This is a genomic window from Paenibacillus agilis (assembly GCF_007786455.1).
Taxonomy (GTDB): domain Bacteria; phylum Bacillota; class Bacilli; order Paenibacillales; family Paenibacillaceae; genus Paenibacillus_B; species Paenibacillus_B agilis.
In genome coordinates this window covers 2,987,686-3,045,356 of sequence record NZ_VNJK01000001.1, presented here as the reverse complement: position 1 = coordinate 3,045,356, position 57,671 = coordinate 2,987,686, and the positions used below count along the sequence as shown (strand labels likewise).

General features: G+C 44.0%; 54 protein-coding genes (2 of these 54 only partly in view). All 54 read left to right on the top strand.

Annotated elements, in window-relative coordinates; translation table 11 throughout:
• On the top strand, positions 1–212 hold the final stretch of the coding sequence (locus FPZ44_RS13375) for a DUF342 domain-containing protein (RefSeq protein WP_144990944.1). 1,192 nt of this gene lie to the left of the window's left edge; 212 of the gene's 1,404 nt are visible here — the last part of the coding sequence; its start codon lies off the left edge, out of view; the stop codon is at positions 210–212.
• 24 nt (positions 213–236) lie between these two features.
• The gene (locus FPZ44_RS13370) at positions 237–557 is read left to right on the top strand and encodes a hypothetical protein (protein ID WP_144990942.1); all 321 of its coding nucleotides are present in this window, start codon (positions 237–239) and stop codon (positions 555–557) included.
• Between the two features lie 83 nt (positions 558–640).
• A complete protein-coding gene (locus FPZ44_RS13365) occupies positions 641–1,237 on the top strand; it encodes a hypothetical protein (protein ID WP_144990940.1) in 597 nt (198 codons plus the stop codon).
• Entirely contained in the window at positions 1,230–1,805 is a 576-nt protein-coding gene (locus tag FPZ44_RS13360; RefSeq protein ID WP_144990938.1) for an endolytic transglycosylase MltG, read from the top strand. Before FPZ44_RS13365 ends, FPZ44_RS13360 begins: the two co-directional genes overlap by 8 nt.
• Positions 1,806–1,999: 194 nt before the next feature.
• Positions 2,000–2,698, top strand: a complete 699-nt coding sequence (gene rpsB / locus FPZ44_RS13355) for a 30S ribosomal protein S2 (protein ID WP_028595549.1) — start codon at positions 2,000–2,002, stop codon at positions 2,696–2,698.
• 128 nt (positions 2,699–2,826) lie between these two features.
• Complete coding sequence (gene tsf / locus FPZ44_RS13350) at positions 2,827–3,477, top strand: translation elongation factor Ts (protein ID WP_144990936.1); 651 nt, start codon at positions 2,827–2,829, stop codon at positions 3,475–3,477.
• A gap of 119 nt (positions 3,478–3,596) precedes the next feature.
• A complete protein-coding gene (pyrH, locus tag FPZ44_RS13345) occupies positions 3,597–4,325 on the top strand; it encodes a UMP kinase (RefSeq protein WP_028595547.1) in 729 nt (242 codons plus the stop codon).
• Positions 4,325–4,879, top strand: a complete 555-nt coding sequence (frr, locus tag FPZ44_RS13340) for a ribosome recycling factor (RefSeq protein ID WP_144990934.1) — start codon at positions 4,325–4,327, stop codon at positions 4,877–4,879. The genes pyrH and frr overlap by 1 nt, the downstream gene beginning before the upstream one ends.
• A 122-nt stretch (positions 4,880–5,001) precedes the next feature.
• Positions 5,002–5,772, top strand: coding sequence for an isoprenyl transferase (locus FPZ44_RS13335; RefSeq protein WP_144990932.1), 771 nt, complete (start codon positions 5,002–5,004; stop codon positions 5,770–5,772).
• An 18-nt stretch (positions 5,773–5,790) separates the two neighbouring features.
• Positions 5,791–6,585, top strand: coding sequence for a phosphatidate cytidylyltransferase (locus FPZ44_RS13330; RefSeq protein WP_144990930.1), 795 nt, complete (start codon positions 5,791–5,793; stop codon positions 6,583–6,585).
• Between the two features lie 55 nt (positions 6,586–6,640).
• Positions 6,641–7,792, top strand: coding sequence for a 1-deoxy-D-xylulose-5-phosphate reductoisomerase (locus tag FPZ44_RS13325; RefSeq protein ID WP_144990928.1), 1,152 nt, complete (start codon positions 6,641–6,643; stop codon positions 7,790–7,792).
• Positions 7,793–7,898: 106 nt separating this feature from the next.
• Entirely contained in the window at positions 7,899–9,173 is a 1,275-nt protein-coding gene (gene rseP, locus FPZ44_RS13320; RefSeq protein ID WP_144990925.1) for an RIP metalloprotease RseP, read from the top strand.
• Positions 9,174–9,286: 113 nt separating this feature from the next.
• The gene (proS, locus tag FPZ44_RS13315) at positions 9,287–10,735 is read left to right on the top strand and encodes a proline--tRNA ligase (RefSeq protein WP_144990923.1); all 1,449 of its coding nucleotides are present in this window, start codon (positions 9,287–9,289) and stop codon (positions 10,733–10,735) included.
• Positions 10,736–10,859: 124 nt separating this feature from the next.
• Complete coding sequence (locus tag FPZ44_RS13310) at positions 10,860–15,173, top strand: PolC-type DNA polymerase III (RefSeq protein ID WP_144990921.1); 4,314 nt, start codon at positions 10,860–10,862, stop codon at positions 15,171–15,173.
• Between the two features lie 224 nt (positions 15,174–15,397).
• A complete protein-coding gene (gene rimP / locus FPZ44_RS13305) occupies positions 15,398–15,859 on the top strand; it encodes a ribosome maturation factor RimP (RefSeq protein ID WP_144990919.1) in 462 nt (153 codons plus the stop codon).
• A gap of 77 nt (positions 15,860–15,936) precedes the next feature.
• On the top strand, positions 15,937–17,127 hold the full coding sequence (nusA, locus tag FPZ44_RS13300) for a transcription termination factor NusA (protein ID WP_144990917.1): 1,191 nt from the start codon (positions 15,937–15,939) through the stop codon (positions 17,125–17,127).
• A gap of 48 nt (positions 17,128–17,175) precedes the next feature.
• Entirely contained in the window at positions 17,176–17,487 is a 312-nt protein-coding gene (gene rnpM, locus FPZ44_RS13295) for an RNase P modulator RnpM (RefSeq protein ID WP_144990915.1), read from the top strand.
• Complete coding sequence (locus tag FPZ44_RS13290) at positions 17,477–17,821, top strand: L7Ae/L30e/S12e/Gadd45 family ribosomal protein (RefSeq protein ID WP_144990913.1); 345 nt, start codon at positions 17,477–17,479, stop codon at positions 17,819–17,821. The genes rnpM and FPZ44_RS13290 overlap by 11 nt, the downstream gene beginning before the upstream one ends.
• Entirely contained in the window at positions 17,799–20,612 is a 2,814-nt protein-coding gene (gene infB / locus FPZ44_RS13285) for a translation initiation factor IF-2 (RefSeq protein WP_418789147.1), read from the top strand. The genes FPZ44_RS13290 and infB overlap by 23 nt, the downstream gene beginning before the upstream one ends.
• A gap of 34 nt (positions 20,613–20,646) precedes the next feature.
• On the top strand, positions 20,647–21,009 hold the full coding sequence (gene rbfA / locus FPZ44_RS13280; RefSeq protein ID WP_144990909.1) for a 30S ribosome-binding factor RbfA: 363 nt from the start codon (positions 20,647–20,649) through the stop codon (positions 21,007–21,009).
• The gene (locus FPZ44_RS13275) at positions 20,999–22,081 is read left to right on the top strand and encodes a DHH family phosphoesterase (RefSeq protein WP_144990907.1); all 1,083 of its coding nucleotides are present in this window, start codon (positions 20,999–21,001) and stop codon (positions 22,079–22,081) included. The genes rbfA and FPZ44_RS13275 overlap by 11 nt, the downstream gene beginning before the upstream one ends.
• Complete coding sequence (gene truB / locus FPZ44_RS13270) at positions 22,078–22,998, top strand: tRNA pseudouridine(55) synthase TruB (protein ID WP_144990905.1); 921 nt, start codon at positions 22,078–22,080, stop codon at positions 22,996–22,998. The genes FPZ44_RS13275 and truB overlap by 4 nt, the downstream gene beginning before the upstream one ends.
• A gap of 153 nt (positions 22,999–23,151) precedes the next feature.
• Entirely contained in the window at positions 23,152–24,090 is a 939-nt protein-coding gene (locus FPZ44_RS13265) for a bifunctional riboflavin kinase/FAD synthetase (RefSeq protein ID WP_144990902.1), read from the top strand.
• A 187-nt stretch (positions 24,091–24,277) separates the two neighbouring features.
• A complete protein-coding gene (gene rpsO / locus FPZ44_RS13260; protein WP_028595531.1) occupies positions 24,278–24,547 on the top strand; it encodes a 30S ribosomal protein S15 in 270 nt (89 codons plus the stop codon).
• Positions 24,548–24,786: 239 nt separating this feature from the next.
• The gene (pnp, locus tag FPZ44_RS13255; RefSeq protein WP_144990899.1) at positions 24,787–27,012 is read left to right on the top strand and encodes a polyribonucleotide nucleotidyltransferase; all 2,226 of its coding nucleotides are present in this window, start codon (positions 24,787–24,789) and stop codon (positions 27,010–27,012) included.
• A 201-nt stretch (positions 27,013–27,213) separates the two neighbouring features.
• The gene (locus FPZ44_RS13250) at positions 27,214–28,239 is read left to right on the top strand and encodes a polysaccharide deacetylase family protein (RefSeq protein ID WP_144991838.1); all 1,026 of its coding nucleotides are present in this window, start codon (positions 27,214–27,216) and stop codon (positions 28,237–28,239) included.
• A gap of 57 nt (positions 28,240–28,296) precedes the next feature.
• Complete coding sequence (locus tag FPZ44_RS13245) at positions 28,297–29,550, top strand: M16 family metallopeptidase (protein ID WP_144990897.1); 1,254 nt, start codon at positions 28,297–28,299, stop codon at positions 29,548–29,550.
• Positions 29,540–29,998, top strand: coding sequence for a dUTP diphosphatase (gene dut / locus FPZ44_RS13240; RefSeq protein WP_261378317.1), 459 nt, complete (start codon positions 29,540–29,542; stop codon positions 29,996–29,998). Before FPZ44_RS13245 ends, dut begins: the two co-directional genes overlap by 11 nt.
• A gap of 171 nt (positions 29,999–30,169) precedes the next feature.
• Positions 30,170–31,069: a dipicolinate synthase subunit DpsA gene (gene dpsA / locus FPZ44_RS13235; protein ID WP_144990893.1), complete on the top strand. Its 900-nt coding sequence runs from the start codon at positions 30,170–30,172 to the stop codon at positions 31,067–31,069.
• Positions 31,066–31,668 (top strand): dipicolinate synthase subunit B, encoded by a 603-nt coding sequence (locus tag FPZ44_RS13230; RefSeq protein WP_144990891.1) that lies wholly within the window; start codon positions 31,066–31,068, stop codon positions 31,666–31,668. Before dpsA ends, FPZ44_RS13230 begins: the two co-directional genes overlap by 4 nt.
• Positions 31,669–31,747: 79 nt before the next feature.
• Positions 31,748–32,791 carry an aspartate-semialdehyde dehydrogenase gene (locus FPZ44_RS13225; RefSeq protein WP_144990889.1) on the top strand — a complete coding sequence of 348 codons (1,044 nt, stop codon included), beginning with the start codon at positions 31,748–31,750 and terminating at the stop codon, positions 32,789–32,791.
• A gap of 66 nt (positions 32,792–32,857) precedes the next feature.
• Positions 32,858–34,075, top strand: a complete 1,218-nt coding sequence (gene dapG / locus FPZ44_RS13220) for an aspartate kinase (RefSeq protein ID WP_144990887.1) — start codon at positions 32,858–32,860, stop codon at positions 34,073–34,075.
• Positions 34,076–34,154: 79 nt separating this feature from the next.
• The gene (gene dapA / locus FPZ44_RS13215; protein WP_144990885.1) at positions 34,155–35,045 is read left to right on the top strand and encodes a 4-hydroxy-tetrahydrodipicolinate synthase; all 891 of its coding nucleotides are present in this window, start codon (positions 34,155–34,157) and stop codon (positions 35,043–35,045) included.
• A 301-nt stretch (positions 35,046–35,346) separates the two neighbouring features.
• Positions 35,347–37,023 (top strand): ribonuclease J, encoded by a 1,677-nt coding sequence (locus tag FPZ44_RS13210; protein ID WP_144991837.1) that lies wholly within the window; start codon positions 35,347–35,349, stop codon positions 37,021–37,023.
• A gap of 309 nt (positions 37,024–37,332) precedes the next feature.
• On the top strand, positions 37,333–38,160 hold the full coding sequence (locus FPZ44_RS13205; RefSeq protein ID WP_144991836.1) for a ClpP family protease: 828 nt from the start codon (positions 37,333–37,335) through the stop codon (positions 38,158–38,160).
• Positions 38,161–38,172: 12 nt separating this feature from the next.
• Positions 38,173–38,406, top strand: coding sequence for a YlzJ-like family protein (locus FPZ44_RS13200; RefSeq protein WP_144990883.1), 234 nt, complete (start codon positions 38,173–38,175; stop codon positions 38,404–38,406).
• A gap of 165 nt (positions 38,407–38,571) precedes the next feature.
• Positions 38,572–41,322: an FtsK/SpoIIIE family DNA translocase gene (locus FPZ44_RS13195; protein ID WP_144990881.1), complete on the top strand. Its 2,751-nt coding sequence runs from the start codon at positions 38,572–38,574 to the stop codon at positions 41,320–41,322.
• Between the two features lie 81 nt (positions 41,323–41,403).
• Positions 41,404–42,159: a spore cortex-lytic enzyme gene (gene sleB, locus FPZ44_RS13190; protein WP_144991835.1), complete on the top strand. Its 756-nt coding sequence runs from the start codon at positions 41,404–41,406 to the stop codon at positions 42,157–42,159.
• Between the two features lie 300 nt (positions 42,160–42,459).
• Complete coding sequence (gene yfmF, locus FPZ44_RS13185; protein ID WP_418789146.1) at positions 42,460–43,749, top strand: EF-P 5-aminopentanol modification-associated protein YfmF; 1,290 nt, start codon at positions 42,460–42,462, stop codon at positions 43,747–43,749.
• Entirely contained in the window at positions 43,749–45,038 is a 1,290-nt protein-coding gene (gene yfmH, locus FPZ44_RS13180) for an EF-P 5-aminopentanol modification-associated protein YfmH (protein ID WP_144991833.1), read from the top strand. The genes yfmF and yfmH overlap by 1 nt, the downstream gene beginning before the upstream one ends.
• 93 nt (positions 45,039–45,131) lie before the next feature.
• Positions 45,132–45,878, top strand: coding sequence for an elongation factor P 5-aminopentanone reductase (gene ymfI, locus FPZ44_RS13175; protein WP_144991832.1), 747 nt, complete (start codon positions 45,132–45,134; stop codon positions 45,876–45,878).
• Positions 45,879–46,020: 142 nt separating this feature from the next.
• The gene (locus tag FPZ44_RS13170; RefSeq protein WP_144990879.1) at positions 46,021–46,275 is read left to right on the top strand and encodes a DUF3243 domain-containing protein; all 255 of its coding nucleotides are present in this window, start codon (positions 46,021–46,023) and stop codon (positions 46,273–46,275) included.
• A gap of 219 nt (positions 46,276–46,494) precedes the next feature.
• On the top strand, positions 46,495–47,259 hold the full coding sequence (locus tag FPZ44_RS13165; protein ID WP_144990876.1) for a DUF3388 domain-containing protein: 765 nt from the start codon (positions 46,495–46,497) through the stop codon (positions 47,257–47,259).
• 54 nt (positions 47,260–47,313) lie between these two features.
• The gene (locus FPZ44_RS13160) at positions 47,314–48,255 is read left to right on the top strand and encodes a helix-turn-helix domain-containing protein (protein WP_144990875.1); all 942 of its coding nucleotides are present in this window, start codon (positions 47,314–47,316) and stop codon (positions 48,253–48,255) included.
• Positions 48,256–48,395: 140 nt separating this feature from the next.
• The gene (locus FPZ44_RS13155; RefSeq protein ID WP_144990873.1) at positions 48,396–48,560 is read left to right on the top strand and encodes a DUF4175 domain-containing protein; all 165 of its coding nucleotides are present in this window, start codon (positions 48,396–48,398) and stop codon (positions 48,558–48,560) included.
• A gap of 109 nt (positions 48,561–48,669) precedes the next feature.
• Complete coding sequence (locus FPZ44_RS13150) at positions 48,670–49,158, top strand: YajQ family cyclic di-GMP-binding protein (RefSeq protein WP_144990870.1); 489 nt, start codon at positions 48,670–48,672, stop codon at positions 49,156–49,158.
• Between the two features lie 289 nt (positions 49,159–49,447).
• Positions 49,448–50,026, top strand: coding sequence for a CDP-diacylglycerol--glycerol-3-phosphate 3-phosphatidyltransferase (gene pgsA / locus FPZ44_RS13145; RefSeq protein ID WP_144990868.1), 579 nt, complete (start codon positions 49,448–49,450; stop codon positions 50,024–50,026).
• Between the two features lie 105 nt (positions 50,027–50,131).
• Complete coding sequence (locus FPZ44_RS13140; protein ID WP_144990866.1) at positions 50,132–51,391, top strand: competence/damage-inducible protein A; 1,260 nt, start codon at positions 50,132–50,134, stop codon at positions 51,389–51,391.
• 325 nt (positions 51,392–51,716) lie between these two features.
• Positions 51,717–52,775, top strand: coding sequence for a recombinase RecA (gene recA / locus FPZ44_RS13135; RefSeq protein WP_144990864.1), 1,059 nt, complete (start codon positions 51,717–51,719; stop codon positions 52,773–52,775).
• A gap of 130 nt (positions 52,776–52,905) precedes the next feature.
• Positions 52,906–53,574, top strand: a complete 669-nt coding sequence (locus FPZ44_RS13130) for a regulatory protein RecX (protein WP_144990862.1) — start codon at positions 52,906–52,908, stop codon at positions 53,572–53,574.
• A 300-nt stretch (positions 53,575–53,874) separates the two neighbouring features.
• Positions 53,875–55,422 (top strand): ribonuclease Y, encoded by a 1,548-nt coding sequence (gene rny / locus FPZ44_RS13125; protein ID WP_144990860.1) that lies wholly within the window; start codon positions 53,875–53,877, stop codon positions 55,420–55,422.
• Positions 55,423–55,495: 73 nt separating this feature from the next.
• Positions 55,496–56,290, top strand: coding sequence for a TIGR00282 family metallophosphoesterase (locus FPZ44_RS13120; protein ID WP_144990858.1), 795 nt, complete (start codon positions 55,496–55,498; stop codon positions 56,288–56,290).
• Positions 56,291–56,486: 196 nt separating this feature from the next.
• Positions 56,487–56,747: a stage V sporulation protein S gene (locus FPZ44_RS13115; RefSeq protein ID WP_006286829.1), complete on the top strand. Its 261-nt coding sequence runs from the start codon at positions 56,487–56,489 to the stop codon at positions 56,745–56,747.
• Positions 56,748–56,970: 223 nt separating this feature from the next.
• Positions 56,971–57,671, top strand: the 5' portion of a protein-coding gene (locus tag FPZ44_RS13110; protein WP_144990856.1) for a dipeptidase. 256 nt of this gene lie beyond the right edge of the window; 701 of the gene's 957 nt are visible here — the first part of the coding sequence; its start codon is at positions 56,971–56,973; its stop codon lies off the right edge, out of view.

Sequence of the window (57,671 nt, the reverse complement as noted above, 5' to 3'; positions counted from 1 at the left end):
AAGCCGCGCAAGAAAAATTGAATATTCGAGACCGAATACTTGAAATCGAAAGAAAGCTTGAAGAAACGAATGTGTCTCTTGTTCATGTCACTCAAACGATATACGGAGGAGCCAAAATCGTTATAGGGCGTTATACACGATACGTCAAAGATGCTTGTAAGCGTGCTACATTCCAGATTGTAGATGGTGAAGTCGGCATGTCATCCATGTAAGCAGCAAACAATTGAGGTGAGGTTATGAATCTGAAACCCGTTGAATTGCAGGTTGCGATACCACGTACACAAGAAGCATCATCTATTCAGAACCAGATGCAGCATCGACCTAGTGCTGAGCAATCTATGCTTAATCATCATGCTGCTAAGCAGATTGAGATATCTCGCCAACGAGGGGAAGAAGTAGATGCAACGGCGGACGGTCGTATTCGTGATGATGGACAAAATGGAGAGCATAATGGGGACGATAAGTCGAGGCAGCAGCGCTCTGCAAGCCCAAGCGAGCAACAGACGATTGCAGCTGAACACCCTTATAAAGGCAAGCATATTGATTTTTCGGTTTGAACACAACGCCGCTGCTCAATTATGAGTTTGCGGCGTTATAGTTATAATAAAGGTATTTTCGTCTGATTTAGAGGAGGGCACTGATGGAACAGCCATGGATTTATCTCGTACTATTAGGGGCGGTCATTATGCTCGTTGGCTGGAAAAAGCCTGCTCGCAGCAACAATGAAGCACAGTTTTCTGAAAATATGGAAGCAACATTAGAACATTTTATTCATGAAGTTGGTGAAGAAAATGAAAAAGTGCTAGCTGTCGTTGAACAGTTGAAGAAAGAAAATGATTTGCAATTTAACGCTGCTCGTCATCGAATGGATGCACTAGAAGCCTCATTGTCTCAGGCTGAAGAGCGTGCATGGCATGCGGAGCAGACACTTGCACAGATTCGTCGTGAACAATCTATACAGCAACCTGTTGGTGTGAATATGTCTTATACTGCAAATACAATTGCAGCTGATAGCGGACACACGATTTCAGTACTAGAGCATGATATTGTAAGTGAAAGTGCGTCCGAACAACCAAATACAGTGCCGCAATCGATTCGCAGCCGCTATGAACAATTGTTTGCGCTGGTAGACGAGGGTAAGTCCAATCAACAGATTGCTGATGAGTTACACATGAATCGCGGTGAAGTCGAGCTTATCCGCCAGCTGAGTCAACAGGAGAGTGAGCGGCGTGTTTAAGGATCGTACATTTTTAATCGGTCTAGGAGCAGGAGTCATCATCGGTACGTTATTGCTACAAATCATGTTGATCGGACAGACAGTGAGCACAGAATTGACAGAACAGCAGCTTGTACGAGAAGCAGATCGTCAAGGATATGATCTTGTTCCAAAAGATTCAGTGCTTCCATCAAAAAAGGATGGGAACAACTCGGATACAAGCAAAGCTGATGACAAAGCTGAAGGAGTGAAACAAAATGAATCCTCAGACTCCAATCAGCTTAAGTCTATTTCTGAGACTAAGAAGTCAGAGCTTCCTACTGCAAAAAACAAGGCAGCCGATAATAATGCTAATAAAAACAAATTAGACAGTAAAATGGTAAGCGTATTTATACCTGCAAAGTCTACTTCAGATGATATCTCCAAGTTGTTGGAGACAGCTGGCGTCGTGAAGGATGCTGACGATTTCCAACAATTTTTGCAGCGGGAGAAAAAGGCTAGAAGTTTACGGACTGGTAAGTTTCAATTCACACTCCCTATGTCTGAGCAGGATGTACTGCAAACTTTATTGAAAGCGCCGAATGGCTAGCTGAAATAGAAGATGGATGTAAAGTGAAAATGGTTGCAACGTTATACACAATATGATATATTAATTGACGGTGTTAAAACACACGCCGATTAATTTTGGCAAGGGTGCTTTCTGTCGTGGGAAACTGTGCGGGAAGTCTTGTCAGAAGATGACATTGGCGGAGGAAAACGAACCAATTAGGAGGTGTAGTGAAGATGGCAGTTATCTCCATGAAACAGCTTTTGGAAGCTGGCGTACATTTCGGTCACCAGACTCGTCGCTGGAACCCAAAGATGGACAGATATATCTTCACAGAACGTAACGGTATTTACATCATTGACTTGCAAAAGACAGTGAAAAAAGTCGAGGAAGCTTACAACTTTGTAAAATCCCTTGCAGCTGACGGCGGCACAGTGTTGTTCGTTGGTACTAAGAAACAAGCACAAGATTCCGTTAAAGAAGAAGCGGCTCGTGCTGGTCAATACTTCATCAACCAACGTTGGTTGGGTGGTACATTGACTAACTTCCAAACAATTCAAAAACGTGTTGATCGTTTGAAGAAGCTTGAGGCTATGGAAGAGGACGGTACTTTCGCAGTACTTCCTAAGAAAGAAGTTATCTTGCTCCGTAAGGAGAAAGATCGTCTTGAGAAATTCTTGGGCGGTATCAAGCACATGAAACAATTGCCTAGCGCATTGTTCGTAATCGACCCACGTAAAGAGCGTATTGCTGTTGCAGAAGCTCGCAAATTGGGTATCCCAATCGTAGGTATCGTTGATACTAACTGCGATCCGGATGAAATCGACTACGTTATCCCTGGTAACGACGATGCAATCCGTGCTGTTAAATTGTTGACTGCTAAAATGGCTGATGCAATTATCGAAGCTAACCAAGGCGAAGAGACAACAGCTTAAGCATAAGAATTGGATGAACAAAGGGTGGTTGAAAGGTGATTCACCTCTCGCCGCCCTTTTTTTAAAGAGAATCGAACCCTAGGTCTTCGTTACATAACGAAGCTAATATTGTGTTGGAGGTAATTGACATGGCAGTAAATGCGAGTGCAGTAAAAGAACTACGTGAAAAAACAGGCGCTGGTATGCTTGATTGCAAGAAAGCGTTGGAAGAAGCTAATGGTGATATCGCAAGAGCAAGTGAAATCCTTCGTGAAAAAGGATTGGCTGCTGCAGCTAAAAAAGGCGACCGTATCGCTACAGAGGGTGTAGTACAATCCTACATCCACGCTAACGGACGTATTGGCGTATTGGTTGAAATCAACTGCGAAACTGACTTCGTAGCTATGACAGATCAATTCCAAGCTTTCGCAAAAGACATCGCAATGCATATCGCAGCTTCTGCTCCGAAGTTCGTTCGTCGTGATGAAGTATCTGCTGATGAGATTGAGAAAGAAAAAGAAATTTTGAAAGCTCAAGCTCTTAACGAAGGCAAGCCAGAAAAAATCGTTGAGAAAATGGTTGAAGGCCGTATCAGCAAATACTACGAAGAGTTCTGCTTGTTGGAGCAATCCTTCGTTAAAGATCCGGACAAAACAATCGAAGAGCTTCTTAATGAAAAAATCGCTACAATCGGCGAAAACATTTCTATCCGTCGTTTCGTTCGTTATGAACTTGGCGAAGGTTTGGAGAAAAAACAAGATAACTTTGTTGAAGAGGTTATGGCACAAGCTAAAATGTAATTTTCGTTCGGAAATACATTGCGAGCAAGCCTTAAGGCTATCAACAGGCACGCTGAAAAGTTGGGACACATTGTGTTCCTTCTTTTTTAGCGGTCGTTATGGAAAGTGGAGGGTATACATTGAAGCAACCGGTTTATAAACGCATCGTATTGAAAGTTAGCGGTGAGTCGTTGGCAGGCCAAGCTGGATATGGCATCGAATCGGATATGATCAATTCTATCGCAGAACAAGTGAAAGAGGTCGTTGAACTTGGCATAGAAGTGGCTATCGTCTGTGGCGGAGGCAACATTTGGCGTGGAATTGCAGGAAGCGAGAAAGGCATTGATCGTGGCACAGCAGACTATATGGGTATGCTTGCAACTGTAATGAATTCTCTAGCTTTGCAGGATGCACTAGAGCAAATTGGCGTGCCTACACGTGTTCAAACATCGATTGCTATGCAGCAAATTGCTGAACCGTATATTCGTCGTCGTGCTATTCGTCACCTGGAGAAAGGTCGAGTGGTTATTTTTGCATCAGGTACAGGAAACCCGTTCTTCTCGACGGATACGACTGCAGCTCTACGTGCTGCGGAGATCGAAGCTGATGTCATCCTAATGGCTAAAAACAAAGTGGATGGCGTTTACTCTGCAGATCCTTTCAAAGATGCAACAGCAGAGAAATTCGATCAGTTGACTTACTTGGAAGTGTTAAACCGAAATCTTGGTGTTATGGACTCAACAGCTACTTCTCTGTGTATGGACAATGATCTTCAACTTGTTGTGTTTAATATCACAGAAAATGGTAACATTAAGCGAGTCGTGCTCGGTGAGAAGATCGGTACTATTGTAAAAGGGAGTGTAGACTAATGCCACAAGCAGTTAAGAAAAATGCAGAAGAGCGTATGGAAAAAGCGATTGGTGCACTCAAACGTGAACTATCGTCACTTCGTGCAGGTCGCGCAACTCCAGCTTTGCTTGATCGCATTCAAGTTGAATACTACGGTGCAATGACGCCTGTTAATCAGCTTGCTAACCTCAATACGCCAGATGCTCGTACTTTGATGATTCAGCCATGGGATAAAACTTCTATTGGTGCAATCGAAAAAGCAATTTTGAAGTCTGATCTTGGATTAACTCCAGCGAATGATGGACAAATGATTCGTATTACGATTCCTGCTCTTACAGAAGAGCGTCGTTTGGAACTCGTAAAACAAACGAAAAAATATGGTGAAGAAGCTAAAGTAGCTGTTCGCAATATTCGTCGTGATGCGAATGATGATATCAAAAAGATGGAAAAGACAGATATTTCTGAAGATGAGTCTCGTCGCCATCAGGATGATGTTCAAAAGCTTACAGACAAGTACATAGTTGAAGTTGACAAAGTACTTGCTGCAAAAGAAAAAGAAATTCTGGAAGTGTAACGTTCTAGACAACAGTGACTTGATACCCCTCCACACGGTGGGGTTTATTGTCTTTTTATTCGAACCCGACAGTCATAAGGGCTTCGACGTCAGTATGTTATCACCGGGTTGGAGGAGACGGAATGATTAAGCGATTCCAAGCGTGGTTGAAGCAACGCGAAACTAACCATAAGCCTTTGCACGTATCTAAAGACAATGTCCCAGAACATGTTGCCATTATTATGGACGGCAATGGACGCTGGGCGAAGCGCCGTGGATTGCCTCGTGTTGCTGGCCATCATACCGGCATGAAGGCTGTCAAGAATGTGACGATAGCCGCAAATGAGTTGGGTATCAAAGTACTTACGATGTATGCATTTTCAACAGAAAATTGGAAACGGCCCAAAGATGAAGTGGAATTTCTAATGAAACTGCCTCAAGAATTTTTGGCCATTGAGCTAGATGAACTGATTAAAGAAAACGTTCAAGTTCAGATGATGGGGCATCGGGAGCAGTTGCCTGAACATACACGAAAACCATTAGAAGAAGCAATTGAGCGAACGAAGCACAACACCGGCCTTATTCTTAATTTCGCATTAAATTATGGCGGACAGCGTGAGTTGGTTGAAGGTGTTCGTGAAATCGCAGCTGATGTATTAGCAGGGCGAGTGCAAGTGGAGCAGATAGATGAAAAGATGATATCTGCAAATCTTTTAACAAATCATTTACCTAATCCTGATTTGCTTATTAGGACGAGTGGGGAAATGCGTCTGAGTAACTTTATGTTATGGCAATTGGCATACAGTGAATTTTGGTTTACTGATGTGTTGTGGCCTGACTTTACTGGGGAACATTTGAAGGAAGCTGTAGCCGAGTACCAAAGTCGTCATAGGCGGTATGGCGGACTACAATAAGTTGGAGGACGAGTCTATATGAAACAGCGCATCATGACGGGAGTTATCGCCGGATCGTTCTTTGCAGTGCTGGTTTACATCGGTAGCTTACCTTATGAAGGGCTGCTTATTGCCCTGGCGTTAATTGGATTTTACGAATACGCTCGAATGCTTCATAAACAGCCTTTTGACTTAATAGCTCTTTTCGGATATGGGTTAGTTCTGATGTTAACCGTTCCATGGTCACGTTGGGGGATAGAAATCAACTGGTCACCAGATGTAATTTTGTGGCTGTTTATGTTTATCGCATTATCGATTACGGTCATTAGCAAGAATCGCATTACTATCCAAAATGCTGCTGTATTATGGTTCGGGGCATTGTATGTTGGTTTTGGATTCAAGTATATGATCGTGATTCGGAATGAAATAGAGCACGGTTTGTTCTGGACTATACTGCTTTTTGCTGCAGTATGGGCTTCCGATATTGGTGCCTATTTTGTAGGACGAGCTATAGGAAAGCATAAATTATGGCCGGCGATTAGCCCTAACAAAACGATTGAAGGTGCTGTTGGAGGCGTGCTTGTATCTATAATTGTATGCTTGATCGGTGCTTTTGTGAGTCCGGACATGATGTCTATTACACAAGCGGTAACACTTGGCCTAACCGTATCTCTGGCAGGCCAGATGGGTGACTTAATCCAGTCAGCTTACAAGCGAGTACAAGGAGTAAAAGATTCTGGAAGCTTGCTACCAGGCCATGGCGGTGTGCTTGATCGCTGTGACAGTTGGTTAGTTGTTTTCCCACTTGCGTACTTCATTGGTGTTGTTTATTAATACACGAAGCAGCACATCTTACGTTACGCGGCAACATAATGAATAGAGGTGTTTCATGAAACGAATCGCTCTACTAGGTTCCACAGGTTCGATTGGAACTCAGACATTAGATGTGGTAGCGCAGCACCCTGAGTATTTTGAAATCGAAGCAATGGCTGCTGGCCGGAACATTGAATTGCTATTGCAGCAAGTGCAGCAATTTCGTCCAAAGCTAGTGTCGGTACAGGACAAAGCAGCTGCTGATGCGATTCGGATCCATCTGCCGGCAGGAACGGCACTGACATATGGAGATGAAGGCCTAATCGAGGTGGCCTCCTGTGCTGATGCAGATACTGTCGTGACTGCAGTTATGGGCAGTATAGGGTTGAAATCTACGTTAGCTGCTATTGAACAAGGCAAACAGATTGGATTGGCTAACAAAGAGACCCTCGTCACAGCGGGGCATCTAGTGACAGCGGCTGCACGTAAGCATAATGTAGCTTTGTTACCGATTGACAGTGAACATTCAGCTATCTTCCAATGTTTAAACGGAGAATCTATGCGTCATTTGCGCTCGATTACGTTGACAGCATCAGGAGGCAGCTTCCGAGATAAAGGAAGAGAAGAACTTAAAGATGTAACTGTAGAGCAAGCGTTGAACCATCCGAACTGGTCTATGGGTGCTAAGATTACGATAGATTCCGCTACGATGGCGAATAAAGGTCTAGAGGTCATTGAGGCACACTGGCTATTCGACATTCCTTATGAGCAAATTCAAGTACTCATTCATCCAGAAAGCATTATTCATTCTTTCGTCGAATATGTGGATGGTTCTGTTATTGCGCAGCTGGGGCTGCCTGACATGCGTGTACCTATCCAGTACGCATTGACATACCCTGAACGGATCGAGATGAAGGGACCGTCACTAAGCTTAGCTGAGATTGGAAAGCTTCATTTCCGTGAAATGGACATGGCTCGTTATCCAATGGTTCGTTATGCTTATGAGAGTGGTCAAGCTGGCGGAACGGCAACGACTGTGTTTAATGCCGCAAACGAGGTTGCGGTAAGTCGTTTCCTTAAAGGGGAAATTGGTTTCTTGGATATTGAACGCATTGTTGAGAAGGTGCTATCCAATCATCAAGTTATTGCCGACCCTTCCTTAGCTGAAATTGAAGATGCTGATGGAAGGGCGAGAGCTGTTGCAGCTAGCTTGCCTCCAGTTGAATAACTTGCGTACACAATTCTAGGACAATGGATTCTCTTGTGCGATGATGGAGAATAATGATAATGTATAGGTTATACGCGTCCCGCAACGCTAAAGGAGGATGTTACGCTTGCAAATGGTGCAGATAGTACTGTCTTCAGTACTCGTTTTTTTCATCATCGTAACGATACATGAGTGGGGTCATTTCATATTTGCTAAGCGTGCAGGCATTCTTGTGCGGGAGTTTGCAATTGGTTTTGGACCCAAAATTTTTGCATACAAAAAGGGTGAGACACGCTACACGCTGAGATTGCTTCCTATTGGAGGCTACGTCAGAATGGCTGGCGAAGACCCCGAAGTTGTAGAAATTCAGCCAGGACAAACTGTTGCGATTCGCATCAGCGATGGGCAAGTGAAGAAGCTGTATGCCGATCAACTCGATATGAGAAAAAATGTCATTCGTGGTGAGATTGTTAGCATTGATTTAGAGCATCATCTAAATCTTACGCTGGCGGTTGATGGCGAACAGCAAACGTATCAAGTGCATCCGCAAGCGCTTATCGTTGCACGTAATCAGGATACTCAAATCGCACCCCGTAATCGCCAGTTTGGTGGTAAGACCGTAGGTCAGCGTGCGTTGGCCATCTTTGGCGGACCATTAATGAACTTTATTCTAGCGTTTTTCTTGTTTGCTGCTCATATTTTAATGGTTGGCATTCCATTGGAAAACCCTACTTACGTCAAAGTAGGTAACATCAAAGAGGATATGCCTGCTGCTAAAGCTAACATCCAAGAAGGCGATATCATTGAGAAAATTAATGGCGTCGCAATCGGCGGAGACGCTGAAAAACTTGTGAAAATGACAGGTGAATCAGAAGGTAAGCCGATGACGTGGAGCGTATTGCGAGGAACTGAGCGTTTTGAAGTGACACTAACTCCTGTTAAACTAGAAGGGCATGAGGGTGGAAAAGTTGGTATTTCACCTATTCTTCCGACTCGCTCACCTTCGTTTACAGAAACGTTCCAACATGCTGGAACTTCAATGGTTAACATGACGAAGTTAATATTCGATGGTTTTAAGCAGTTAGTATTTGGACAATTCAAGCTTGATGACTTGGGCGGACCTGTAAGAACATTTGAAATAACAGGTCAAGTAGCTAAACAAGGAATTGAACAACTTACATTATGGACAGCCATATTAAGTTTGTACTTAGGTATATTCAATCTACTTCCAATTCCGGCATTGGATGGAAGTCGCCTAGTGTTTATAGGAGTTGAGGCATTGAGAGGTAAACCGATTGATCCGAACCGTGAAAGTATGGTTCACTTTGTCGGATTTGCTATGCTTATGATGCTTATACTGGTTGTTACTTATAATGATATTTTACGACTATTTAAAAGCTAATATTTGTGATGTCATTAGCGAGATTGGATCGTTTCACTATAGAGTTTTGTAATTAGAAAATAGGAAATCATGCAGCCTCGCTAATGCACAGATTCAGGAGGAACTTATCCGTTATGTCTAAGGAGAAGCAGTTCGTATCGGAAATTACACCACAGCAAGAAGATTTTTCACGCTGGTATATTGATGTTATTAAAAAAGCTGAGCTGATGGACTACTCCCCAGTTCGCGGTTGTATCGTATTCCGTCCAGATGGATTCGAAATATGGGAGCATATTCGTGAGGAATTGGATCGTCGCTTTAAGGAAACAGGTCACCGCAACGCTTATTTCCCAATGTTTATTCCGGAAAGCTTCTTCCAAAAAGAGAAGGAGCACGTAGAAGGATTTAACCCCGAGTTACCATGGGTTACAGAGGCAGGCGGGGAGAAGCTTGAAGAGCGTCTTGCCATTCGTCCTACATCCGAAACGATGATTGGTCATATGTACTCCAAGTGGATTCAATCCTATCGTGATCTTCCTGTTCTTATTAACCAATGGGCGAATGTTGTTCGTTGGGAGAAACGTACAATGCCGTTCCTTCGTACAAGTGAATTCTTGTGGCAAGAAGGTCACACGGCACATGAAACAGAAGAAGAGGCGCGTCATGAGACGATGCAAATGCTTCAAATTTATAAAGAATTTGTTGAAGGTTACTTGGCGATTCCCGTAATCGTTGGTCAAAAAACACCTTCTGAGAAATTTGCGGGTGCGGTAGACACGTATTCGATTGAAGCAATGATGAAGGACGGACGTGCTGTACAAGCGGGTACTTCTCATTACTTGGGAACAAACTTTGCTGTCGCATTTGACATCCAGTACCTTGGCCGTGAAAATTCGATGGAATATGCACATACGACTTCTTGGGGAGTAAGTACTCGTCTAATTGGCTCGCTGATTATGGTTCATGGTGACGATCGCGGATTGGTTCTGCCTCCTAAAGTTGCTCCAACGCAAGTTGTTGTTATTCCAATTGGACCTGCCAAACTACGTGATCAAGTGGTAAGTCGTGCAGACGAGTTGTTCGCTGAATTGAAAACTGCCGGTGTTCGTGTACGTATGGATGATCGTTCCGACGTATCACCGGGCTGGAAGTTCAACGAATACGAAATGCGCGGTGTCCCAGTTCGCCTTGAAATCGGTCCTCGTGATATGGAAAACGGTGTTTGTGTACTTGTTTCCCGTGTTACAGGTGAGAAGCGTATTGTTGAGCAAGCGAAGTTGACAGAAGAAGTTGAGAAGATGTTGAACGATGTTCACAGTGAAATGTTCAATCGTGCACTTCAGTTCCGTCAAGAGAATTTCTATTCTGTCGATACAATTGATGAAATGAAAGCTTCCATGGAAGAGAAACGCGGCTTCACATTGGCAGGATGGTGTGGATCTGACGCTTGTGAGAATCAAGTGAAGGAAGAAACAGGTGCTACTAGCCGCAACATTCCATTTACGGTGGATGAGCATAAGTCCTCTTGCCTAGTATGTGGAGAGAAGGCTAAACATACCGTTGTATTTGCACGTGCATATTAATTACAATACTAATAGTTAATAATGATGAAATGGCTTTCGATGCGGGAGCATCCCTCGGCAATCCGAATGATGACTCCTAGCGAAAGCCATTTCTGTTCTATAGATTAGACAGGAGGTGGACTTCATGACGGATCGTAGACAACGTTTTGAGCTGCTAATGAAGCAAGCCGAACTGCCCCCCGAACTTATGCAAACCTTTTTTCAAGATGGACATATAGATCGTGTAGAAACAAGCCGTTCGAATCGGGAATGGACGATCCACATCGAAAAGTCAACGATCGTACCACCAGAAGCGTACCGAACATTTTGTTTGAAAATCCAAGATAAAATGTCTCATATCGCAAAGATTAAAATCATTTTTCATTATGAAGAAGTGGTTTCTTATCAGGAGGTTGTTGAAGCCTATTGGCAGCTATTCATGGAATGGGTGAAGCGTGAGGTTGCTTCCGTAAATGGTTGGCTGCATCGGGCGCAGATCGAAGTTGAATCTGATCTTGTTCGAATATTACTAGCTGAAGAAACTTCATTGGAGCTGGCTAAGAAGAAGCAAATTGATGAATACGTCAAGCGCTTCTACGACACGTATTTTTCTCGCCAATTGCGTGTACAGCTTCAAATTGGACAGCAAGATAAAGAAGTGGTCCAGGAATTTCAGGCCAAACTGGTTGAAGAAGAACGTAAAGCTGTTCAGCGCATGATGGAAGAAGCTGCATTGGATTCTGTCGATCAAGCAGCTGAGCCGGGAGTCGTTCCGGATCGCCTACAATTCGGCTATGAAGTTAAAGATCAGCCTATGCCGATTATGGACGTGCAGGATGAAGAGAAGCGTGTCACCCTTCAAGGTATGGTGTTCGGTCTGGAAACGAAGGAACTGCGAAATGGTAATACGTTATTTACCTACAATGTAACTGACTTTTCTGATTCCATGCTGATCAAGATGTTTGCTAAGTCAAAAGAAGATGTACTCAAGCTTAGTCTGTTATCGAATGGAAAATGGGTTAAGGTTCGTGGTCGAGTCGAGTATGACCGTTTTATGATGACACCGGAGCTTGTTATGCTGGCGTCTGATTTGCAAGAAGTAACTGCTCCGCCAGAGCGTCAAGATACAGCGGAAGAGAAGCGAGTGGAGTTCCATTTGCACACGACGATGAGCACGATGGATGCTGTTACTTCTATTGATAGCTATGTAAAGCAAGCAGCTAAGTGGGGACATAAGGCGATAGCTGTTACGGATCATGGCAATGTTCAATGTTATCCAGAAGCTGCTAAGGCTGCGAAAAAGCATGGCGTCAAAGTGATTTACGGTCTGGAAGCAAATGTGGTTAATGATAATACGGAAGTCGTTATGAATGCAAAGCCTCGCAACTTGAAAGAGGCAACTTATGTTGTATTTGATATCGAGACAACGGGTCTGTCCGTAACGAACAACAAAATTATCGAGATTGCGGCAGTCAAAATGCAGGATGGTAAAGAGATTGATCGTTACGCTTCTTTCGTTAATCCGCATGAACGTATTCCGTACAACATCCAGCAATTGACGAATATTACGGACGATATGGTGCAAGATGCACCTGAAGTGGATGAAGTGTTGAAGCAGTTCGTTGCGTTTGTGGAAGATGACATCCTTGTTGCTCATAATGCTCGATTTGATATGGGCTTCGTACAGCATAATCTGAAACAGCTGGGATTGCCGGAGCTGTCTAACCCTGTATTGGACACGCTTGAGCTAGCGAGATTGATTCATCCAACAATCAAAAATCACCGTCTAAATACGTTGGCAGATAAATATAAAGTTTCGCTTGAAAATCATCACCGTGCAATAGACGATACGATTGCATTGTCAGGTGTCTTAGTCGGATTACTGCATGATGCGCATTCGATTCGCGGAATTGAGATGTTGGATCGTCTTAATGATTATGTTGGTCAAAATTTAAAAAATACACGTCCATTCCACTGCAGCATTTATGCATTGAATAATGTGGGCAGAAAGAATTTGTACAAGCTTGTGTCGTCATCACATACGGAGTACTTCCATCGTGTAGCATGTATTCCAAAGCGTAAGCTGATTGAACATCGTGAAGGGCTGCTTATCATTTCTGGCTGCGAGAAAGGCGAATTTTTTGAAGCTGTATTGAACAAGTCACGAGAAGAAGCTGAAGAAATCGCACAATTTTATGATGTGTTGGAAATTCAACCGCTCACGATGTACATGCATCTCGTTGATAAGGGACTTGTAGGTGCGCCGTCTGATATCGAGCAGGCGATACGCAAAGTATGTGATATTGGAGATAAGTTTGGTAAGCCAGTTATAGCAACTGGTAACGTTCATTATTTGAATCCACGGGATAAAATGTTCCGTGATATTACGATCCATGGTATTACTGGCTTTAGTCCGCTCAAAGACCAAAAGAAACCGGATGCACACTTCCGTACAACGACAGAAATGCTGAAGGAATTTGAGTTCCTCGGTGCTGATGTGGCAAAGCGAGTTGTTATAACGAATCCGAATGAATTGGCAGAGCGATTTGAAGCATTGAAACTGTTCCCAGATGAGCTGTTTACGCCTATTATTGACGGTGCAGATGAAGAGATGCGTAATACTTGTTACGACACGGCGAAACACATTTATGGCGAGCCTATACCTGAAATCGTCGTGGCTCGTCTAGAAAAGGAACTTGAACCGATTATTAAATACGGTTTCTCCGCGAACTATTTGATTTCAGAACGACTCGTAAAAAAATCAAATGAGGATGGCTATTTGGTTGGTTCTCGTGGTTCCGTAGGTTCATCAGTCGTTGCGACGTTCCTTGGCATATCTGAAGTTAACCCATTACCACCACATTATGTGTGTCCGAACACGGAGTGCAAGCACAGTGAATGGATTACCGATGGTAGTGTACCTAGTGGTTTCGACTTGCCTGATAAGGAATGTCCGAATTGTAGTAGCCGTATGAAAGGCGAGGGACAGGATATACCGTTTGAAACGTTCCTTGGATTTAAGGGGGACAAAGTTCCCGATATCGATTTGAACTTCTCTGGAGAATACCAACCGATTGCGCACAATTACACGAAGGAGCTATTTGGAGAGAAAAGTGTATTCCGTGCAGGGACGATCGGTACGGTAGCAGAGAAGACAGCGTTTGGTTTCACGAAAAAATATGAAGAAGATTACCATAAAAAATGGCGCGGTGCAGAGCTGGCTCGGCTTGCATCAGGTTGTACAGGTGTAAAACGCAGTACAGGACAGCATCCAGGTGGTATCGTTGTCGTTCCAGACTATATGGAAGTTGAAGATATTACGCCTGTTCAATTTCCAGCGGATGATATAAATGCGGAATGGAAGACTACGCATTTCGATTATCACGCCTTTGATGCCAACTTGCTGAAGCTCGATATTCTGGGTCACGATGACCCGACGATGATGCGTATGCTTCAGGACTTAACTGGAGTAGATCCAACGACGATACCAATGAATGATTCCAAAGTAATGAGCCTGTTCAACTCTACGAAGGCGCTTGGTGTTGAGCCTGATCAAATTCGTACACCAGTTGCTACGTATGGTATACCAGAAATGGGAACACGATTCGTTCGCCAAATGCTTGTAGAATGTCAGCCGAGTTCTTTTGCCGATTTGCTGCAAATATCAGGTTTGTCTCATGGTACAGGGGTATGGCTTGGAAATGCGCAAGAACTTATTAAAAGTGGCATTTGTACGATTAAGACCGTTATCGGTTGTCGTGACGAGATTATGCTCTTCCTTATCTACAAAGCGGGGATGGATGCAGGTCTAGCCTTTAAGATTACGGAAAATGTACGTAAAGGTAAGGGACTATCAGAAGATTGGATTAATGAGATGAAGCGCTGCAATGTACCGCAATGGTATATCGATTCTTGTTTGAAAATCCAGTACATGTTCCCGAAAGCCCATGCTGCTGCTTATGTTATCTCAGCAGTGCGCTGTGCTTACTACAAGCTGTATCATCCAATTGAATTCTACGCCACGTATTTCACGGTTCGTGCGGAAGACTTTGATATTGAGCTACTCTGCCAAGGCTATGAGGCCATCAACCGTAAAATTGATGAAATCGAAGCGAAAGGCTTCCAAGCACTTCCGAAAGAGAAAAACATGCTTCCTGTTTTGGAAATGGCGTTAGAGATGACAGCTCGTGGCTTGAGCTTTAAGTCTCTTGATCTTTATCGTTCAGATGCAACGAAGTTTTTAGTGGACGAAGATTCGCTAATTCCACCGTTCTCCGCGATGCAGGGTATAGGAGAAAACGCAGCTCGCAACATTGCAGCATCGCGTGAAGGTGATGAATTCTTGTCGATCGAAGATTTCCAACAGCGTTCCAAAGCTTCGAAGACGATTATTGAGCTGTTAACACAGATGGGCTGCTTCCGCGGATTACCTGAGACGAACCAGCTGTCGCTGTTCTGACACATTGCTTTTTCGTAATTGTTTATGCTATAATTCTTTTGGTAATCATGTGGATACAGCCGTTGAGAAGAGTGGGGAAACCCACTCTTTCATATTTACATCCGGACTTTTTTTGTATAACACCAATTTCTGTTAAGAATTGAACAGGCAATTGCGATGTAGATACAACGGAATTAACCATATATTTAAAAGAGACATACCTAGTGTATCGGGAGGTACAAAGCTTGAGCACACCGAACATCAAATCGGTAGTTGAAAACATGTTGCAACCTTATTTGGATGAACATCAGTTCGAGTTAGTTGACATTGAATATGTCAAAGAAGGAAGCAGTTGGTTCCTGCGCGTATTTGTGGACAAGGATGGCGGGATCGACATTGAGGACTGTGGTCGCGTTAGCGAATATTTGAGTCTGCAATTGGATGAGAATGACCCAATTACAGATGCATATTTCCTAGAAGTATCTTCTCCTGGCGCAGAACGCCCGTTGAAGAAGCCGAAGGACTACGAGAAATCGATTGGCAAGTATGTCTTCGTGACTACATATGAGCCTATTCAAGGTCTTAAAGAGTTTGAAGGTACACTTGTATCCTACGATGGAGAAACAGTCGTCGTACGAATTGGCAAGAAAGAATATGAATTGCCTACTTCCAAAGTAGCCAATGCTCGTTTGGCTATTATGTTCTAACATTAGTATGTAATTTTCTTTACGTACATGAGTACATGATGAAGCCGTTTTCGCGGCTGAAAGGGGGAGCTTACCGCATGAGTATTGATTTTATTGAAGCGTTGGCAGAGATTGAGCACGAAAAAGGAATTGCCAAAGAAATATTGATAGACGCGATTGAAGCTGCTTTGATTTCCAGCTACAAGCGTAATTTTAACGCAGCACAAAATGTTCGTGTGGATATTAATCGTACAACGGGTGTAATCAAAGTATATGCCCGTAAGACGGTCGTAGATGAGGTTATGGACCCTCGACACGAAATTTCGCTGCATGCATCCCGTGAAGTGAATCCGAACTACCAGATTGATGACGTCTGTGAAATTGAAGTGACCCCACGCGAGTTCGGTCGTATTGCAGCACAGACGGCTAAGCAAGTTGTTACACAGCGTATTCGTGAAGCAGAGCGCGGACTCATTTATCATGCGTTCGTTGATCGCGCTGAAGATATCGTTACAGGTATCGTACAGCGTCAAGATACGCGCAACGTATTTATTGATCTAGGCAAGGTGGAAGCGGTTCTTCCTTTAAACGAAATGATGCCGAACGAGAAGTTCAAACACGGAGATCGTGTTAAAGCATACATTACGAAAGTAGAGAACACAACAAAGGGACCACAAATTATTTTGTCCCGTACCCATCCAGGTTTGCTCAAACGCTTGTTTGAGTTGGAAGTGCCTGAGATCTTCGAAGGTGTGGTAGAGATCAAGTCTGTTGCGCGCGAAGCGGGTCAGCGTTCTAAGATTGCGGTTTATTCGCGTAATCCAGAAGTAGATCCAGTAGGTTCCTGTGTTGGTCCTAAAGGTACACGCGTACAAACGATCGTTAACGAGCTTCGCGGTGAAAAAATCGACATCGTACGTTGGTCTGAGGATGTAGAGGAGTACGTAGCAAACTCACTTAGTCCTTCTAAGGTAGTAGAAGTCGATGTTCGTGAAGTTGAGAAGATGGCACGTGTAATCGTTCCTGATTACCAATTGTCACTTGCAATCGGCATCAAGGGTCAAAACGCCCGCCTTGCAGCTAAGCTAACAGGCTGGAAGATTGACATTAAGAGCGAGTCCCAAATTGGTGAAGTCATTGCTGCTGAATTGGATGCTGAAGATCTAGCGATTGAGCAAGAGCGTTTGGTTGCTGAACAAGGCTTCGATCCAACGGAATCGCTTGAACAAGAAGAAGCTCTCATTGAAAGCGATGAGCAGATTACTGAGACTCAGCAGACACAAGAGTAATTTGTGCAAACAAGTTCTCATTTTGCTGAAGGGCAAGGGGGTTCAGTCATGAAACCGAGAAAAGTACCGCTGCGCAAATGCGTTGCTTGTCAGCAAATGATGCCCAAAAAGGAGCTTATCCGCGTTGTCAAGACTCCCCAAGATGAGGTTCAAATCGACTTGACAGGCAAGAAGTCGGGTCGGGGTGCTTACTTATGTGGAAAGCTGGCTTGCTTTAAGCTGGCACATAAGTCAAAAGCTCTTGACCGTGCGCTTAAGCAAGCGGTGCACGCTGATATATATCAACAGTTGGCGCAGGATTTCATCCGCGTCGAAGATGATTTTCTCGCGAACAAGGAGCGAGATGAAGATGAAGAATAAAGTCCTGTCTCAACTTGGCTTGGCGCAACGTGCTGGCAAGCTGGTATCCGGAGACGACATTGTGTTTAAAGCAATACGAAATAGTCAGGCTCGATTAGTAATCGTTGCAGGTGATGCATCTGAGAACACAAAGAAAAAGTTCAAAGATAAATGCAGTACCTACAATGTTCCACTTGTTATTGGATTTACCCGAGATGAGCTTGGAGAAAGTATAGGTAAACTAGACCGAGTGATATTGGGGGTAACCGACAAGGGCTTCGCGAGCTTGATGCATAACGGGCTGATAACTATGTCGGAGGTGGAGTATATTGGTGAAACAAGGGAAGGACAATAAGGAAAAGTTAAGAGTTTACGAATATGCAAAATCAATCAACATGAGTAGTAAAGAAATTATTACGATTCTTAAACGACTTAATTATCCTGTAAACAATCATATGAGTGTAATGGAGACTGATGCTGTGGGTAAAGTAGAGCAACATTTCAAAGACGTAAAGGCAAATGCACAAGCTAAGAACGAAGGAACACCGGCTAAGCCGCAAGCGGAAGCACAAGTAAGCCAATCTGCTGGAGCTGCTTCTGAGGCACCGCGTGGCGGAGAGCAACAGCGTGAACGCACTGGCGGACAGCGCAGTGAAGGATCCCGTTCTAATGAAGGCCGTCCAACGCGTGATGGTCAACAAGGAGGACGCCCATTCAATCGTGAAGGTGGCGATCGTCCTCGCGGTGACCGTCCACAAGGTCAGGGACGTCCACAAGGCCAAGGTGGATACAACAGTGGTCAAGGTCGTCCGCAAGGTCAAGGTCAGGGACGTCCACAAGGCCAAGGTGGATACAACAGTGGTCAAGGTCGTCCGCAAGGTCAAGGTCAGGGACGCCCACAAGGTCAAGGTGGATACAACAGTGGTCAAGGTCGTCCGCAAGGTCAAGGTCAGGGACGTCCACAAGGTCAAGGTGGATACAACAGTGGTCAAGGCCGTCCGCAAGGTCAAGGTCAGGGACGCCCACAAGGTCAAGGTGGATACAACGGTGGTCAAGGCCGTCCGCAAGGCGGAGGTCAAGGTGGTCAAGGTGGATTCCGCGGTGGTCAACAAGATCGTCGTCCAGGTGGAGCACCAGGCGGTAGCCGTGGTCCAGCAGCACCAGCACCAGCTCGTACAACTGTGGATAAGCCACAACCAGCTCGCATGAATCAAAATCCTAAAGGCAATCGCTTCGGTGATCAAGATAACGATCGTCGCAACGGCGGTGCTGGCAAGAAGACTCAAGGATTTAATCGCTTCGATGATAATCGCAATCGTGGTCCTAGAGGCAAAGGCAGAGGCAAAGGCCGTAATGATAGAAAAATGGAAGTGCGCGAGAAGATCGATAACACACCTAAGAAAATCATCGTGCGCGGCACAATGACGGTTGGTGATCTAGCTAAACTTCTTCACAAAGATGCTTCTGAAGTTATTAAAAAGCTATTGCTCATGGGCGTTATGGCGACGATTAACCAAGAGGTTGATTTGGATACAATTCAGCTTATCGCTGAAGAGTTTAAAGTAGAAGTTGAATTGAAACTTCCTGTACAGGAAGATCCGTTCGAAGAGCAAGAAGAAGCAGACGAAGAAGCTAAGCTTCAATCTCGTCCACCGGTTGTAACGATTATGGGTCACGTTGACCATGGTAAAACAACGCTTCTTGATGCGATCCGCAAAACAAACGTGACAGGCGGCGAGGCTGGCGGTATTACGCAGCATATCGGTGCTTATCAAGTAGAGATTAACAACAAGAAAATTACGTTCCTTGATACACCAGGTCACGAAGCGTTTACGCTTATGCGTGCACGTGGTGCGCAAGTTACGGATATTACAATTATCGTTGTTGCTGCTGATGACGGTGTAATGCCTCAGACAGTAGAAGCAATCAGCCACGCGAAGGCTGCTGGCGTGCCAATTATCGTAGCGGTTAACAAAATCGATAAACCGGCTGCTGACGTAGATCGCGTAAAAACAGAATTGATGGCATATGAACTTGTAGCGGAAGAGTTCGGTGGAGATACTATCTTCGTTAATGTATCTGCTAAACAACGTACTGGCCTAGAAGATTTGCTTGAGATGATCCTTCTTGTATCTGAAGTAAACGACTTCAAAGCTAACCCAGACAAATTGGCTCGCGGTACAGTTATTGAGGCAGAGCTTGACAAAGGTCGCGGTTCTGTAGCACGTATTCTTGTACAAAGCGGTACGCTTAAAGTCGGTGATGCATTCGTCGCAGGTACATGCTTCGGACGTGTTCGTGCAATGGTTAATGACCGTGGTCGTCGACTCAAGGAAGCAGGACCTTCTACACCTGTAGAAATTACAGGTTTGACGGAGGTTCCACAAGCTGGCGATGTATTCATCGGGTTCGAAGATGAGCGTAAAGCTCGTTCTATTGCAGAGAAGCGTTCCACTACACTTCGTGAGAGCCAATTGGGTGCGAACACGCGTGTAACGTTGGATGACTTGTTCAAGCATATCAAAGACGGTGAAATGAAAGAGCTTAACGTGATTATCAAGGCTGACGTTCAAGGTTCTGTTGAGGCGCTTCGTGGTTCCTTGCAGAAGATTGAAGTTGAAGGCGTACGCGTTAAAATCATTCACTCCGGCGCAGGTGCAATTACAGAATCTGACGTTATCTTGGCGACAGCATCTAATGCAATTGTCATCGGATTTAACGTCCGTCCTGATGCTCAAGCTCAATTGACTGCTGATCAAGAAAAAGTAGACGTGCGTATGCACCGCGTTATCTATACGATCGTTGAAGAAATTGAACAAGCGATGAAAGGTATGTTGGATCCTGAGTACAAAGAAGTTGTACTTGGTCATGCTGAAGTTCGTAACATGTTCAAGATTGGTAAAGTTGGTACGATCGCTGGTTGTATGGTAACTTCCGGTAAAATGGTTCGTAACGCAGAAGTGCGCGTCATTCGTGAGGGCATTGTTGTCTTCGAAGGTAAGTTGGACTCTTTGAAACGTTTCAAAGACGACGCGAAAGAAGTTGCACAAGGTTACGAATGTGGTATTATGTTCGACAAGTTCAATGACCTCAAAGAAGGCGACGTTATCGAAGCCTTCCAAATGGAAGCCGTTGAGCGTAAATAACAAAGCCCTCACAGAGAAAAAGAGGTGAAGTAAAATGGCAAAAGTTCGTACTGGTCGTGCGGGAGAGCAGATCAAGAAAGAGTTGAGCATGCTCATCCAAACGGAACTGAAAGATCCGCGTATTGGATTTCTAACAGTGACAGGTGTTGAAGTTACGAGTGACCTATCGTTGGCTAAAGTATATTTGAGTGTACTTGGTGATGATGAAGCACGTGACAACTCATTAAAAGCATTGGAGAAGGCTAATGGTTTCCTTCGTTCCGAACTAGGCAAGCGAATTCGATTCCGCCATACGCCTGAGCTGGTATTCAAGCTTGATACATCGATTGCATACGGTAGCAAAATCGAACGTCTCTTAACAGAGATTAAAGATGGGGATACTCGTCATGAGCAATAAGGAAGCTAATTTCACTCAGGAACAATTACAAAATAACGGCAAAGTTTTGTCTGCTGCGAATAGTCATTCGCAGCTAGACGGGGCTCTGCCGTCTTCTTATGCGCACGATCTTGATCGTGCGCTAACGTTTATCCAGAAACATGATCAGTTTCTAGTCGTAGCACATGTAAACCCAGACGGTGATGCAATAAGCTCGACGGTAGCGATTGGTTGGTTGTTATCGCAATGGAATAAGTCATTCACGATGGTCAATGCGAATGAAGTACCAAGTAAGCTCATGTTTTTGTCAAAGGCAGATGAGATACTAGTAGCAGAGCAAGGTCATTTGAAGGAAAGAGAACCATTTCAGGCTGTCATTTGTGTAGATTGTGCTGATTATGCAAGAATAGGGAGCATATCGGACTGGGTAGCACCCAATGCTCATATTTTGAACATCGATCATCATCCTACCAATGACCGTTATGGTGACGTGGCTCTTATTCGGGAGGACGCTGCAGCTACAGCAGAGATTTTGTTTGATTTGTTTGATCGCGGCGTAATTCCATTATCAAATGAAATCGCGACTATTTTGTATACGGGGCTTTTGACTGATACAGGAGGTTTCCGTTATAGCAACACGACACCGCATGTGATGGAAATCGCATCCAAACTGCTTGCTTACGGTGTCAAAGGCAACGTTATTGCTGAACGCTTGCTGGAAGCAATTTCGAAGCCACAGATGAATTTGATTCAACGTGGTTTAAGCAGATTAAGCTATGCATCCGATGAGCGAATTGCTTGGCTATACATTACCCCTGAAGATATGCAGCAAACAGGTGCTTCTAACGAGGATCTCGAAGGATTGGTTAACTATCCAAGAAACATCGAAGGAGTAGAGGTTGGCTTATTGTTTAAAGAAGTCATACCTGGTAGGGTCAAAGTAAGTATGCGTTCAGCAGGTGATATAAATGTAGCTGCAATTGCCCAAATATTCGATGGCGGTGGACATGTTAAGGCCGCAGGCTGTACCGTGCATTTGCCATTGGAAGAAGCAATTCAAGCAGTAGTAGAGCAGGTGAAACAAACGTTATGACACAATGGAATGGCGTGTTATCAGTGTGGAAGCCAGAAGGGTGGACTTCGCACGATGTTGTTGCAAAAGTGCGAGGGATTTTAAAAGAAAAGCGTATTGGACATACAGGAACGCTTGACCCTCAAGTAACTGGAGTTCTTCCTCTTTGTTTAGGCAGGGCAACACGTATTGTAGAATATTTGCAAGAACAGCCGAAGCAATATGAAGCCATTATTTGTTTTGGTAAAGCAACGGATACTGAAGACAGCACAGGTGAGATAACTGATACTGCTGATTGTTCTCATCTGACGGAATCTCAAATTCGTGAATCGATTCTTTCTTTTGTAGGTGAGATTGAGCAAACGCCTCCTATGTATTCTGCCGTTAAGGTAAATGGAAAGCGATTGTATGAGCTCGCTAGAGAAGGAAAGGTCGTTGAGCGTAAGTCGAGAAAAGCTACGATTCATGATATTTCTATCATTGAATATCTAGGGATTGGAACAGATGAACCTACTGTTCGATTCCGTGTAACTTGTTCAAAAGGAACGTATATCCGTACGTTGTGTGTAGACATTGGGCGTTCGCTGCAAGTTCCGTCTACGATGGGCAAGCTTGTACGTACATTGTCTGCAGGATTTGAAGAGAAAGACAGCTTGACGATCGAGCAAATTCAACAAGCTGTGAGCGACGGTTCATTAGAGGAACATCTTATCTCTATCGAAAAGGCAGTCTCTTTTATTCCTTCGATCCAGATACAAAATGAATATGCATCTTATGCTACGCAAGGCAAGGGGATTCCTTTCCGCGCATGTTCGTTTAAGCCTGTAACACAACAGCTGTATTGTCTGTATGATGAGGAAGGAACGTTCTACGGATTATTTCAAGTTCCAGAAGGTCAGTTTGCATTACGTGCAGTAAAAGCATTTCTTCCATCCTAATAGGGTTGTAGTCTGCTGGTCATCAGATGTATAATGAGTACGGTTGGCTGATGTTTAACACATAGCCCTTAATTGCTCGTGTGCGTCCTGATGACGCTGAACTTGTGAATAGAGGAACAACCCCTAGAACTGGATGTGGGAGCTCGATGACATATGGAAACGATAGCTTTACAACATATATTGAATGATTCGGCTTGGCAGTTGCATTCACAGCCACAGGTTGTTGTGCTAGGGCACTTCGATGGACTTCATACCGGGCATATTCATGTAATAGAGCGTGGCCTTGCATACAGTCGTGAGCATAACATCCCGCTTGGTGTTATGACGTTTCATCCTCACCCCAAATATGTTTTTGGAAGACAAGGCTATGAACGATACTTAACTCCACTTGCAGAGAAAGAGCGTCAGTTAGCGAAGCTTGGGGTCGATTTTATGTATGTCGTTAATTTCGACCTTGACTTCGCGCGTATTTCGCCTCAACAGTTTGTTGAAGCATTGTGTAAGCTGAAGGCTCAGCATGTCGTATGTGGGTTTGATTATCGCTTTGGCTTCCAAGGTGCAGGTACAGCTGAATCGCTGCGTGATATAGGAAAAGATTGTTTCACTGTTGATATCGTCGAACCATTCGATGATAAAGGACAAAAGGTGAGCAGCACACGTATTCGTGCGTGTCTGGATGATGGCGATATGGTTCAAGCTAATCATTTGCTTGGCCGTCCATATACGATTACTGGCACGGTCATACACGGCGAGAAGCGTGGGCGCGCGATTGGGTTTCCAACTGCTAACGTAGATCCGGCAGAGCCTTATTATATTCCGCGTTTAGGTGTATATGCAGTACGGGTTCAAGTGCGCGGAGAAACGTATGATGGCGTGCTTAGCATAGGCTTGAAGCCTACTTTCCACAGTCATATACTAGCTCCGATTATTGAAGCTCATTTGTTTGACTTTGATGCGGATATTTATGATGAAACGTTGTCTGTATCGCTGATTGCGTATTTGCGCTCAGAGAAGAAATTTAACGGCATACAGGAATTGATTGAGCAGATTACTCGAGATGCTGAGGATGCACGAGCAATATTGCGAGGCTAGTAGCATGGCGTAATGACAGTGATTAATTGACCTGATAATGTTGAGTTTACTTTCTCTTGTAATGATGCTATACTAATATCGTTGTCTACAGACAACACTTGTCCATTGCTTGGTTACTCGATCTCACCATCGGTAACGAGGCTATTGGAATCTAATATGAATAATAATGAAATTGGAGGTGAATAGGATGGCATTGTCTCAAGAACGTAAGCAACAGCTTATCGAAGAGCACAAGACTCACGCTTCTGACACAGGTTCTCCTGAAGTTCAGATCGCTATCCTTACGCAAAACATCGTTAATTTGACAGACCACTTGCGTACGCACAAGAAAGATCATCATTCCCGTCGCGGTTTGTTGAAAATGGTTGGTCAACGCCGTAAGTTGTTGGCTTACTTGAAAAACAAAGATGTTAAGCGTTACAGCGCATTGATCGAGAAACTCGGTTTGCGTCGTTAATAGCTCTAACCCAAGCAGCCTGGTTGTATATCGCCGCCGTGAGCGGCATGCAACTGGGTTGCTTTTTATCGTATAGTCAATTTGTTTTTACATACTTATATTCAGTTCTGACTGAATGAATGCTGGACAAGCTGGGATTTATCGACTCACTAATTGAGAGACGGTTTTTGCAGCCTAAAGCAGGAAATAATGGTAGACGTACAGAATTGGAGTATGGTTATACATTGAGGAGGGATTCCATGCATCGCATCGAGATGGACCTCGGCGGAAGACCGCTTGTACTGGAGACAGGACAGTTGGCTAAGCAAGCTAACGCGGCGGTAACAGTACGTTATGGCGACACAGTTGTATTGTGTACCGTCACAGCGTCCAAAGAACCGAAAGACCTAGATTTCTTCCCGCTAACGGTCAACTATGAAGAACGATTATATTCAGTAGGTAAAATTCCTGGCGGATTCATTAAGCGTGAAGGAAGACCAAGTGAGAAAGCTATCTTGGCGAGCCGCCTTATCGATCGCCCGATTCGTCCATTGTTCCCGGAAGGATTCCGTAACGATGTTCAGATTGTCGATCTTGTGATGAGCGTGGATCAAGACTGCCCGCCTGAAATCGCAGCTATGATTGGTACATCTGCTTCATTGGCGATTTCTGATGTTCCGTTTAACGGCCCAATCGGAGGCGTTATCGTCGGTCGTATTGATGGTCAATTCATCATCAATCCTACGGTTGAGCAAGAAGTAAAGAGTGACCTTCATCTCGTAGTAGCAGGTACGAAAGACGCTATTATGATGGTAGAAGCTGAAGCGAATGAAGTACCTGAAGAAGTAATGCTTGAGGCTATTTTATTCGGTCACGATGAAATCAAGAACATTGTTGCTAAGATTGAAGAATTTGCAGCAATTTCAGGAAAAGAAAAAATCGAAGCGAAGCTTCATGCAGTTGATGAGGAAGTGAGTGCAGCTGTTCGTGCATACGCTCAATCTCGTCTAGTTGAAGCTATTCGCATTCAAGAGAAGCATGCTCGTCAAGATGCTATTGATGCTATTAATCAAGAAGCAGCTGAGCACTTCGAGCAGCTCTATATAGAGCAACCAGAAAAAATGGATGATGTTAAAGAGACATTGTACGATATCGTCAAAGAAGAAGTACGTCGTCTTATTACACATGACAAAGTACGTCCTGATGGTCGCCAATTGAGCGAGATTCGCCCAATTGAAAGCCAAGTAGGCTTACTTCCTCGTACACACGGATCAGGTCTGTTTACACGTGGTCAAACCCAAGCACTTAGCATTTGTACGCTGGGCGCTCTTGGCGACGTACAGATTCTAGATGGTGTAGGTACAGAAGAGTCCAAGCGTTTCATGCACCACTATAACTTCCCGCCGTTCTCTGTTGGTGAAGCAAGACCGCTTCGCGCTCCAGGACGTCGTGAAATTGGACATGGTGCATTGGGTGAGCGTGCATTGAGCAAAGTGATCCCGAACGAAGTTGATTTCCCGTATACAATCCGTCTCGTTTCTGAGTGCTTAGAGTCCAATGGTTCCACATCCCAAGCTAGTATTTGCGCAAGCACATTGGCTATGATGGATGCGGGAGTACCTATTAAAGCTCCAGTTGCAGGTATTGCGATGGGTCTTATTAAAGACGGAGATCACTTCTCTATCTTGTCTGATATTCAAGGTATGGAAGATCACCTTGGTGATATGGACTTCAAAGTTGCAGGTACAGCTGAAGGTGTAACAGCGATTCAAATGGATATTAAGATTGACGGTATTAACCGTGATATCTTGTCTCAAGCGCTTGCACAAGCGAATGAAGGACGTATGCATATCCTTGGTAAAATGCTGGAAGCTATTCAACAACCGCGCGAAACGTTGTCCCCATATGCACCTAAAATCTTGACGATGCAAATTAACCCAGATAAGATTCGTGATGTTATCGGCGCAGGTGGTAAAGTCGTTAACAAAATTATCGATGAAACTGGTGTTAAGATTGACATCGAACAAGATGGCCGTATTTTCATTGCGTCTCCGAGCCAAGAGGCTAACGAGCGTGCTCGCGATATTATTGAGGGCATCGTTCGTGAAGTTGAAATCGGCGAAGTGTACACAGGTACGGTTAAGCGTGTAGAGAAGTTCGGTGCTTTTGTTGAAGTACTTCCTAACAAAGAAGGACTTGTTCACATTTCCCAACTTTCTACAGAGCGTGTAGCAAAAGTTGAAGATGTCGTGAACATCGGCGATAAGATCGAAGTCAAAGTTGTTGAAATCGATCAACAAGGTCGTATTAACTTGTCTCACAAAGTATTGTTGGAACCAGCTAGTGAAGCAGGAACAGCTGTTGTTTCAAGTTCCAGTTCTCAAGCTGCACGTCCTCCACGCCCGGAAGGCGGTCGCAGACCTAATGGTCAAGGCCCTCGTGGACCACGTCCAAACCAAGGCGAAAATCGTTCAGATCGTTCGTAATATCATTTGTTTGCCAAATGAGTTACTTTGTAAGAGCCAGATGAATCTGGCTCTTTTTTTGTTTGTAACTAAGTTTTTAGGAGGATTGGTAAAAATAGTGCGTTATGTTCATCCTAACTGATAGTTGTTTGGTGTATCGAATAAGACGGTCCAAAGTCGCATAGAATGGAATGGATCGGAATTGGACAACCATCGAAGGGGATGACCTTATTGAACGCAACGAAACAAAAGTGGATTGTTGTCGGCTTTGCTTGTATCATCACGTGGGTCATAGTAGATTGGACCGGTGCAAGTAAATATGTAGCTGAACATAAAGCTCAACTGGCTAATAGCGATGCGTTTCAGATGAGCAGCAATTTAGATGAAGTAAACGGGGACGAACTGCGTCAGCGAATAAAAAGAGCGGCTGAAGAGCAGCGGGAAGCACCGATAAATGCTCGTATTGATCGCGTATGGAAGGCCGTTCCTGGCTATAATGGTCTTGAAGTGGATGAAGCGGCATCCTACGAACAAAGTAGCAAATTACCGAAAGGTGCTCCACTAAAGCTCGTGTATCGCGAAACGAAAGCAGAAGTAACCTTAGCGGATTTGCCGATAGAACCCATATATAGAGGAAATGAAAATAAGCCGATGGTTGCGTTTATGATTAACGTAGCATGGGGAAATGAACATATTGAGCCCATTTTAAAAACATTGAAAGAATATCAAGTGAAGACGACCTTCTTTTTAGATGGTTCTTGGGTTCGCCGTAATCCTGAATTGGCGAAGCGTCTTACAGAAGAGGGGCATGAGATAGGCAATCATGCCTATACACATCCGAATATGGCTCAACTTAGTGAGGGGCGACAATATGTTGAAATAGAAAAGACAGAGCGTGAGATTGAAAAGCAGCTCGGGAAGCGGAGTAGCTGGTTTGCACCGCCTTCTGGCTCGTTTAACAGCCTCACGGTAAAGACCGCTCAACAATTGAAAATGCTTACAGTGCTATGGAGTGCGGACACGATCGACTGGAATACTCCAAACGAGCCAGGTACAATTATTCAACGTGTAAAGCCTAAGTTGAAGCCGGGGGTACTCGTACTTATGCATCCGACAGCAGCAACAAGCAAAGCTCTGCCTACATTTATTCGTATGGCGAGAGAAAATAAGCTAGAGCCAGGAACAGTGAGCGAGGTGCTGTCAGAGAAGCGGGTTCTCCCAAATCAATTAGGGAATAAGTTGAGGTGACAGCACTTTTTTGATAGGATAAAGAGTGCATCGAATTGAGTTAAGGAGGAGCTCCTGTTGGAAAATGTGCAGCTGACAAACGGCCTGCGTGTCGTTTTAGAGAAAATTCCGACCTGCCGTTCAGTTTCGTTCGGCATCTGGGTGAAGACTGGATCGCGCAATGAGGATGAGACGACGAACGGTGTTTCTCATTTTATAGAGCATATGTTATTTAAAGGTACAGAGCGATATGATGCTAAGTCAATTGCTGAAGCATTCGATGGAATAGGTGGACATGTAAATGCATTTACTTCCAAAGAATATACTTGTTACTATACGAAAGTGCTTGATGAGCATTTGCCAATTGCTGTAGACGTGCTTTCGGATATGTTTTTCCGGTCACAAATGGCTGAAGAGGAACTACATAAAGAAAGAAACGTTATTCTAGAAGAAATATCGATGTATGAAGACACGCCTGATGATCTCGTACATGATTTGTTAACTCGTGCAGCGTATGGTTCGCATTCGTTGGCTTATCCGATATTAGGTACGAGAGAACGATTGGACGCAATGACTTCTGCTGACTTGAAACGCTATATGAATCAGCATTATACACTCGACAATACCGTTATTGCCGTTGCGGGAAATATTGATGATTCGATCATTGAATTGCTCGAGCGTCACTTTGGGGATTTCCAAATTAAAGGGCAGTCTCCTGCTGTGGAGGCACCGGCGTTCAAGAGTGATTTATTATTCCATCAGAAGCAAACGGAACAAAATCATATTTGCATGAGCTTGCCAGGGTGCTCTATGAATGATTCGAACTTATATGCGATGGTGTTATTGAATAACATTATTGGTGGCGGAATGAGTTCGCGTTTGTTCCAAGAGATCCGTGAGAAGCGTGGTCTAGCTTATTCCGTTTATTCCTATCATTCTTCCCATATTGACAGTGGGTTGTTTACGGTTTATGCCGGAACAGCGCCGAAGCAGACTTCTGATGTGTTGGAACTAACACTAGAGGTGCTGCAGGATGTTACAGTAAAAGGGTTGTCTGATGAAGAATTGCGCAAAGGGAAAGAGCAGCTAAAAGGCAGCCTTATTTTAAGTTTGGAAAGCACGAGCAGTCGTATGACTCGTTTAGGCAAAAATGAATTAATGTTAGGAAGACATTACACATTAGATGAAATTATCGCTCGTATTGAGGCCGTGACACAAGATGATGTGCGTGAGATTGTCAAGAATATGACAGCACAGCCATTTGCAGTGTCGATGGTAGGCAGTAATGACGCGGCGATTGCAGCATTCAGGAGGGATAGTCTTGTCCAATAACAGTTATGAAGTTCAAATCAAAAAATTATCAGGTAATGAGGATATTCCTCTCCCACAGCAAATGTCTGAACTTGCAGCGGGATTCGATCTGCATGCAGCTGTAGAGGAATCGATTGTATTAGCTCCAGGTGAGCGTATGCTCGTACCAACAGGGTTTGCAATCGCTCTTCCACCACAATTGGAAGCTCAAATTCGTCCGCGCAGCGGATTAGCATATAAAAATGGAATTACATGTCTAAATTCACCTGGTACGATTGATGCGGACTATCGTGGTGAAGTAAAGGTACTTATTATTAATCACGGTAAGCAGGCGTTCAAAATCGAGCGTAACGAACGTATTGCTCAAATGGTAATTCAAGAAGTGCCTCGCATAAAACTTGTGGAAGTAGACGAATTGTCTGATACAATCCGTGGTGAAGGCGGCTTTGGCCATACGGGAACGAAATAATATGGCTGTGCCCTCGTATATTTTTATAAAATGAATGGGACGACTGCTTCTTTGCGAAGCAGTCGTTTTTTTCAATTTTGGAGTTGTTTGCTTATAAGCACCCTTTCTGGGCGCTGGCATATGATGTTCTAGATGTGCAAGCGGCAAGTTAGAAAGGAGTGATTCGCAACCATGTTGACCGGCGTTCATGTCGTGTTCTTAGGTGGCGACGCCAGACAGATCGAAGTTTTTCAGAAGCTGTCAGAGCTGGATGCCAGTGTGACTCTTGTTGGATTTGACCAACTGTCAAATCCATACCATGGCATTCAGCGTAAGTCGCTGTCTCTTGAGTTGTTAAGAAATACAGATGCACTGGTGCTGCCTGCGGTTGGTACGGATGAAGATGGCCGAGTGCACGCTATATTTACATCTGAAGAAATAACACTAACCGAAGAAGATATCGCTGCGCTCCCTAAGCATGCAGTCATATTTACAGGTATGGCTAAGCCCTATTTAAGTAAGTTGTGTGCGAAGCATCGCATTACGCTGTTAGAATTATTTGAACGTGATGATGTTGCCATATACAACTCGATACCGACTGCTGAAGGTGCTGTTATGATGGCGATACAGCATACGGATATTACGATTCATGGTGCAGAAATTGTTGTGCTCGGATTGGGTCGAACCGGTTTTACATTAGCACGTACGTTGCTTGGACTTGGTGCACGGGTAAAATTAGGAGTGCGCAGACCGGAGCATTTCGCTAGAGGGGTAGAGATGGGATGCGAGCCGTTTTATTTGACTAACCTTGCGCAGCAAGTGTCTCAAATCGACTTGCTTTTTAATACGATACCGACTATGATAGTCACAGCGCAGGTCATATCCCAAATGCCAAACCGTGCTGTGCTTATCGATTTGGCGTCGAAGCCAGGCGGCATTGATTTCCGATTCGCGGAAAAACGCGGCATTAAGGCAATGCTTGCTCCAGGACTTCCAGGTATCGTTGCTCCTAAAACTGCTGGTCGTATTTTGGCGAACAGTATCAGCGAATTGCTGAATGAAGTGACGCGAAGTCGGGGGGATGGCCAATGAGCTTAGATTTTACTGGAATAACCGTAGGCTATGCGTTGACAGGTTCACACTGTACATTTGACGAAGTGATGCCGCAAATTCAACGCTTTGTTGATCTTGGTGCGCGAGTTATCCCTATTGTTTCAACTACAATTTTAACGACAGATACGCGATTTGGTACGTCTAATCATTGGCAGAAACAGTTGAAAGATATTACTGGCAATGATATGATCACTACAATTGTTGAAGCGGAACCGCTTGGGCCATCCAAGCTGCTGGATGTGTTGGTGATTGCACCTTGTACGGGCAATACGACTAGTCGATTGGCTAATGCAATCACGGACAGCCCTGTCCTTATGGCAGCTAAGGCGCAAATGCGGAATCAGAGGCCATTAGTATTAGCGATTTCGACCAATGATGGTTTGGGTTTGAACGCGGCTAACATTGCGAAGTTGCTAGTAGCTAAGCATATATATTTTGTACCTTATGGTCAGGATAATCCTGTTCAGAAACCGAATTCTTTAGTAGCGCGGATGGAATTGATTCCGGAGGCGTGTGCAGCAGCCCTGGAAGGTAAGCAACTGCAGCCGCTCATTATTGAGCGCTTTCAGTATACATGATAAGTCGCAAGGAGCGTGAAGACCCCGGTCCTCACGCTCCTTTGTGCTCCATATACGGGACAGAGGGGAGAAACAACAGATGTCGAATCAGAAGCAATTTAACGTTGCAGTAGTTGGGGCTACTGGAGCAGTGGGGGAACAGATCTTAAAGCTATTAGAACAACGCAAATTCCCGATCCGTAACTTGAAGCTGTTATCTTCAGCTCGTTCTGCAGGCAAAACTGTAATGTTTAACGGAGTAGAACACACGATTGAAGAAGCCAAGCAAGAGAGCTTTGAAGGTGTTGATTTTGCCTTGTTTAGTGCGGGAGGAGATGTAAGTCGTGCGCTGGCTCCGGCAGCTGTTGAACGCGGTGCAGTGTGCATCGACAACACAAGTGCATATCGTATGGACCCGAATACACCGCTAATTGTTCCAGAAGTAAATGCGGATGTAATTAAGGAACATAAAGGAATCATTGCAAATCCGAACTGTTCCACGATTCAGATGGTAGCGGCACTCAAACCTCTCTATGATCGTTATGGCATTTCCCGCATTATCGTATCTACGTATCAAGCAGTTTCTGGTGCAGGTAGTAGTGCGATTAATGAGATGCTTCGCCAGACTAAGGAAGTTTTGGAGGGGCGTGAAGTAGAGGCAGATATTTTGCCAGTATCTTCGTTACCAGTTAAGCATCAAATAGCATTCAATGCAGTACCGCAAATTGATAAGTTTCAAGATAACGGCTTTACGTATGAAGAAATCAAGATGATTCAAGAAACGAGAAAAATTATGGGTGATGATGACCTACAAGTAACAGCGACATGCGTTCGTATTCCTGTTGTCTATGGTCACTCTGAGTCTGTATATGTGGAATTGAAGCAAGATTTCGATATAAATGAAGTAAGGCAACTATTGAATGATGCACCTGGAGTTACCCTCCAAGATGATATCGGGACGCAGACGTACCCGCTTGCGACAGATGCTGCTGGCAAGCTTGACGTGTTTGTGGGCCGTGTACGCCGTGATTTGTATCATCCATTAGCGTTAAATATGTGGATCGTATCTGATAACTTACTCAAAGGCGCTGCTTGGAATGCGGTTCAAATTGCAGAGCATTTGGCATCGGAGCGGCAGGAATAGGCAGGTTGCTCCTGCCTTTTTTGCGTGTTCTAATACGGTCAGTCATCTTAGTTGGAGGAATGTTACATGCGTATTTTAGTTCAAAAATTCGGGGGGACATCATTATCTACCCCTGAAGCAAGACAACGCGTTATTCATCATATACGGCGAGAACTCGAACAAGGCTATCGCCTTGCAGTTGTCGTCTCTGCGATGGGACGTCGTGGTGAGCCATATGCAACAGATACCCTGCTTGAATGGACCGCGAACAATGGTAACGCATTGCCATCACGCGAGCAGGATTTATTGTTGTGCTGTGGTGAAATTATTTCAGCAACTACGTTGTGCAGTTTGCTACAGGCAGAAGGAATTGCATCAACTGTATTTACTGGAGCACAAGCAGGCTTCAAGACGGATGGTCATCATGGTAATGCTCGTATATTAGATGTGAAACCTGATCGGGTTCGTGAGGCGTTGGAAAACAATCAGGTTGCTATCGTAACGGGTTTCCAAGGGCAAACCGAGAACGGTGATTTCACGACATTGGGCCGCGGAGGCAGTGATACATCTGCTACTGCGCTTGGAACGGCATTGCGTGCTGAGATGGTTGACATTTATACGGATGTAAATGGAATTTTGACGGCAGATCCAAGGGTTGTTGAAGATGCGAAGCCGTTGTCGGTAGTTAGTTATGCAGAAATCTGCAACATGGCACATCATGGTGCCAAAGTTATACATCCGCGAGCAGTTGAAATCGCGATGCAGGCGCGTGTTCCTGTACGTGTGCGCAGCACGTTCTCGGATGAGGAAGGTACGCTCGTTACACATCCAGAATGCTTCAATCAAGTACAGGATGGTATCGTAGATCGCTATGTAACAGGTATTGCATATGTAAGTAACGTTACTCAAATTACGGTTGAGGCACAAGAAGGTGCGGTAGACCTTCAGCTTCACGTATTTAAGGCGATGGCTCATAATCAGATTAGTGTTGACTTTATTAATGTTACCCCTTCTGGGGCGGTATATACGGTATTTGATACAGATGCGCCAAAAGCGCTTGAAGTGCTGCATGACATGGGATATGCGCCAAAGTCCTTGTCTGGTTGTGCGAAGGTTTCCGTTATTGGCGGCGGTATAAATGGTGTACCTGGTATTATGGCTCATATCGTAGAAGCATTAACGAAACAAGAGATTCAAATTCTTCAATCTGCGGATTCGAATACGACGATTTGGGTACTAGTCCGGAAAGAGGATATGGTACGTGCTTTACGAGCATTGCATGCTAAGTTTGAACTACATCGATAGACAAGAATTCATGTAAATGAAGACATGACATAGATATAGAAATTGAGAGGCTGAGGCTTTTTATAAGGAGGTGTTCATTATGGATTTTGGCAGATTAATTACGGCTATGGTAACGCCATTCCATAATGATTTAACAATTGATTGGGAACAAACGGGCAGACTTATAGACTACTTGATTGAGGAGCAAAAGTCAGATAGCCTAGTTGTAAGCGGCACAACAGGTGAGTCCCCAACATTGACAGATGAGGAAAAAGTGCAATTATTCCAGTTTGCTGTTAAACATGCACGTGGACGCGCACGTATTATTGCAGGAACAGGAAGCAACAATACAGCTCATTCCATACATCTGACACAGGAAGCAGAGGCAGCAGGGGTGGACGGGATTCTGCTTGTCGTTCCTTATTACAATAAACCAAGTCAGGAAGGCATGTATCAGCATTTCAAAGCCATTGCGAGCGCAACAAAGCTCCCAGTTATGCTTTACAATGTGCCTTCACGTACCGTGTCCAGCATGAGTGTAGATACAACATTGCGTTTGGCTAATGATGTTCCGAATATTGTATCTACTAAAGAATGTGTATCTATTGACCAGATGGCTGAGATTGCTGCAAAGGCGCCTGAGCATTTCAAGGTGTACAGCGGTGATGATATCACAACATTGCCAGGACTCAGTGTCGGCATCTACGGTATCGTAAGTGTAGCCAGCCATGTCATTGGTTCGGAAATGAAATTGATGATTGAAGCCTTTGTTCAAGGTCGTAATCAAGATGCACTAGTATTGAACAATAAGCTTTCCCCTGTATTCAAAGGGCTGTTTAACTGTCCACACCCAGTTCCTAACCCAGTTGCGGTTAAACATGCGTTGAACCTGCAAGGTGTGGCAGTAGGTGGCGTTCGTTTGCCACTTGTGCAAGCAACGGAACAAGAACAAGAGTTTATTAAACAGTTGCTGGATTCAAATCGTACGTAAAGAATTCAATATAAGTAATAAAAAAGAAAGCGGCCTGTGGTCGCTTTCTTTTTTATTACTTTCACACAAATATAACTGAAATTTCGCAGTCAGCAGTCTCTGATTGCATGTTATGAAGCAAGAAATCAGGCATTGCTTAATATGATTTTGGTGATTATATAGGCCAATAAAAACGCTTGCTTGTGTTTTTCTCACACGTTCATGTATAATGAGTTACAAGTGACTGGGTGCGGTATATTTTACAAAAGAAAGATGTTCATTGGTGCGACGGCCAACTGAATATAGGAGGTTAAGATTGACATTGTCGAAGAAAAACAACTCGGATAAACTTTTAATTTTTGCATTGGGCGGCGTAGGTGAAATCGGTAAGAACATGTACGCAGTTCAATATGGCAATGACATCGTCGTTATCGACGCAGGGTTAAAATTCCCTGAAGAAGATATGCTTGGAATTGATATTGTTATTCCAGACATTTCATATTTAACAGAGAATCGTGATAAAGTAAGAGGAATATTGATTACGCACGGACACGAAGACCATATCGGCGGTTTGCCATATGTATTGCGTCACTTGAACGTTCCTGTGTATGGTACTCGTCTAACACTTGGTCTTATTGAGAGTAAGCTTAGAGAAGCAAACCTTCTTGGTGAAACGAAGCGTATCTTGATTACTGCTGACTCTGAAGTTCAGTTAGGATCTATGCGTGCGAGCTTCTTTAGAACGAATCACTCTATCCCAGACTCTGTTGGAGTATGTTTAGATACTCCTGAAGGGGCTGTCGTACATACGGGTGACTTCAAATTTGACCACACACCTGTTAATGAGCAATACGCTGATCTTCACCGCATGGCTGAGATCGGTAAAAAGGGTGTACTAGCTCTGTTATCAGACAGTACGAATGCTGAACGTCCAGGCTTCACGCCTTCAGAAAGCAGTGTTGGTGTTGAACTAGAAAATATCTTTAGCAAAGCTCAGCAGCGCGTCGTTGTTGCTACATTTGCTTCTAATATTCATCGTGTTCAGCAAGTTATTGATGCTGCATATGCAACAAACCGCAAGCTGACAGTAGTAGGAAGAAGTATGGTGAACGTCGTCTCCATCGCTTCAGAGCTAGGCTATTTGCACATTCCTGACGGAATGCTCATTGAGCCTGAAGAAGTAAACAAAATGGCAGCTGATCGTGTGGCTATTTTGTCAACAGGAAGCCAAGGAGAGCCGATGTCTGCATTGACGCGTATGGCGCGTTCTACGCATCGTAAAGTGGACATCCTTCCGGGTGATACAGTTGTAATCGCAGCAACGCCTATCCCAGGCAACGAGAAATATGTTGGTCGAACAGTTGATGAACTATTCCGACTAGGTGCAAATGTGATTTATGGCGGTTCGATGACTGGTGTTCACGTTTCTGGACACGGTAGCCAAGAAGAACTAAAACTAATGATCAACTTGATGAAACCGAAGTATTTCATCCCAGTTCACGGTGAATATCGTATGCTTCGTCATCATGCTAGATTGGCAGAATCAGTTGGCATTGAACCCGAAAATATCTTTATTACAGATATTGGTGAAACGATTGAGATTCAGAATGGAGTTGCTCGTCGCGGCTCTAAAGTACCATCTGGCTATGTACTTATAGATGGTCTTGGAGTTGGAGATGTAGGCAATATTGTTCTGCGCGACCGCAAGCTGTTGTCACAAGACGGTATTCTCGTCGTCGTCGTTACATTAAGCAAGCAGGACGGTACAATAATGTCTGGTCCAGATATTATTTCACGTGGATTTGTTTATGTTCGTGAATCTGAGGGTCTACTCGATGAAGCGAATCGCATTGTTACATCCACGCTGCACCGTCTTATGAATGAGAACGTCAATGAGTGGGCTTCACTCAAAACGCATGTGAAAGATGCTCTTGGTCGTTTCTTATACGAACAAACACGGCGCCGTCCGATGATACTTCCAATCATTATGGAAGTATAATAATTGATACAACTATTATATCGTGTGACCTTAGGTCGCGCTCACGTCACTGAATTCAGTCCTTTGCCTACCCGGCAAAGGACTTTTTTAGTGTTGTTCGTTCATCTGTTTCTTTTTCATATAGGAGATCGTCATGCTCTGTATGTACTTCTAATACTTCTACAGGAACACAATTATAAATATGCTGCATAACGATACAGTGGTCTACGCAAGCTAAGCGTATATTCCCAGACTGGAGGGAGAAGCTTGACAAAAGCACAGGATCTATCAACCTATAGCAAAATGGAAACAAGCTTAGATTTTACATCGATGTATAGATGGAATGTAGATGCATTAGAAGGATGGCTTCGCCAAGATGAGCCTCCACAAGCGCCACCGATCGAAGCACCATTGATCAAAGAAGCTCCACCTGCTATCCAAACAATACAGCAGTTGGGAACCGCATCGATTCCGAGCCCGGGCGAATCCAATATATATTGTTTGAATATTATTGGTCAGATTGAAGGTCACATCGTGCTTCCTCCACAAAACAAAACGACCAAGTATGAACATATTATTCCACAGCTTGTCGCAGCAGAACAAAATCCTAAAATTGAAGGCATTTTGATTATGCTGAACACTGTTGGAGGAGATGTTGAAGCGGGATTAGCAATCGCAGAGATGATATCGTCTTTGACGAAGCCAACTGTAACGCTTGTTCTCGGTGGTGGGCATAGTATAGGTGTACCTATTGCAACGTCAGGACAGGCATCATTTATAGCAGAAACCGCGACGATGACCATACATCCGATCCGTTTGACAGGCCTTGTTATCGGTGTGCCTCAGACATTTGAGTATTTGGATAAAATGCAGGAGCGGGTCGTTCGATTTGTTGTTGCGCATTCAAACATTTCAGATCAAACATTCAAGGAATTAATGTTTAAAACAGGAGAGCTGACTCGAGATATTGGAACAACGATTATTGGACCAGAGGCAGTTAAGCACGGGCTTATTGATGAAATTGGAGGGCTTGGTCAAGCTTTAAAGCGGTTGAATGAATTAATCGAAATGCGGAGACTCCCTTTAGGAGAGCAAGCTGCGTCTTTGCCGACATTAAGTAATGAAACAAAGCAGCCAATTCCTCCAACACCAAGATAGGGGAGATAGGTGATGACTCTTTATACCGTTATACCTGAAGAAGAAATATTTAAAAGCGCAAGCCAAGAGCAAACAGAGCAAGCCTATGAATTTCATGAAATGGCTTGGGAGGGGCGTTTGCTGCTTGTTGAGCGTCTTAATGATGATTATATTCGTGTGGAAAGAATTTTGCAGCCGTGCGGGATTCAAGATTTTTTAAATCCCTTCTTACAGCCAGGAACCGTTCTACAACTAAATAAAACGTAAACAACTCAATTAAAAATAGCGTGGATTGAAAGAACGAGTAAGCCCTGTTCATGATAACTACGCTATTTTGCGTGTCTGTCTCCAAAATGACCACAAAGCAGATAACGGCAGAACATAGTAAGAACGGCTGTTCTGTGATATAATGGCATGTGGAGGTGACAACAATTGGCCCGAAGAAAACGTAAAAAGCAGTCTTTAAGCAAGAGCCTAAAATATGAAATATACGGTATATTGCTCATAACGAGCTCTGTCATCGCGCTTTCTGGCGGAGCAGCCTTCGGACGAGCGTTGTCCAAGCTGTTCGGATTACTGCTTGGAAAGTTTTACTTTGTTATACCGCTTGTTCTTATTTATGTAGGTTTAGCTGTAATGATTAAACGGCAATGGCCTAACGGTTGGAGCGCAAGAAAGTCAGGATTATTAATAATCCTTATCGGATTCACGATGATGAGCACGATGAGTGCAGTAGAAATGCGGCTGCTTCCAGTAGCAGATGATATTAGTGCGGGAAGCATATTTCAAGCAATACATAACACAATGAAGGAAGAACTAATTACTGCTGCGGAAACGGGAACAGCAAGTGATATGTGGAATAAAGACATAAGCGGCGGGTATATAGGGGCAGCGCTATATTGCCTCGTTTTTGCATTATTTGGGGCATTAGGGACGAAGTTGTTAATAATCGTTCTATTTATTATTGGCTTTATGCTGGCAACCCAATTATCTTATGTCGAACTCGCGCAACTGATGCGCACGCAAATTAAAAAACTAATGAAGGCTATACATAAGCAGCGTAAGGCACGCATCAATGAGCGCAAAGTTCGTGAGGCTGAGCAGAAGAAACGAGAAGTCTCCAAGAACGATAACATTCCTGATTTCTCTGATGATGAAGATAGTGAAGAGTATGGTCCTCCACGTAAAGCATCTAAGACACCTGTGTTCTTTCAATTATTTGGCGATAGACGCAATGTCTCTAATGAGGACGAGCTGGTTGATGCAGATGATGAATGGTTAGATCGTTCATTGAAACGAAAAGGCAAACGGACGAAGGCTGAGTCTGCTGTTGAAGCAGAATGGACTGATGTGCCCAGCTCTGATGCAGATGCACGCACGGGGCGAGATGCGCAACATACACGTGGTTATCACAGTACGAGCAACGTTGACAACGATCCTTACGAAAATGAAGCTGAAGATCGTAATGGCCCATTGTTCCGAGACTTTATGTCCCCTGAATATGATGGTTGGAATCCCGCTGCTGATGGACAAATAGGGACGCAAGATGACGTAGATGAAGATTGGAACATTGAATTAGATAATGTGTCTGATGGCAAACAATCTACAACAGGCATGGTAGATGCTTCTTTACCTTCATTGCCACAGCTCCCAGCAGCAGGAGAGGAAGTATCTTCGACACTTGATGTAACGAATGGTATACAGCAAGACAGTGTCTCCAATGAGGAAGAGATTGTAGTCCCAGTTAAACCGCCCGTTAAGCCGTACAAATTGCCGAACTTCTCTTTGCTGGCCAAACCACAAGGCAGCGGCAAAGGAGGAGAGCAAGCGGACTTCATGCAAACTGCTCGTAAGCTAGAAGCTACATTGGAGAGCTTCAGTGTTCGAGCTAAGGTGTTAGAAGTTGTTCGTGGACCTGCAGTCACTCGTTATGAGATTCAGCCTGATATTGGAGTCAAGGTTAGTCGTATTGTAAGCCTGTCTGACGATATTGCATTGGCCTTGGCTGCTAAGGATATTCGGATGGAAGCGCCAATCCCAGGCAAGTCTGCAATCGGAATTGAAGTGCCTAACAATGAAGTGTCAATAGTTACGATGCGTGAAGTTATGGAAACACCGACATTTGTCGATGCCAACTCGAATATAACGATTGCACTCGGGCGTGATATTTCAGGAGCACCTATTATAGGCAATTTAGCCCGGATGCCTCACTTGCTCGTTGCGGGTGCTACCGGATCAGGTAAGTCAGTTTGCATTAACGGGATCATTACAAGTATTTTGTATAAAGCAAAGCCTGACGAAGTAAAGTTTCTAATGATCGATCCTAAGATGGTTGAGCTGAACGTGTATAATGGCATTCCGCATTTGTTAGCACCTGTCGTAACCGATCCTCGTCGCGCATCTTTAGCGCTGAAGAAGATTGTAGTCGAAATGGAAAAGCGATATGAGTTATTCTCCAAGTCTGCTACAAGAAATATCGAAGGCTACAACAAACTGGTCGGAGATGACAAAGAGAAATTACTACCTTATATCGTCGTTATTGTGGACGAGTTGGCTGACTTGATGATGGTTGCTGCGAATGACGTTGAAGATGCAATCTGTCGTTTGGCCCAAATGGCGCGTGCAGCGGGCATTCACCTTATAATCGCGACTCAAAGACCGTCTGTTGACGTAATTACAGGCGTTATCAAGGCGAACATCCCGTCCCGTATTGCATTCGGTGTATCTTCACAAGTGGATTCCCGTACAATTCTAGACATGGCTGGTGCTGAGAAGCTGCTTGGTCGAGGGGATATGCTGTATCTTCCTATGGGCTCTTCGAAGCCGCAACGGGTTCAGGGCGCATTCTTATCTGATCCAGAGGTAGAGGCCGTGGTGTCATTCTGTCGAGATCAAGGAACGGCGGAATACAATGAAGATTTGGTTCCTGAGATTGATGACCTTGCTTCATTTGATGGGGAGCCGGTTGATGAATTGTTCGAGCAGGCTGTTACGATCGTGCTTGAAGGACAACAAGCGTCTGCGTCGTTATTGCAGCGCAGATTGCGTGTTGGGTACAACCGTGCGAGCCGGCTCATTGAATCGATGCAGATGCAAGGGATTATAGGGCCTCCTGATGGAAGTCGTCCGCGTGAAGTCTTGATGACTTTGGAGCAATATCAACAAACAAAGTTGTCTTCCTAAAAGACGTGTATAGAACATAATCCGTTATCTCATAATAAAGTTGCCAATACTGTCAAACCAAGAACGAAAGAGGTAACGATGATGAGAAAACGGATAATCTGGATTACCGTCTGTATGGTATGCATCCTGTTCGGGGCTTATCAGTATACACATATGTCAGATAGTACTGCTGCCTTTAGTGGAGCCCAATTGCAATCTGGCTCTAGAGGACAAGACGTAACGGAGTTACAAGGACGTCTTTCCTTTTTGGGATATTACTACGGCAAAGTAGACGGTGTATTTGGAAGCAAGACGCAAGGTGCTGTAAAATGGTTTCAATCTCAGTTCGGATTGAAGGTTGATGGAATTGTAGGTTCAAAGACACGCTCCAAATTAGTAAAGGCTACGAAAAATTGGAGCCCATCATCTAAGACTTCAAAACCGCCGCAAGCATCAACAGGAAAACCTAAGTCTAAGCCAAGCGGCTCCAATAATTTGGGATTAACCGAAAATGACTTGAAGCTTATGGCAAATGCGGTTTATGGAGAAGCCCGCGGAGAGCCGTATGAAGGGCAAGTAGCTGTAGCTGCAGTTATTATAAACCGCATAAAGTCACCAAGTTTCCCTAACACAGCTGCAGGAGTCATATTCCAGCCACGTGCCTTTACGGCAGTTGCTGATGGACAAATTTATTTGACCCCTAATGAAAAAGCACGACAAGCTGTGCAAGATGCAGTTGATGGATGGGACCCATCTGGTGGCTGCTTGTACTATTTTAATCCGGTGACAGCAACATCCAAATGGATATGGACACGTCCGCAAGTGAAGACTATCGGCAAACATATCTTTTGCATGTAGAGCACACCAGCGGAGTCTATTTACAACGTATATCGACGGTAAGGGTACGATCCATCCATAAACATGAAGCAGAGCAGCAACAGCTGCATTTTTACGAAAATAAACATTCATTGCACAAGCGAAGAAGCGGTTAGCCTAACGGCACTGCTTCTTCCTTTTGTATAATGCGTCATTTAGAAGTAAGATGTTGATATGTTAATAACATGCATATACTGTATGTGAGGATATGATTTAATTGATTTAGAGCTAACATCTTGATGTAAGGACAATTAACTGACAGAGAAAAGGAGATTGCCTATCGTGAAGGTTCGCCAACAAGCATTTGAACGAGGTGTTGTGAACGGTATTCGTATCCATGTAATGCCGAGTAAGCGATTCAAGACTTTTGCCATCGGTGCCTATATCGGTGTTCCCTTAAAGGAGGAGACGGTTACAGCTGTTGGCTTGACGCCATTCGTATTGAGACGCGGTACAACTTCTTTGCCTGAAACGATCCAGTTTCGTGAACGTCTAGATGAGCTGTATGGAGCAGGATTTGGCTTTGATGTATATAAGCGAGGGGACTATCAAATTGTTCAGTTTCGCATGGACATCATAAATGATGCATTTGTTAACACGACAAAACCATTATTGGAGCAAGGCTTTCAATTTTTAGGTGAAGCGATTACAGCTCCTGTCGTAGAACAGGAAAAGTTTCGAGATAAATATGTTCATGAGGAAAAAGAGACGGTGCGCAAGCGCTTGGAGGCGATCGTAAACGATAAGATTCGCTATGCTCAAGAACGATGCGTGGAAGAGATGTGCAAGGATGAACCTTATCGACTCCATCCGCTAGGAAGCCGTGATGAAGTGAAGAAAGTTGAGTCGAAACCTTTATATGATACGTATAAATGGTGGCTTGAGCATGCTAGCATCGATATTTATGTCATTGGTGATACCGATCTTTCTACCGTACAATCGTATGTAGAAAAGTATTTTCAAGTGCAGCGTACCCAAGATGTAGCTTATATCCGCTCATTGTCTGTTCCGCGTACAGGGGATCCTCGTTATGTAACCGACAGATTGGATGTTACGCAAGGCAAGCTTAATATGGGTCTCCGCTCCACCATTACGTATCATGACGATAAATATCCTGCGGCCCTGTTGTACAATGGAGTATTGGGCAGCTATCCACATTCCAAATTATTTATCAATGTGCGTGAGAAGAACAGTCTTGCTTACTATGCTTCATCCCGCTTTGATGGACATAAAGGTATTTGTACGATTCAGTCAGGCGTAGAATTTGACAAGATTGACAAAGCCTCAACGATTATCCAAGAACAGCTGGAAGTGATGCGTCAAGGACGTATTGAGTCATTGGAGCTAAGTCAAACGAAAGCGATGATCGCCAATCAATTGAGAGAAATAGATGATTCTGCTTTTGAAATGATAAGCTTTGATTTCAATCGTGTCCTATCGGGACGTGAAAGAACTACCTCCAGCTTAATTGAACAATTGGGAGATGTTACTGCTGATGAGATACAGACTGCGGCAGCAACGTTTCATCTCGATACGATTTATGTCTTACGCAATCGGGAGGAAAAGAAGTGATGAATAAGCGGGAGTACAATCGCATCCAAGAGACACTTTACTATGAGCGTATGGACAATGGTTTAGATGTTTATGTTTTACCAAAGCCAGGTTTTCAGAAAACATATGCGACTTTTTCTACTCGATATGGTTCCATCGACAATCATTTTAAGGTAGAAGGTGAGGAACCTGTCCAAGTACCAGATGGAATCGCACATTTTTTAGAACATAAAATGTTTGAGGAGCCCGAAGGAGATGTATTCACTTCCTTTGCCCAACAAGGTGCTTCTGCAAACGCCTTTACAACATTTGATCGTACGGTATATTTATTTTCTGCTACTGATCAAATTGAAAAGAACATAACCACTTTGATTGATTTTGTGCAAAATCCTTATTTCTCCGTAGAAAGTGTAGAGAAAGAAAAAGGCATTATCGAGCAAGAGATCAATATGTATCGTGATAATGCGGATTGGAGAGCGTACTTCGGACTTATTGAAGCAATGTATCAGCGCCATCCGATTTATATTGACATTGCAGGTACGGTTGAATCGATACAAGAAATTACGAGAGACACGCTTCTTCAGTGCTACCATACTTTCTATCACCCTTCTAATATGATGCTATTTATTGTGGGTGGTGTAGAGCCAGAGCAAATATTTGAGTTAGTGCGCGGGAATCAAGCAGCCAAGTCTTTTTCAAAACAAGGGGAAATCGAACGATTCTTCGATGAGGAGCCGTTACAAGTACGAACGCCTCGCAAAGTAACGAGCTTGCCTGTGTCGATGGCTAAATGCTTGTTCGGATGTAAAGAAGAGCGCCCAGGCTTAGAAGGAAAAGCATTGCTAGAGCATGAGCTGGCGACACGCATTATGCTTGATCTTATGTTGGGCAGCAGTACAAAACTATCCCAGACGCTTTATGAAGAAGGGCTAACTTCAGATAATATCGGATACGAATATAATTGTGATACAAACACAGCGTTTACGATCATTGGGGGAGAGACACAAGATCCTGATGAGCTAATAAAGCGGGTCAAGGAAGCAATTGAAGCTCAGAAAAAAGTAGGGTTTTCACAAGAGGCATTCGAACGGACACGAAATAAGCGTATTGGAACGTATATGCGTTTGTTGAATTCTCCGGAATCGATTGCAAATGAATTCACAAAGCATACGTTTCGCGGGACTGATTTGTTTGATATACTGGATGTATATGAGCATGTAACCTTAGAACAAATCAATCAACGTTTACAAGACCATTTTAAATGGGAGCAGTTAGCTGTCTCCATTGTGGAACAAAAGACAGAAGAATGATTCGGCAACAGCGATATAACATCTGGGCGTACTTCACTTATGCGGAAGTGCGCCTTATGTATGTGCATACAGGGAGAAGAGGAGAACTGGATGATGAAGGCTTTAACAGAGACGACCGTTCTAATAACAGGCGGAAGTCGGGGAATTGGGGCTGCTACTGCTGAACGTTTCGCTGCAGAGGGAGTACGTATAGCGATACACTATCATCAGGCCCATGAAGCAGCTAATGAGGTAGCACGACGTTGCATGGCAAGAGGCAGTGAAGTATTAACGATTGCAGCAGATATTCGCAGCCGAGAACAGCTTGTGCGCATGAAGGAACAGCTGGATATACATGGTTTTGCACCAGATATACTTGTCAATAATGCTGGCAATTCGACATACGGTCTTTTTACAGATGTAACGGATGAAGAATGGGAGGACTGTATGTCCGTCAATCTCAAAGGTCCGTTCCGATGCGCACAGCTTTTTGTGCCGCATATGATCCGTCAGCAGTATGGACGTATTATTAACGTATCTTCCATATGGGGCGTGACTGGAGCATCCTGTGAGGTGTTGTATTCGACAGCCAAGGGTGGTATTAACGCTTTTACAAAAGGACTTGCTAAGGAACTCGCCCCATCGGGCATTACGGTTAATGCGGTTGCTCCTGGTGCGGTGCAGACGGACATGCTGTCTCACTTAGCAATGGAGGATAAGGCTGCACTTGAGACGGAAATACCTGCTGGTCGTTTAGGTACGCCACAGGAGATTGCTTCATTGATTTATTTCCTTTCGTTGCCTGAGTCCGCATACATTAATGGTCAGATTATTAGTCCCAACGGTGGCTGGCTTACGTAGTACGTTTTTTGAACCTTCCATATCAATGTTCATTGGTCAGTGGTGATGTGCATCACATGCATAAGTTTTTAACGTTCGCACATATTACAAATGCGCGATGTTTCGCCCATTGAATTGAGCAGCTGGTCAGGAGGTATGGAATATGTCATCTGTATTAGAAAACTTTGATTCTTGGAAAAAATTTCTTGGTGAGCGTGTTCAGCAAGCGAAAAAAGTAGGTCTAAGCGAAGAAACCATTTCTAAGCTTGCATACGAAATCGGTTCTTTTTTAGATGAAAAGGTATCGCCCCAGAATGAGCAAGAGCATGCCATTAAGGAACTGTGGGATGTTGGAGACGAGCAGGATAAAAAGACGATTGCTCGTTTAATGGTTAAGCTTGCGGAACAAAAAGGCTGACACAATTGAGCGGACAGAAGCGGGAAAAGCTATCTGGCCGCTCTTTTTCTACTGCCCCATGAATACGTGCTCACAATCTGTTATAATAAGGTCATTCTACCTTGAAGAGTAAGATTACATCTATAAATTATAATTTTCGTTAATTTTCGACAAGGTCTGTGGCATTTATGTCTCAATTATTGTAGAATGGAAGCGGATAACGCAGAATGGGGTTGTGTTATGGAGTATAAACAGTGGTACATGGAGTATAAAATACATAAAAATCGTCCCGGCTTGCTAGGAGATATTGCCTCGTTGCTTGGGATGTTGGAAGTCAATATATTGACGATAAATGGTGTTGAAGGTAAGACAAGAGGAATGCTGCTCCAGACAGATGATGATGAGAAGATTCAGCTCATGGGACAAATGATGAAGAAAGTAGATAACATCACGATTACTGCGCTTCGTCAACCTAAGTTAGTTGATATTTTGGCTGTTCGTCATGGTCGCTATATTGAACGGGACAGTGATGACCATAAGACATTTCGTTTTACCCGTGATGAGCTAGGTCTGCTCGTCGATTTTCTTGGTGAAATTTTCAAGCGAGACGGCCATCAGGTTATAGGCTTGCGTGGAATGCCGCGTGTTGGTAAGACGGAATCCATAATAGCTGGCAGTGTATGTGCTATGAAGCGCTGGACATTTGTGTCGTCCACCTTGCTTAGACAGACGGTGCGCAGTCAAATGTCTGAAGAGGAAAGTCAGCCGAATAATATATTCATTATTGATGGAATCGTTTCTACGATTCGTTCTAATGATAAGCACGAGTTGCTTCTGCAAGAAGTAATGAATATGCCTTCGACTAAAGTGATTGAACATCCAGACATCTTTGTTCGGGAAACGCAGTATGATTATGACTTTTTCGATTATATTATTGAGCTGCGGAACACTCCGGAAGAAGAAATTACGTATGAAACGTTTACGCTGAATTATAACGATTTATAATATATATAGGAATCATAACTAGCTCGGATATTATTTGGTGTAGGAGGTGAGAATGTGTCAGAACTTGGGCAAATGTTGAAAAAAGCTCGACTTGAAAAAGGATTATCTTTAGATGACGTACAAGAAGCAACAAAGATTCGCAGACGATATTTGGAAGCGATCGAAGAGGGAGACTATAATGTTCTTCCAGGTTCGTTCTATGTACGGGCGTTTGTAAAGACTTATGCAGAAACGGTCGGATTGAACCCGGATGAAATTTTACAATATTATCGGAATACAATGCCGGTAGAAGAGCAAGAACAGCCTGTCGAACCGATGATCCGAAATAAGCGCAAAGTACAACATAGTGAAGGTTTTGGAAAATGGGCAACAACACTGTTAATGTGGTCATTTGTCATATTAATACTGGTTATTCTCTATATTGTTGCGAATCAGGCTTCTAAAGGCGATGAATCGAAAAGCATCGATAACACTAATGTTTCCGAAGGCGCGCAACAGCCTGCTGAAAATACAGGGAATGCAGGGAACGGAAGCAATGGTAATACAGAAGAGCCTGTACCTCCTACTGAACAAGAACCTGTAACAGAACCAGAGCAGAATCAAGAGATGCTAATTGTTCAGGAAAGTTCAACTTCACGTATGAATACGTTCGTCGTAGCTGCGCCTGGTGATCAGCCTTTAAAGGTTGAAATTAAAGGTGTGGGCGGAGATAGTTGGCTTGGCGTCACTGAACGGGATCAGAACGGTAAGCGATTGTTCTGGAATACGCTTGAAAATGGTAAATCTCAAGTTGTTGATATAACAGAACAAGGCGTTAATATCCGAACTGGACGAGCTGACCTTATTGAGGTAATCGTAAATGGTCAAACTCTTGATGATGGTGATAAGACGAGTTCGAAGACGATACGGGTTAGAGCGGTGTCTGAGGAGGAAGCTAAGCAACTTCAAGAACAGGCTGGGACAAGCAATACAGGTGCGGCTACTGAGACACCATAGCCTTATAACAAAACGAACTGCTGATTCCGTGCTGAATGGATGAATCGTCATTTCATGTTCCATTTTTGAAGCATATTTGATTTGGCTTCGGAGAGAATAGGACTGCGGCGAATATTCTCATGAACAGCGAGGTGTCGATTATGGCGGTTAGTTGGGGTGTAGCAGCTATTGGTGTTGTCGTGAGCTTGTTAGGTTATTATTTGACGCCTAGTGCATGGGGCTTTGGAATCATGGGGTTCGGTCTAGCACATGTCCTCCTAGGAATATTGGACATGTTTCGAGCACCTTCTCGTGCCCGATATTAGCGCCGTACAATCGGATGAAAGCACTGGGGCATTCCTATCGCAGTTTGCGTGCAAAGGAATGCCCTTGTGTTGTTATAGATTAGGATACGAAATTTAAGGAGGCATACATATGGCTGAATATTCATTTGATATTACAAGTAAGACTGATCTGCAAGAAGTAAGCAACGCCATTACACAGGCTGAGCGCGAAATCGCTACTCGCTTTGACTTTAAAGGCAGTAAAAGTGCGATGTCATTGGAAAAAGAGGAGCTTGTACTTGTATCGGATGATGATTACAAGCTGAAAAGTTTGATCGATATTTTAGAGTCCAAGCTAATTAAACGTGGAGTTTCTATCAAGAACATGGATTTCGGCAAAATCGAACCAGCTTCAGGTGGTACTGTACGCCAACGTGTTCGTTTAAAGCAAGGAATTGAGCAAGATGTTTCTAAAAAGATTAACGTACTAATCCGCGATTCTAAGCTTAAAGTAAAAAGCCAGATTCAAGGTGATCAACTGCGGGTAACAGGAAAAAATAAGGATGATCTCCAATCTGTTATGAAACTGTTGCGTGAAGCGAATTTGCCATTGGATTTACAATTTACTAACTATCGCTAGCACTCCATAGATTAATTTCTAAGTATATTGATTTTATCATAGTCGACTTAAGGGCCATGCGAGGGCGCATACTTGTTTTGCATTTTGACTATAGCATTTGCTCTGTATTATACTTATTAAGAAAACTTAATAATTACAGAGGTATATTACGATTCAAATAGAGGTATGTTTGAATTGTATTACCATAGTGGGAGATGCATTTATGGCAGACAAGCATACAATCATGGCATTGAAACAATCGGTCATTGCACATGCACATGAGCTTTACTTGGCCGGGGAGGGTGTTTAGTTGAATCTGGCTAACAAGATTACATTGGCGCGTATTTTTCTCGTTCCAATCATGATGTTCTTTTTACTGGTGAACGTTGATTATTTCCCGCCGATCCGTATAGACGAATTTTATATTACGTACAACCAGATAATTGCGGCGCTAATTTTCATCATTGCTGCGAGTACGGATGGTTTGGATGGATACATAGCGCGTAAGCGCAAAATGGTAACCAATCTGGGCAAGCTGCTTGATCCGCTGGCGGATAAGCTGCTAGTTGCAGCTGTTCTAATTTCACTTGTGGAAATGGGCAAATGTGATGCGTGGATCGCTGTTGTTATCATTAGCCGGGAATTTGCTGTAACAGGCTTGCGCCAAGTTGCCTTGCTTGAAGGCACTGTTGTTGCTGCGAGCACGTGGGGCAAATGGAAGACTGCCATCCAAATTACAGCTATTATTGCTATGTTGTTGAATAACTTCCCGTTTGCTTTCATCGGATTCCCATTTGATGTAGTTGCAACATGGGCAGCCGCGCTGATTACGGTATATTCAGGGATTGACTATTTTGTAAAGAATAAAAAGGTGCTGCGACTCTCTTAGCACTGAAAGATTGGCAGCAGGCTTGAGCTCAGTTTATTTTGAGCGGCCTGCTGCCTTTGATATTTGTAAGGTTCATACTTATAAAATGATGGTGGTGGGCGTAAGATGAAAGCGGAAATGATAGCCGTTGGAACAGAATTGCTGCTCGGTCAGATTGTAAATACGAATGCACAGTTTTTGTCGCAGCAACTTGCCCTGTTGGGTATAGATGTATATTACCAGACGGTCGTGGGAGATAATCCTCATCGAATGAAAGAAGTTGTTGATACGGCGCGAAAGCGAGCGGATATCGTTATTTTAACAGGCGGGCTTGGACCGACTATGGATGATATAACAAAAGAAGTCGTAGCGGATCTGCTTGGACGAAAAATAAGCATTTACAAACCAGGTTTAGAGAAGATTGAGAATATGTTCCGTGAGCGCGGTATTCATATGGTAGAGAGCAACAAGCGCCAAGCAGATTCGATTGAAGGCGCGTTCCCATTGGATAATGAAGCGGGGCTTGCAATTGGCAATGCAATAGTTGCTGATGGTACCACGTACTTGCTTCTGCCTGGTCCGCCAAAAGAAATGAAGCCTATGTTTCTTAATGTCGCAGTTCCTTGGCTGAAGCAGCATGTGCTTCAGGAAGCACAGGCCCTATACACGCGCATGTTAAAATTTGCTGGTATTGGTGAATCGAATTTAGAAGAACAATTAAAAGATTTGATAGCGGGACAGACAGATCCTACCATTGCTCCTTACGCAAAGGAAGGCGAAGTATTGATTCGATTAGCGACGAAAAGTGTTTCACAAGATGAAGCTAATCGCAAATTGGACCAGTTGGAGTTGCTTATACGATCACGTCTGGAATCATATATTTATGCAATAGCGGATTTGCCGCTTGAAAGTATTGTTGTTGACTTGATGACCACGCGCGGATTAACGTTGGCTTCGGCTGAGAGTTGTACAGGCGGACTATTTGCTGAAACGATTACTTCGGTTTCTGGAGTAAGTGCAATGTATCTTGGTGGAGTTGTCACCTATACAAATGATATGAAGCATCGGTTGCTAGGTATTCCAATGAATGTTTTGGAAGGTGAGGGTGCTCCAGGTGCCATTAGTGAACAAACGGCAACGTTAATGGCTGAGGGTGTGTTGGAGCGTACAAATGCGGATATTGCAATCTCGATCACGGGTGTTGCAGGTCCGACTGAATCAGAAGGAAAGCCTGTAGGGCTCGTATATATAGGTATTGCTGAACGCGATAAGAATACCGTAGTTGAGTCTTTGCGAATAAATGGTAATCGAGAGATGGTTCGTGTGCGTACCGTTAAAACGGTATTGCATCGATTGTGGAAAATGCTAAAGCAGCAAGCTGATTAAAAGTGGTTTACATCTGATATGCGCGTGTTTATGTGCGTTTGGTAGTTACGTGGATGTGTTGCTTGTTATTCGCTCTAGTTGATCATATAATAGATGTACGTTTAAGAAGCGGAGGAACCGCAATGTACCAAGTGTGTTGGTGCGTTGCGGTTTTTTGTATATCAACGCTTTTTCGCCATTTTAACAGTCTATTTTATTGAGATTTATCTGGATGAGGTTGGAAGGAGAGGATAGAAAAAAACGAATGTATGTTCGAAAAAATGCTTGTGCATCGTCTCGAAAAAAGGTATGATAAGAGTACAAAATGAATGAAGGATGTGAGTGTGTGTCAGATCGCAAAGCAGCATTAGAGATGGCATTACGTCAAATAGAAAAGCAATTCGGTAAAGGTTCCATCATGAAGTTGGGCGAATCCAATCATATGCAGGTTGAGATCGTACCAAGTGGATCTTTAGCGTTGGATATAGCGCTCGGCACAGGTGGACTTCCTCGCGGGCGTATCGTTGAAGTGTACGGACCAGAATCTTCAGGTAAGACGACAGTTGCTCTGCACGCTATTGCTGAAGTGCAGAAGACTGGTGGACAAGCTGCGTTTATTGATGCGGAGCATGCGCTTGATCCGCAGTACGCAAGCAAGCTTGGTGTTAATATTGATGAACTACTTCTATCTCAGCCAGATACAGGTGAGCAGGGGCTAGAGATTGCTGAGGCGCTTGTTCGCAGTGGTGCTGTTGATATTATCGTTATTGACTCTGTTGCGGCACTCGTTCCAAAGGCTGAGATTGAGGGTGACATGGGTGATTCCCACGTTGGTCTTCAAGCTCGTCTTATGTCCCAAGCACTTCGTAAGCTATCTGGTGCGATCAGCAAATCGAAGACGATTACAATCTTCATTAACCAGTTGCGTGAGAAGGTTGGGGTTATGTTTGGTAACCCTGAGACAACTCCGGGCGGTCGCGCATTGAAGTTCTACTCTTCTGTGCGTCTAGATGTTCGTCGCGTTGAGACGATTAAGCAAGGAAACGATATGGTCGGTAACCGTACTCGAATTAAGGTTGTGAAGAACAAAGTAGCTCCTCCATTCAAACAAGCAGATATCGATATTATGTACGGTGAAGGAATTTCCAAGGAAGGCAGCATCGTCGATATTGGAACGGAGATGGACATCGTTCAGAAGAGTGGTGCTTGGTACTCCTATGAGGGCGAACGTTTGGGTCAAGGCCGCGAAAATGCGAAGCAATTCTTGAAAGAGAATGTGGAAATGTCTCTAAAGATCGAGAACTTAATTCGTGAAGCTAGCAACTTGACTACGGTTATCCCTGCATCTTCTCAGGACGAAACTGATGAGGACGAGGAAGAATTGTTGGCATTGGATGCTGAATAATTGGATGATGGACAAGCACCTTGCCAAATGGTAAAGGTGCTTGTCTTTGTTGTAGTTGCCGCGTTACTTGTTTAGAAAAGCACCTTCCTTATTGCGGCAGGTCACAGAAAAGCCAATGAGGGGGATATAGATGCAGCAAGATGAGACGATAATAGTAAAAGTTCAGCTGGATGAGAAACAGCGTAATCGATACATCATTTTTTTTGAGCATGCTGAGCCAATTAATGTACATGAAGATACAATAGTTAAGTATCGACTTACGAAAGGGTCAGAAGTGTCTATTTCCTTTCTAGAGGAGATTATACGAGCAGATGAGCAGCATAAAGGCTACATCCAGGCTTTGACCTACTTGCAGCGCAAGCCTCGTACACGAATGGAAATGGCTAAGTATTTGCAACAGAAGGAATACGACGACGAGACGATACCTATCGTATTGGATAGGTTGGAGCGTGAATGGCTTGTAGATGATGCTGCGTATGCAGAGCAGTGGGCAGAACAACGAATTACTCGACATAGCAAGGGCAGCCGCTGGGTTCGACATGAGCTGAAACAAAAAGGCGTGCATGAGAATCATATACGTGCAGCCATGGATTCCATCGACCCGGATCAGGAATGGGAAAGTGCAGTTGGAGCCGCTGCGAAGAAGTGGCGTCAAACGCGTGGGGAAACGTATATTCGAAAGAATAAAGTTGCAGCCTACTTAGCAAGAAGAGGTTTTTCAAGTGAAATGTCGCGAAAGGCAGCTCAACTGGTGGCTGATGAGTCAGTCAGAAATGATCAAGATGAAGAGACTTGGTAAAAGAGAAGTTGAGCTTTGCTTGACAATATCTTTTCCTCAATAATAAAATGAACATGTATCTTTATTTTCACGAAATCAATTTCCCCTTCCAGAAGTTGATTTTAGCTGATTCATTTCGCCAATGTCATAGTTCCGATTGTCACTATGTAGGGGTGATGATCGTGTGTGCGAATGCATGCAATTTTACCGCCATCTTAGGGGTGCCGGTCGATCCATGAGTATGAATCAATTGAAACTGTAACAACACAAATGAAACCTGTCCCAAGCAGTGCTTGGAGTAACCAACGGGGAGGTGAGGCAATGAACGTCAACATTTGGCTCGCAATCGTTCTCGTTGTGGCTGCATTGTTCTTGGGGTTTGGAATCGGTTATCTGATTCGCAAATCACTGGCGGAAGCGAAAATAACGAGTGCTGAGCACGCTGCAGAACAAATCGTGGATAACGCACGTAAGGAAGCGGAGGCACTGAAGAAAGAAACAGTGCTCGAAGCGAAAGACGATGTCCACAAAGTTCGCACCGAAGCGGAGAAAGATATCCGTGAACGCCGGAACGAAATTCAACGTCAAGAAAGACGAATCGTACAAAAAGAAGAGTCGTTGGATAAAAAGTTAGATTCGCTCGAACGTAAAGAGGAACAACTAGCTAACAAAGAGAAACAGATTGAAGAGACACAAGAACAAGTTGAGCGCATCCATCAACAGCAAGTTTCGGAATTGGAGCGCATATCGAATCTGTCCATGGAAGACGCTAGACAGATTATTTTGACGAATGTTGAGCAAGAAGTTCGTCATGAGACAGCTCAAATGATTAAAGAAATCGAGCAACAAGCTCGAGAAGAGGCGGACAAGCGCTCACGTAATATTATTACGCTAGCAATCCAGCGCTGTGCAGCTGACCATGTGGCTGAAACTACGGTATCTGTCGTTGCTTTGCCGAACGAAGAGATGAAAGGCCGTATTATCGGTCGTGAAGGTCGTAACATTCGCGCATTGGAGACGCTTACGGGTATTGATCTTATTATTGACGATACTCCAGAAGCGGTTATCTTGTCTGGGTTCGATCCAATTCGTCGTGAGATTGCTCGAACATCACTTGAGAAGCTGGTTGCAGACGGACGTATTCACCCAGCACGTATCGAAGAGATGGTCGATAAATCACGCAAAGAAGTGGACGAGCGCATTCGTGAATATGGTGAACAAGCTACATTTGAGGTGGGCGTGCATGGTCTGCATCCTGACTTAATTAAAATTCTTGGTCGCCTGAAATTCCGTACAAGCTATGGACAGAATGTACTTAAGCATTCCATGGAGGTTGCGTATCTGGCAGGCTTGATGGCTGGAGAGCTTGGAGAAGATGTAACTCTTGCTAAGCGCGCAGGCTTACTACACGATATTGGAAAAGCGTTAGATCATGAGGTTGAAGGATCTCACGTTGAGATTGGTGTAGAGTTGGCGAAGAAGTACAAAGAACATCCTGTCGTTATTAACAGTATTGCATCCCATCATGGCGATTGCGAAGCAACGTCGATTATCGCAATGCTCGTCGCTGCTGCAGATGCATTGTCTGCTGCAAGACCGGGAGCTCGTCGCGAAACGCTCGAAACATATATCAAACGACTGGAGAAGTTAGAAGATATCTCTGAATCGTTCGAAGGTGTTGAGAAATCTTACGCGATTCAAGCTGGACGCGAAGTTCGTGTCATGGTACAGCCTGAGAAGATTGATGATACGGAAGCGTATCGTCTTGCTCGCGAGATTACGAAAAAAATCGAGAGTGAACTGGATTATCCAGGGCACATTAAGGTTACAGTTATCCGCGAGACTCGAGCGGTGGAATACGCCAAATAATAATAGACGTATAGGACTTGGAGAAGTGGCCGCGTCGGCCACTTCTCCGTTTGTTAAGGAGGACTTGTTTCCGATGAAAGTATTGTTTATTGGTGATATTGTGGGCAACACGGGACGCAAAGCAGTGAAGACGCTGCTTCCGGAGTTGAAGAGCAAATATAACCCGCATATTATCATTGCGAATGCAGAAAATGCTGCAGGTGGACGCGGCGTTACTGCTGCAATTATTAAAGAATTCGCAGATCTAGGTGTTCATGGATTTACGATGGGGAATCATACTTGGGATAACCGTGATATATTTGAATGGATCGATGACGACAAACGTGTCGTTCGTCCGGCCAACTTCCCTCCTGGAACGCCTGGAAGAGGAATGACGACAATTAAGGCTAATGGTAAAGAACTAGTCATTCTGAATCTTCAAGGGCGGACATTCCTGCCGGCAATCGACTGTCCTTTCCGTACTGCGGACGAGTTGTTGGAGCGTGCAGGAAAGCAGTCCAAAGCGATTCTAGTCGATTTCCATGCCGAAGCGACGTCTGAGAAAATCGCGATGGGCTGGCATTTGGATGGCCGAGCATCTTTTGTTGTTGGTACACATACGCATGTGCAAACGAATGATGATACGATTTTGCCAAATGGAACAGGATATTTGACAGACTGTGGGATGGTAGGTTCCAAAGAAGGCGTGCTAGGGATGGAACGTGATGCGGTGCTTCGTAAGTTCAAAACCCAGCTGCCCGTTCGCTTTACGGTTTGTGAAGGGAAATGGCACTTCCATGCTGTATTTGTTGAGATTGATGATTCAACAGGAAAAGCAGTGCGGATTAACAAGATCCGTATCCGTGAAGATGAGTGGATAATGAGCTAGTAATATGAATATTTCGAGAACCTTGGCTGTATACATGCTATAAGCAGCTAAGGTTCTTTTTTTTTGCTTGCCCAGGTTAGCCCCGAGGTTCTGCTTTGGCTAATTGGGGTATAGGGATATATTGGTGGTATTTTTAGCCTGTTTACGAATATGTTGTAATAGTGGAATCAACCATTATTCCCGAGGAGGTACTTTCATGGAAGTATTAAAAGTTTCAGCAAAATCCAATCCAAATTCGGTAGCTGGTGCGTTAGCAGGGGTTTTGCGTGAAAGGGGAGCGGCCGAACTGCAGGCAATTGGTGCAGGTGCTTTGAACCAAGCAATTAAGGCCGTCGCCATTGCACGGGGATTTGTTGCGCCAAGCGGTGTAGATTTGATTTGCATTCCGGCATTCACCGATATTGTGATTGATGGTGAAGATCGTACAGCGATCAAATTAATTGTAGAGCCAAGATAAGAGAGGATGTAGGCAGCTAAGATGGAAACTGCGAAGAGAACGTACTAACCTGTTTACGCTGTAAGCAGGTTTTTTGCTGTATATTTTTCTAGAAACAAAAACCTTGTACGTACCTAATTGGGTACATCTTAATATACACGAAGATGCCTAGAACGCTGGAATAGGCTATAATGGAATGCAGCGATAGGAGACTGATGGAAGAGATAGAAGGGATGAAAATCGCATGAATTCAAAAATCATTGATTTCCATTGTGATGTACTTTATAAAATGCTTTATGAGAATAAGGTTGATTTTGAAAAGGCAGAATTGATGGATATTACACTGCCGCGATTGAAGCAAGGTCAGGTTGGTATGCAAGTATTTGCTCTTTATTTAGAAGCGGCTCCTTTAATAGGCCCTCCACGGTTTGCCCAAGTACTGCGCGCTATTGATTTGTTTCGCGAGCAAATTGCTGTGCTGCCGGAAATGTATTGGGTGAAATGGAAAGAGGATTTGGAGACATTAGAACAAAACCATTCGTTGATCGGATCGATTCTCTCTTTGGAGGGGGTAGATGCGCTAGAAGGAGATATGGTTTATGTACGTACGTTGTATGAGCTTGGCGTACGATTTATTGGCTTGTCTTGGAATCATGCGAACTGGGCGGTAGATGGAGCTGGAGAGCCGCGTTCTGGTGGATTTACGAGAGAAGGATGGCAGCTAATTGAAGAGTGTGATCGATTAGGAATTGTACTTGATGTGTCGCATTTGAATGAACGTGCGTTCTGGGAACTGATGGACGGTACAACACGACCGGTCATTGCCTCGCATTCCAACTGTGCTTCCTTACAACCGCATCCTCGCAATCTGACAGACGATCAGATTCGTGCCATTATCGCACGGGACGGTAGAATAGGTGTGACGTATGTGCCACTTTTCGTAGC

Coding starts and splice junctions, on each gene's coding strand:
- FPZ44_RS13370 (WP_144990942.1), top strand. CDS start 237: ATGAATCTGAAACCCGTTGAATTGCAGGTTGCGATACCACGTACACAA.
- FPZ44_RS13365 (WP_144990940.1), top strand. CDS start 641: ATGGAACAGCCATGGATTTATCTCGTACTATTAGGGGCGGTCATTATG.
- rpsB (WP_028595549.1), top strand. CDS start 2,000: ATGGCAGTTATCTCCATGAAACAGCTTTTGGAAGCTGGCGTACATTTC.
- tsf (WP_144990936.1), top strand. CDS start 2,827: ATGGCAGTAAATGCGAGTGCAGTAAAAGAACTACGTGAAAAAACAGGC.
- frr (WP_144990934.1), top strand. CDS start 4,325: ATGCCACAAGCAGTTAAGAAAAATGCAGAAGAGCGTATGGAAAAAGCG.
- FPZ44_RS13335 (WP_144990932.1), top strand. CDS start 5,002: ATGATTAAGCGATTCCAAGCGTGGTTGAAGCAACGCGAAACTAACCAT.
- FPZ44_RS13330 (WP_144990930.1), top strand. CDS start 5,791: ATGAAACAGCGCATCATGACGGGAGTTATCGCCGGATCGTTCTTTGCA.
- FPZ44_RS13325 (WP_144990928.1), top strand. CDS start 6,641: ATGAAACGAATCGCTCTACTAGGTTCCACAGGTTCGATTGGAACTCAG.
- proS (WP_144990923.1), top strand. CDS start 9,287: ATGTCTAAGGAGAAGCAGTTCGTATCGGAAATTACACCACAGCAAGAA.
- FPZ44_RS13310 (WP_144990921.1), top strand. CDS start 10,860: ATGACGGATCGTAGACAACGTTTTGAGCTGCTAATGAAGCAAGCCGAA.
- nusA (WP_144990917.1), top strand. CDS start 15,937: ATGAGTATTGATTTTATTGAAGCGTTGGCAGAGATTGAGCACGAAAAA.
- rnpM (WP_144990915.1), top strand. CDS start 17,176: ATGAAACCGAGAAAAGTACCGCTGCGCAAATGCGTTGCTTGTCAGCAA.
- FPZ44_RS13290 (WP_144990913.1), top strand. CDS start 17,477: ATGAAGAATAAAGTCCTGTCTCAACTTGGCTTGGCGCAACGTGCTGGC.
- rbfA (WP_144990909.1), top strand. CDS start 20,647: ATGGCAAAAGTTCGTACTGGTCGTGCGGGAGAGCAGATCAAGAAAGAG.
- FPZ44_RS13275 (WP_144990907.1), top strand. CDS start 20,999: ATGAGCAATAAGGAAGCTAATTTCACTCAGGAACAATTACAAAATAAC.
- truB (WP_144990905.1), top strand. CDS start 22,078: ATGACACAATGGAATGGCGTGTTATCAGTGTGGAAGCCAGAAGGGTGG.
- FPZ44_RS13265 (WP_144990902.1), top strand. CDS start 23,152: ATGGAAACGATAGCTTTACAACATATATTGAATGATTCGGCTTGGCAG.
- rpsO (WP_028595531.1), top strand. CDS start 24,278: ATGGCATTGTCTCAAGAACGTAAGCAACAGCTTATCGAAGAGCACAAG.
- pnp (WP_144990899.1), top strand. CDS start 24,787: ATGCATCGCATCGAGATGGACCTCGGCGGAAGACCGCTTGTACTGGAG.
- FPZ44_RS13250 (WP_144991838.1), top strand. CDS start 27,214: ATGACCTTATTGAACGCAACGAAACAAAAGTGGATTGTTGTCGGCTTT.
- dpsA (WP_144990893.1), top strand. CDS start 30,170: ATGTTGACCGGCGTTCATGTCGTGTTCTTAGGTGGCGACGCCAGACAG.
- FPZ44_RS13230 (WP_144990891.1), top strand. CDS start 31,066: ATGAGCTTAGATTTTACTGGAATAACCGTAGGCTATGCGTTGACAGGT.
- FPZ44_RS13225 (WP_144990889.1), top strand. CDS start 31,748: ATGTCGAATCAGAAGCAATTTAACGTTGCAGTAGTTGGGGCTACTGGA.
- dapG (WP_144990887.1), top strand. CDS start 32,858: ATGCGTATTTTAGTTCAAAAATTCGGGGGGACATCATTATCTACCCCT.
- dapA (WP_144990885.1), top strand. CDS start 34,155: ATGGATTTTGGCAGATTAATTACGGCTATGGTAACGCCATTCCATAAT.
- FPZ44_RS13205 (WP_144991836.1), top strand. CDS start 37,333: ATGTATAGATGGAATGTAGATGCATTAGAAGGATGGCTTCGCCAAGAT.
- FPZ44_RS13200 (WP_144990883.1), top strand. CDS start 38,173: ATGACTCTTTATACCGTTATACCTGAAGAAGAAATATTTAAAAGCGCA.
- sleB (WP_144991835.1), top strand. CDS start 41,404: ATGAGAAAACGGATAATCTGGATTACCGTCTGTATGGTATGCATCCTG.
- yfmH (WP_144991833.1), top strand. CDS start 43,749: ATGAATAAGCGGGAGTACAATCGCATCCAAGAGACACTTTACTATGAG.
- ymfI (WP_144991832.1), top strand. CDS start 45,132: ATGAAGGCTTTAACAGAGACGACCGTTCTAATAACAGGCGGAAGTCGG.
- FPZ44_RS13170 (WP_144990879.1), top strand. CDS start 46,021: ATGTCATCTGTATTAGAAAACTTTGATTCTTGGAAAAAATTTCTTGGT.
- FPZ44_RS13165 (WP_144990876.1), top strand. CDS start 46,495: ATGGAGTATAAACAGTGGTACATGGAGTATAAAATACATAAAAATCGT.
- FPZ44_RS13155 (WP_144990873.1), top strand. CDS start 48,396: ATGGCGGTTAGTTGGGGTGTAGCAGCTATTGGTGTTGTCGTGAGCTTG.
- FPZ44_RS13150 (WP_144990870.1), top strand. CDS start 48,670: ATGGCTGAATATTCATTTGATATTACAAGTAAGACTGATCTGCAAGAA.
- FPZ44_RS13140 (WP_144990866.1), top strand. CDS start 50,132: ATGAAAGCGGAAATGATAGCCGTTGGAACAGAATTGCTGCTCGGTCAG.
- FPZ44_RS13130 (WP_144990862.1), top strand. CDS start 52,906: ATGCAGCAAGATGAGACGATAATAGTAAAAGTTCAGCTGGATGAGAAA.
- rny (WP_144990860.1), top strand. CDS start 53,875: ATGAACGTCAACATTTGGCTCGCAATCGTTCTCGTTGTGGCTGCATTG.
- FPZ44_RS13120 (WP_144990858.1), top strand. CDS start 55,496: ATGAAAGTATTGTTTATTGGTGATATTGTGGGCAACACGGGACGCAAA.
- FPZ44_RS13115 (WP_006286829.1), top strand. CDS start 56,487: ATGGAAGTATTAAAAGTTTCAGCAAAATCCAATCCAAATTCGGTAGCT.